The 56,585-nt window shown below is 64.0% G+C and carries 49 protein-coding genes and 1 pseudogene (1 of these 50 cut by a window edge); 20 read left to right on the top strand and 30 right to left on the bottom strand.

Translation table 11 applies throughout. The annotated features are described in order from the left end of the window. Positions 1–28: 28 nt before the first annotated feature. Positions 29–496, top strand: coding sequence for an Hsp20 family protein (locus tag ACVILI_RS30425; protein WP_010911365.1), 468 nt, complete (start codon positions 29–31; stop codon positions 494–496). A gap of 85 nt (positions 497–581) precedes the next feature. Here ACVILI_RS30425 and ACVILI_RS30420 read toward each other — a convergent pair whose 3' ends face one another. Continuing rightward, entirely contained in the window at positions 582–1,634 is a 1,053-nt protein-coding gene (locus ACVILI_RS30420) for a threonine aldolase family protein (RefSeq protein WP_038649443.1), read from the bottom strand. Between the two features lie 494 nt (positions 1,635–2,128). On the opposite strand from ACVILI_RS30420, the gene gltB reads away from it, so the two are divergent. Beyond that, positions 2,129–6,874: a glutamate synthase large subunit gene (gltB, locus tag ACVILI_RS30415; RefSeq protein ID WP_019861059.1), complete on the top strand. Its 4,746-nt coding sequence runs from the start codon at positions 2,129–2,131 to the stop codon at positions 6,872–6,874. 143 nt (positions 6,875–7,017) lie between these two features. Then, positions 7,018–8,472, top strand: a complete 1,455-nt coding sequence (locus ACVILI_RS30410; protein WP_019861058.1) for a glutamate synthase subunit beta — start codon at positions 7,018–7,020, stop codon at positions 8,470–8,472. A gap of 29 nt (positions 8,473–8,501) precedes the next feature. Here the strand turns inward: ACVILI_RS30410 and ACVILI_RS30405 are convergent, their stop codons facing one another. Both ACVILI_RS30405 and ACVILI_RS30400 read right to left on the bottom strand, forming a co-directional pair. Beyond that, a complete protein-coding gene (locus ACVILI_RS30405; RefSeq protein ID WP_038649440.1) occupies positions 8,502–9,731 on the bottom strand; it encodes an SGNH/GDSL hydrolase family protein in 1,230 nt (409 codons plus the stop codon). Positions 9,732–9,855: 124 nt separating this feature from the next. After that, entirely contained in the window at positions 9,856–11,079 is a 1,224-nt protein-coding gene (locus tag ACVILI_RS30400; RefSeq protein WP_038653326.1) for a lytic murein transglycosylase, read from the bottom strand. A gap of 213 nt (positions 11,080–11,292) precedes the next feature. On the opposite strand from ACVILI_RS30400, the gene galU reads away from it, so the two are divergent. Continuing rightward, complete coding sequence (gene galU, locus ACVILI_RS30395) at positions 11,293–12,198, top strand: UTP--glucose-1-phosphate uridylyltransferase GalU (protein WP_038649439.1); 906 nt, start codon at positions 11,293–11,295, stop codon at positions 12,196–12,198. 49 nt (positions 12,199–12,247) lie between these two features. On the opposite strand, the gene ACVILI_RS30390 is transcribed toward galU, so the two are convergent. Next, a complete protein-coding gene (locus tag ACVILI_RS30390; RefSeq protein ID WP_038649436.1) occupies positions 12,248–14,032 on the bottom strand; it encodes an outer membrane beta-barrel protein in 1,785 nt (594 codons plus the stop codon). A gap of 207 nt (positions 14,033–14,239) precedes the next feature. Between ACVILI_RS30390 and ACVILI_RS30385 the strand changes: the two genes are divergently transcribed. Further along, entirely contained in the window at positions 14,240–15,241 is a 1,002-nt protein-coding gene (locus tag ACVILI_RS30385; protein WP_038649433.1) for a KpsF/GutQ family sugar-phosphate isomerase, read from the top strand. Positions 15,242–15,457: 216 nt separating this feature from the next. Here the strand turns inward: ACVILI_RS30385 and ACVILI_RS30380 are convergent, their stop codons facing one another. The 8 genes from ACVILI_RS30380 to ACVILI_RS30345 form a co-directional block, all read right to left on the bottom strand. Then, a complete protein-coding gene (locus ACVILI_RS30380) occupies positions 15,458–15,922 on the bottom strand; it encodes an NfeD family protein (RefSeq protein WP_019861052.1) in 465 nt (154 codons plus the stop codon). Between the two features lie 20 nt (positions 15,923–15,942). Further along, positions 15,943–16,893 carry an SPFH domain-containing protein gene (locus ACVILI_RS30375; RefSeq protein ID WP_038649430.1) on the bottom strand — a complete coding sequence of 317 codons (951 nt, stop codon included), beginning with the start codon at positions 16,891–16,893 and terminating at the stop codon, positions 15,943–15,945. Between the two features lie 121 nt (positions 16,894–17,014). Next, on the bottom strand, positions 17,015–18,226 hold the full coding sequence (locus ACVILI_RS30370) for an NAD(P)/FAD-dependent oxidoreductase (RefSeq protein ID WP_064980790.1): 1,212 nt from the start codon (positions 18,224–18,226) through the stop codon (positions 17,015–17,017). Between the two features lie 154 nt (positions 18,227–18,380). After that, entirely contained in the window at positions 18,381–19,445 is a 1,065-nt protein-coding gene (gene hemH, locus ACVILI_RS30365) for a ferrochelatase (protein ID WP_038649425.1), read from the bottom strand. A 146-nt stretch (positions 19,446–19,591) separates the two neighbouring features. After that, on the bottom strand, positions 19,592–21,709 hold the full coding sequence (locus ACVILI_RS30360) for a 5'-nucleotidase C-terminal domain-containing protein (RefSeq protein WP_457102723.1): 2,118 nt from the start codon (positions 21,707–21,709) through the stop codon (positions 19,592–19,594). A gap of 190 nt (positions 21,710–21,899) precedes the next feature. Next, positions 21,900–22,277 (bottom strand): hypothetical protein, encoded by a 378-nt coding sequence (locus ACVILI_RS30355; protein WP_027047370.1) that lies wholly within the window; start codon positions 22,275–22,277, stop codon positions 21,900–21,902. 182 nt (positions 22,278–22,459) lie between these two features. Continuing rightward, positions 22,460–23,905, bottom strand: coding sequence for a homospermidine synthase (locus ACVILI_RS30350; protein WP_027047369.1), 1,446 nt, complete (start codon positions 23,903–23,905; stop codon positions 22,460–22,462). Positions 23,906–24,090: 185 nt separating this feature from the next. Next, positions 24,091–24,837 carry an SDR family NAD(P)-dependent oxidoreductase gene (locus ACVILI_RS30345; RefSeq protein WP_064980783.1) on the bottom strand — a complete coding sequence of 249 codons (747 nt, stop codon included), beginning with the start codon at positions 24,835–24,837 and terminating at the stop codon, positions 24,091–24,093. 108 nt (positions 24,838–24,945) lie between these two features. Between ACVILI_RS30345 and ACVILI_RS30340 the strand changes: the two genes are divergently transcribed. Next, positions 24,946–25,824: a LysR family transcriptional regulator gene (locus tag ACVILI_RS30340; RefSeq protein ID WP_240564536.1), complete on the top strand. Its 879-nt coding sequence runs from the start codon at positions 24,946–24,948 to the stop codon at positions 25,822–25,824. 4 nt (positions 25,825–25,828) lie between these two features. Here ACVILI_RS30340 and ACVILI_RS30335 read toward each other — a convergent pair whose 3' ends face one another. The 6 genes from ACVILI_RS30335 to ACVILI_RS30310 form a co-directional block, all read right to left on the bottom strand. Next, complete coding sequence (locus ACVILI_RS30335; protein WP_457102722.1) at positions 25,829–26,761, bottom strand: heme-dependent oxidative N-demethylase family protein; 933 nt, start codon at positions 26,759–26,761, stop codon at positions 25,829–25,831. Further along, positions 26,758–27,045 carry a YciI family protein gene (locus ACVILI_RS30330; RefSeq protein WP_038653323.1) on the bottom strand — a complete coding sequence of 96 codons (288 nt, stop codon included), beginning with the start codon at positions 27,043–27,045 and terminating at the stop codon, positions 26,758–26,760. Before ACVILI_RS30330 ends, ACVILI_RS30335 begins: the two co-directional genes overlap by 4 nt. Before the next feature lie 14 nt (positions 27,046–27,059). Continuing rightward, positions 27,060–27,722 (bottom strand): aminotransferase class IV family protein, encoded by a 663-nt coding sequence (locus ACVILI_RS30325; RefSeq protein WP_038649412.1) that lies wholly within the window; start codon positions 27,720–27,722, stop codon positions 27,060–27,062. Next, a complete protein-coding gene (locus ACVILI_RS30320; protein WP_420871156.1) occupies positions 27,671–28,828 on the bottom strand; it encodes an aminodeoxychorismate synthase component I in 1,158 nt (385 codons plus the stop codon). Before ACVILI_RS30320 ends, ACVILI_RS30325 begins: the two co-directional genes overlap by 52 nt. A gap of 157 nt (positions 28,829–28,985) precedes the next feature. Next, entirely contained in the window at positions 28,986–29,753 is a 768-nt protein-coding gene (locus tag ACVILI_RS30315; protein ID WP_038649407.1) for an NADH dehydrogenase, read from the bottom strand. 360 nt (positions 29,754–30,113) lie between these two features. Continuing rightward, positions 30,114–31,952 carry a M3 family oligoendopeptidase gene (locus ACVILI_RS30310; protein WP_202361713.1) on the bottom strand — a complete coding sequence of 613 codons (1,839 nt, stop codon included), beginning with the start codon at positions 31,950–31,952 and terminating at the stop codon, positions 30,114–30,116. 159 nt (positions 31,953–32,111) lie between these two features. Between ACVILI_RS30310 and ACVILI_RS30305 the strand changes: the two genes are divergently transcribed. The 3 genes and pseudogenes from ACVILI_RS30305 to ACVILI_RS30295 all read left to right on the top strand — a co-directional run bounded on the left by ACVILI_RS30305 (position 32,112) and on the right by ACVILI_RS30295 (position 36,448). Next, positions 32,112–33,647: a sigma-54-dependent transcriptional regulator gene (locus ACVILI_RS30305; RefSeq protein ID WP_038653320.1), complete on the top strand. Its 1,536-nt coding sequence runs from the start codon at positions 32,112–32,114 to the stop codon at positions 33,645–33,647. Between the two features lie 576 nt (positions 33,648–34,223). Then, positions 34,224–36,093, top strand: a pseudogene (locus ACVILI_RS30300) (DUF882 domain-containing protein). Positions 36,094–36,271: 178 nt separating this feature from the next. Then, positions 36,272–36,448, top strand: a complete 177-nt coding sequence (locus tag ACVILI_RS30295) for a hypothetical protein (protein WP_019861033.1) — start codon at positions 36,272–36,274, stop codon at positions 36,446–36,448. Positions 36,449–36,547: 99 nt separating this feature from the next. On the opposite strand, the gene ACVILI_RS30290 is transcribed toward ACVILI_RS30295, so the two are convergent. After that, positions 36,548–37,441 carry an AraC family transcriptional regulator gene (locus ACVILI_RS30290; protein WP_038649401.1) on the bottom strand — a complete coding sequence of 298 codons (894 nt, stop codon included), beginning with the start codon at positions 37,439–37,441 and terminating at the stop codon, positions 36,548–36,550. Positions 37,442–37,571: 130 nt separating this feature from the next. Here ACVILI_RS30290 and ACVILI_RS30285 point away from each other — a divergent pair, with 130 nt between their 5' ends. After that, positions 37,572–38,321 carry an SDR family NAD(P)-dependent oxidoreductase gene (locus ACVILI_RS30285; protein ID WP_240564538.1) on the top strand — a complete coding sequence of 250 codons (750 nt, stop codon included), beginning with the start codon at positions 37,572–37,574 and terminating at the stop codon, positions 38,319–38,321. A gap of 12 nt (positions 38,322–38,333) precedes the next feature. Here the strand turns inward: ACVILI_RS30285 and ACVILI_RS30280 are convergent, their stop codons facing one another. Continuing rightward, entirely contained in the window at positions 38,334–38,972 is a 639-nt protein-coding gene (locus tag ACVILI_RS30280) for a 2-dehydro-3-deoxy-phosphogluconate aldolase (RefSeq protein ID WP_027047366.1), read from the bottom strand. A gap of 191 nt (positions 38,973–39,163) precedes the next feature. Here ACVILI_RS30280 and trhO point away from each other — a divergent pair, with 191 nt between their 5' ends. From trhO to ACVILI_RS30265, 3 genes are all read left to right on the top strand, one after another. Continuing rightward, entirely contained in the window at positions 39,164–40,093 is a 930-nt protein-coding gene (gene trhO / locus ACVILI_RS30275) for an oxygen-dependent tRNA uridine(34) hydroxylase TrhO (RefSeq protein WP_038649395.1), read from the top strand. Between the two features lie 117 nt (positions 40,094–40,210). Continuing rightward, complete coding sequence (locus tag ACVILI_RS30270) at positions 40,211–40,951, top strand: tellurite resistance TerB family protein (protein WP_019861027.1); 741 nt, start codon at positions 40,211–40,213, stop codon at positions 40,949–40,951. A gap of 300 nt (positions 40,952–41,251) precedes the next feature. Next, a complete protein-coding gene (locus ACVILI_RS30265; RefSeq protein WP_010911332.1) occupies positions 41,252–42,007 on the top strand; it encodes an SDR family oxidoreductase in 756 nt (251 codons plus the stop codon). 21 nt (positions 42,008–42,028) lie between these two features. On the opposite strand, the gene ACVILI_RS30260 is transcribed toward ACVILI_RS30265, so the two are convergent. Both ACVILI_RS30260 and ACVILI_RS30255 read right to left on the bottom strand, forming a co-directional pair. Beyond that, entirely contained in the window at positions 42,029–42,403 is a 375-nt protein-coding gene (locus ACVILI_RS30260; RefSeq protein ID WP_019861024.1) for a YciI family protein, read from the bottom strand. 149 nt (positions 42,404–42,552) lie between these two features. Continuing rightward, entirely contained in the window at positions 42,553–43,737 is a 1,185-nt protein-coding gene (locus tag ACVILI_RS30255; RefSeq protein ID WP_038649391.1) for a pyridoxal phosphate-dependent aminotransferase, read from the bottom strand. A gap of 83 nt (positions 43,738–43,820) precedes the next feature. Between ACVILI_RS30255 and ACVILI_RS30250 the strand changes: the two genes are divergently transcribed. The 4 genes from ACVILI_RS30250 (at position 43,821) to denD (ending at position 46,774) form a co-directional block, all read left to right on the top strand. Beyond that, positions 43,821–44,507: a GNAT family N-acetyltransferase gene (locus tag ACVILI_RS30250; protein WP_027047365.1), complete on the top strand. Its 687-nt coding sequence runs from the start codon at positions 43,821–43,823 to the stop codon at positions 44,505–44,507. A gap of 10 nt (positions 44,508–44,517) precedes the next feature. Further along, positions 44,518–45,489: a cation diffusion facilitator family transporter gene (locus tag ACVILI_RS30245; RefSeq protein ID WP_038649388.1), complete on the top strand. Its 972-nt coding sequence runs from the start codon at positions 44,518–44,520 to the stop codon at positions 45,487–45,489. A gap of 82 nt (positions 45,490–45,571) precedes the next feature. Further along, complete coding sequence (locus ACVILI_RS30240; RefSeq protein ID WP_019861021.1) at positions 45,572–45,784, top strand: hypothetical protein; 213 nt, start codon at positions 45,572–45,574, stop codon at positions 45,782–45,784. A gap of 12 nt (positions 45,785–45,796) precedes the next feature. After that, entirely contained in the window at positions 45,797–46,774 is a 978-nt protein-coding gene (gene denD, locus ACVILI_RS30235; protein WP_019861020.1) for a D-erythronate dehydrogenase, read from the top strand. Positions 46,775–46,810: 36 nt separating this feature from the next. Here denD and ACVILI_RS30230 read toward each other — a convergent pair whose 3' ends face one another. The 4 genes from ACVILI_RS30230 to ACVILI_RS30215 form a co-directional block, all read right to left on the bottom strand. Further along, positions 46,811–48,034: a nickel/cobalt transporter gene (locus ACVILI_RS30230; protein WP_038649385.1), complete on the bottom strand. Its 1,224-nt coding sequence runs from the start codon at positions 48,032–48,034 to the stop codon at positions 46,811–46,813. Then, the gene (locus ACVILI_RS30225; protein ID WP_027047363.1) at positions 48,031–48,699 is read right to left on the bottom strand and encodes a DUF1007 family protein; all 669 of its coding nucleotides are present in this window, start codon (positions 48,697–48,699) and stop codon (positions 48,031–48,033) included. The genes ACVILI_RS30230 and ACVILI_RS30225 overlap by 4 nt, the downstream gene beginning before the upstream one ends. Positions 48,700–48,898: 199 nt before the next feature. Next, complete coding sequence (locus ACVILI_RS30220; RefSeq protein ID WP_019861014.1) at positions 48,899–49,798, bottom strand: LysR family transcriptional regulator; 900 nt, start codon at positions 49,796–49,798, stop codon at positions 48,899–48,901. Between the two features lie 3 nt (positions 49,799–49,801). Next, the gene (locus ACVILI_RS30215; RefSeq protein ID WP_457102721.1) at positions 49,802–50,998 is read right to left on the bottom strand and encodes an amidase; all 1,197 of its coding nucleotides are present in this window, start codon (positions 50,996–50,998) and stop codon (positions 49,802–49,804) included. A gap of 542 nt (positions 50,999–51,540) precedes the next feature. Between ACVILI_RS30215 and odc2 the strand changes: the two genes are divergently transcribed. Both odc2 and ACVILI_RS30205 read left to right on the top strand, forming a co-directional pair. Then, complete coding sequence (odc2, locus tag ACVILI_RS30210) at positions 51,541–52,674, top strand: ornithine/lysine decarboxylase (RefSeq protein ID WP_064980756.1); 1,134 nt, start codon at positions 51,541–51,543, stop codon at positions 52,672–52,674. 152 nt (positions 52,675–52,826) lie between these two features. Beyond that, the gene (locus tag ACVILI_RS30205; RefSeq protein ID WP_038649376.1) at positions 52,827–53,396 is read left to right on the top strand and encodes a GNAT family N-acetyltransferase; all 570 of its coding nucleotides are present in this window, start codon (positions 52,827–52,829) and stop codon (positions 53,394–53,396) included. An 84-nt stretch (positions 53,397–53,480) separates the two neighbouring features. Here the strand turns inward: ACVILI_RS30205 and ACVILI_RS30200 are convergent, their stop codons facing one another. The 4 genes from ACVILI_RS30200 to ACVILI_RS30185 all read right to left on the bottom strand — a co-directional run bounded on the left by ACVILI_RS30200 (position 53,481) and on the right by ACVILI_RS30185 (position 55,669). Next, positions 53,481–53,765, bottom strand: coding sequence for an SCP2 sterol-binding domain-containing protein (locus tag ACVILI_RS30200; RefSeq protein WP_019861010.1), 285 nt, complete (start codon positions 53,763–53,765; stop codon positions 53,481–53,483). Between the two features lie 180 nt (positions 53,766–53,945). After that, a complete protein-coding gene (locus ACVILI_RS30195; RefSeq protein WP_038649373.1) occupies positions 53,946–54,482 on the bottom strand; it encodes a hypothetical protein in 537 nt (178 codons plus the stop codon). Positions 54,483–54,600: 118 nt separating this feature from the next. After that, on the bottom strand, positions 54,601–55,026 hold the full coding sequence (locus tag ACVILI_RS30190; protein WP_027047362.1) for a hypothetical protein: 426 nt from the start codon (positions 55,024–55,026) through the stop codon (positions 54,601–54,603). A gap of 13 nt (positions 55,027–55,039) precedes the next feature. Continuing rightward, positions 55,040–55,669: a rod-binding protein gene (locus tag ACVILI_RS30185; RefSeq protein WP_019861006.1), complete on the bottom strand. Its 630-nt coding sequence runs from the start codon at positions 55,667–55,669 to the stop codon at positions 55,040–55,042. 258 nt (positions 55,670–55,927) lie between these two features. On the opposite strand from ACVILI_RS30185, the gene ACVILI_RS30180 reads away from it, so the two are divergent. Continuing rightward, positions 55,928–56,585: the 5' portion of an aminopeptidase gene (locus ACVILI_RS30180; protein WP_051726865.1), read on the top strand. The gene runs 383 nt beyond the window's last position; the window shows 658 of its 1,041 coding nt (coding positions 1–658); the start codon lies at positions 55,928–55,930; its stop codon lies beyond the right edge, outside the window.

Below are 56,585 nucleotides of genomic sequence, written 5' to 3'. Positions count from 1 at the left end.
ACCATGTTGCTCAACAGGAGAACACCTCATGCGTCATGTTGATTTTTCCCCGCTTTACCGTTCGACCGTCGGCTTCGACCGTCTCTTCACCATGCTGGATTCGCTTGCGCAGCCCGATGGCGCGCAGACCTATCCGCCCTACAATATCGAGCGCACCGGTGAGGATTCCTACCGGATTTCCATGGCGGTTGCCGGCTTCTCGGACGAGGAAATTTCGATCGAAGCTCACCGCAACGTGCTGACCGTGAAGGGTGAGCGCAAGGACGAGGGCAACGGTGAAGGCTCCGAGCTGCTCTATCGCGGCATTGCCTCCAGGGCCTTCGAGCGCCGCTTCCAGCTTGCCGACCACGTTGAAGTCGTCGGCGCCACGCTGAAGAACGGCCTGCTCTTCGTCGACCTCAAGCGCAACATTCCCGAGGAACTGAAGCCGCGCAAGATCGCGATCACCTCGGCCCCGGCCAAGGCCAAGCAGATCGAGGCCAAGACCGCTGCGTAATGTAGCTTAGCAATAGAACCGTCTCCTCCCGAGACGAAAGCGGCGCCGAGAGGCGCCGCTTTTTTGTGGATCGGCAGATGGATTGTTATCCGGCGATCAACTTGCCAAAGCGGTCGACTTCCTCGGCTGACGTCGCGAAGCTGGTGACGAAACGATAGAGCAGCTCGTCCTCGCCGATATGGCCGTCAAAGCCGTGCGGCTTGTGCCAGTCGTAGAAGGCGGCGCCGGCAGCCTGCAGCCTCTCGGCCTCGGTCTTCTTGATCACGGCGAACACCTCGTTGGCCTGCGGCAGCCAGGCCAGCTTCGCGTGGGCCGAATCCTCGATCGCCGCCGCGAGGCGGGCGGCCATGGCGTTGGCGTGGCGCGCTGTGTCGAGCCACAGGCCGTCCTTGAAATAGGCTTCGAACTGAGCGGCGACGAAGCGCGACTTCGAAAACAGCTGGGCGGCGCGCTTGCGCAGGAAGGCCAATTCCTTGGCGCGGTCGAGGTCGAACAGCACGATCGCTTCGGCGCACCAGCAGCCATTCTTGGTGCCGCCGAAGGACAGGATGTCGACACCGCGCTTCCAGGTCATTTCGGCCGGCGTCGTGTCGAGCGCGACCAGCGCATTGGCAAAGCGGGCGCCATCCATGTGCAGCGGCACGGAATGCCGTTTTGCGATGGCCGAAATCGTCTCGATCTCATTCAGGCCGTAGATAGTGCCGACCTCGGTCGACTGGGTGATCGAAACCGCCATTGGCCGTCCCCAGTGGACGATTTCGGGCGCGAAGCGGCCAATGGTCCGCTCCAGATTGTGCGCGTCGATCTTGCCCAGTGCGCCGTCGACGGCGTGCAAGCGCGCGCCGCCGGAAAAATACTCCGGCGCGCCGCATTCGTCTTCGATGACATGCGATTCGCGGTGGGCAAAGGAAATGCCGCCGGGTTTGTTGAAGGTGGTCAACGACAGCGAGTTGGCGGCGGTGCCGGTCGCCACGAAGAACACCGCGACCTCGCGTTCGAAAATCTCATTGAAGCGCTGGTAAACTGCCTGGTCGAGCGCGCTGTCGCCATAGGCGGTGGCAAAGCCGCCGGCCGCGGCCGACAGGCCGGCAACGATGTTGGGATGGGCGCCTGCCCAATTGTCGGAAGCGAAGAACATGCATCTGCCTATGTCTGGGGAAGATCGGGGTTTTGGGGAAAATCGGCCGGAGTTGAACGGTTTCATGCGCCAACCGCAAGGGCCAGACGCCCGAAAACCGTTAAAGCCAGCCAAGCCGACAGGGCAGGGATCGGCGACTGAAGCTTACGTTTTTCCTCAACTTCACGTAATTTTATGTCGCGGAACGCTCAAGTTTTTTGTGAATCGGTCTTGTGTGCGTCGGGGAATTCTGCCATAAAAATTTAGGACAGTAGTGCTGTCTTATTTTGTCGCACAAAACAGGCTGGATTGGCGTAACATGTTGGCCTCTCCGGCTGTTGCTGCGAGCGACAGGTGGACGGCCAGACTCTGGCCTGTACGATACCAGACGCGAACCATGCGGAAAGCCGCCTGGTTCGGCAAGGATTTCGCAAGACGTGCCGCAAGGATCAGGGTGAGCCAAGCGCTTGCCGAGGCAAACCAGCGCCTGAAGGGCTGGAACGGAGGACAGGACAATGACGGACATGACGCTCTCTGCGACGAACGGCCAGGCCGCGCAGACGAAAGCGGCTGCCGTCAAAAATACGCCGCGAACCGACATTGGCCGAACTGATATTGGCCGAACCGGTTTTGCCCCTCGGGGCCTCTACGATCCGCGCAACGAACATGATGCCTGCGGCGTCGGTTTCATCGTCAACATGAAGGGCGTGAAGTCGCATCAGATCGTCAAGGACGGCCTTGCCGTGCTCGAAAACCTGACGCATCGCGGCGCCGTCGGCGCCGACCCGCTGGTCGGCGACGGCGCCGGCGTGCTGGTGCAGCTTCCGGACCAGTTCTTCCGTGAGGAGATGGCGGCCCAGGGCATCGAATTGCCGCCGGCGGGCCAATATGGCGTCGGACACTGGTTCATGCCGCAGGACGCAGCACTTCGCGCCCATATCGAGGACATCATCGCCGAATCGGCGCAGTCCGAAGGGCTGCCGCTCATCGGCTTCCGCGACGTGCCCGTCGACAATTCGTCGCTGTCGAAGGCACCCGACATCGTCGCGTCCGAGCCGTTCCATCGCCAGGTCTTCATCGGCCGCACATCAGATATTCCCGATGACGAGGAATACGAGGCCCGGCTCTATCTGCTGCGCAAGGTCATCTCGGGCCGTATCTATGCCGAGAACGACAACAAGGACATCGGCGCCTATTGCGTGTCGCTGTCGGCGCGCACCATCGTCTACAAGGGCATGTTCCTGGCCTATCAGGTCGGCGCCTATTACAGGGATCTCAAGGACCCGCGCTTCGAGACCGCGCTGATTCTCGTCCACCAGCGTTTCTCGACCAACACCTTCCCGTCATGGAAGCTGGCGCATCCCTACCGCATGGTCGCGCACAATGGCGAGATCAACACGGTGCGCGGCAACAACAACTGGATGGCGGCGCGCCAGGCCTCGGTCGATTCCGAGCTGTTCGGCAACAACATCTCGAAGCTGTGGCCGATCTCCTATGACGGCCAGTCCGACACGGCGTGCTTCGACAATGCGCTCGAATTCCTGTTCCAGGGCGGTTACAGCCTCAGCCACGCCATGATGATGCTGATCCCGGAAGCCTGGGCCGGCAACAAGCTCATGGATGCCGACCGCAAGGCTTTCTACGAATACCATGCCGCCCTGATGGAGCCGTGGGACGGGCCGGCCGCGGTCGCCTTCACCGATGGCCGCCAGATCGGCGCTACGCTCGACCGCAACGGCCTGCGCCCCGCACGCTACATCGTCACCGACGATGACCGCGTCATCATGGCTTCCGAAGCCGGCGTGCTGCCGGTGCCGGAGGAGAAGATCGTGCAGAAGTGGCGGCTGCAGCCCGGCCGCATGCTTCTGATCGACCTTGCCAAGGGCCGCATCGTGCCCGATGAGGAGATCAAGTCGGAGATCGCCACCAGGCATCCCTACAAGACCTGGCTCGCCAACACGCAGCTCATCCTGGAAGATCTGAAGCCGGTCGAGCCGCGCGCGCTGCGCAAGGATGTCAGCCTGCTCGATCGCCAGCAGGCGTTCGGCTACACCCAGGAAGACACCAAGTTGTTGATGTCGCCGATGGCGACCACCGGCCAGGAAGCCGTTGGTTCGATGGGCACCGACACGCCGATCTCGGCGATGTCGGACAAGTCGAAGCTGCTCTACACCTATTTCAAGCAGAACTTTGCCCAGGTCACCAACCCGCCGATCGACCCGATCCGCGAGGAGCTGGTGATGAGCCTGGTGTCCTTCATCGGGCCGCGGCCGAACATCTTCGACCTGGTCGGCAATTCGCGCCGCAAGCGGCTCGAAGTGCGCCAGCCGATCCTGACCAATGGCGATCTGGAGAAGATCCGCTCCATCGGGCATACCGAGGACCGTTTCGACACCAAGACCATCGACATCACCTATGGCTCGAACGAGGGCGCTGCCGGCATGCAGGGTGCTATCGACCGCCTGTGCGAACGCGCCGAGGCGGCAGTCGCCGGCGGTTACAACATCATCATCCTGTCCGACCGCCAGCTCGGCCCGGACCGCATCGCCATCCCGGCGCTGCTGGCGACGGCTGCGGTGCACCATCACCTGATCCGCAAGGGGCTGCGCACCTCCGTCGGCCTGGTCGTGGAATCCGGCGAGCCGCGCGAAGTGCATCATTTCTGCTGCCTTGCCGGCTATGGCGCCGAAGCGATCAACCCCTATCTCGCCTTCGACACGCTCACCGACATGCACAAGCGCGGTGAGCTGCCGGAAGAGGTCGACGCCTACGAGGTCGTGTCGCGCTACATCAAGTCGATCGGCAAGGGCATCCTCAAGGTGATGTCCAAGATGGGCATCTCGACCTATCAGTCCTATTGCGGCGCGCAGATCTTCGACGCCATCGGGCTGAAGACCGATTTCGTCGAGAAGTATTTCACCGGCACGGCGACGCTGATCGAAGGCGTTGGGCTGGACGAGGTCGCGGGCGAAACCGTCAGCCGCCACACGGACGGTTTCGGCAATGATCCGGTGCTGCGCAACAGCCTCGAAGTCGGCGGCGAATATCTCTTCCGCATGCGCGGCGAGGCGCATATGTGGTCGCCCGACGCGGTCGCCACCTTGCAGCACGCCGTGCGCCAGGGCTCGTGGGAAACCTTCAAGGAGTATTCGGCGCAGATCGACAGCGAGACTGCCCGCGCGCAGACCATACGTGGCCTGTTCAAGATCAGGCTGGCGGAGGAGACCGGCCGCAAGAAGGTCGCGCTCGACGACGTCATGCCGGCGGCCGAGATCGTCAAGCGCTTCTCGACCGGGGCGATGTCGTTCGGCTCGATCTCCAGGGAAGCGCACACCACGCTGGCGCGCGCCATGAACCAGATCGGCGGCAAGTCGAACACCGGCGAGGGCGGCGAAGAGGCCGACCGCTATTTGCCGCTGCCCGGCGGCGGCAAGAACCCGGAGCGCTCGGCGATCAAGCAGGTCGCCTCGGGGCGGTTCGGCGTGACGGCCGAATATCTTGTCAATTCCGATGTCATGCAGATCAAGGTGGCGCAGGGCGCCAAGCCCGGCGAGGGAGGCCAGCTGCCCGGCCACAAGGTCGATGCGACCATCGCCAAGGTCCGGCATTCGACGCCGGGCGTCGGCCTGATCTCGCCGCCGCCGCATCACGACATCTATTCGATCGAGGATCTGGCGCAGCTGATCTATGATCTGAAGAACGTCAACCCGGCGGCCGACGTGTCGGTCAAGCTGGTGTCGGAAGTCGGTGTCGGCACGGTCGCGGCCGGCGTCGCCAAGGCGCGCGCCGACCACATCACCATTTCGGGCTATGATGGCGGCACCGGTGCCTCGCCGCTGACCTCGCTCAAGCATGCCGGCAGCCCGTGGGAAATGGGCCTGGCCGAGACCCACCAGACGCTGGTGCTGAACGGCTTGCGTTCGCGCGTTGCGCTGCAGGTCGACGGCGGCTTGCGCACCGGGCGTGACGTCATCATCGGCGCGCTGCTCGGCGCCGACGAGTTTGGCTTCTCGACCGCGCCGCTGATCGCGGCTGGCTGCATCATGATGCGCAAGTGCCACTTGAACACCTGTCCGGTTGGCGTCGCCACCCAGGACCCGGTGCTGCGCAAGCGCTTCAAGGGCACGCCCGAGCATGTCATCAACTTCTTCTTCTACGTGGCGGAAGAGGTGAGGGCGCTGCTGGCCGAGATGGGCTACACCCATATCGACCAGATTATCGGCGACAGCGATCTTCTGGAAAAGCGCGACGTGGTCCAGCACTGGAAGGCGCGCGGCCTCGACTTCTCGAAGATGTTCTACAAGCCCGATGCGCCGCACGAAGCGGTGCACTGGACCGAGCGGCAGAAGCACCCGATCGACGACGTGCTCGACCGCAAGCTGATTGAACTGGCCAAGCCCGCACTGGAGGCCAAGCAGCCGGTCAAGATCGAGGTGGACATCCGCAATGTCGACCGTTCGACCGGCGCGATGCTGTCGGGTGAAGTCGCCAAGCGCTTCAAGCACAAGGGCCTGCGCGAAGACACGATCCAGGTGAAGCTGACCGGTACCGCCGGCCAGTCCTTCGGCGCCTTCCTGGCGCGCGGGGTCTCGTTCGAGCTTGTCGGCGCCGGCAACGACTATGTCGGCAAGGGCTTGTCGGGCGGGCGCATTGTCATCCGGCCGCCGGAAGAGGCGAGGATCGTGGCGGCCGACTCCATCATCGTCGGCAACACGGTGCTCTACGGCGCCACCGAGGGCGAAGCCTATTTCGCCGGCGTCGCCGGCGAACGCTTCGCGGTGCGCAATTCGGGCGTCGCCGCCGTCGTCGAAGGCGTCGGCGACCATGGCTGCGAATACATGACCGGCGGTGTCGTCGTCGTCATCGGCAAGACCGGCCGCAACTTCGCCGCCGGCATGTCGGGCGGCGTCGCCTACGTGCTGGACGAGGCCGGCGATTTCGCCGAGCGCTGCAACATGGCCATGGTCGAACTGGAGCCGGTGCCGGAAGAAGACGACCTGATGGAAAGGCTGCTGCATCATGGCGGCGATCTCGACCACAAGGGCCGCGTCGACGTGTCGGGCGACATGACCAGCCATGACGAGGAACGCCTCTACCAGCTGATCTCGAACCATGTGCACTATACGGGTTCGGTGCGCGGCCGCGAAATCCTCGACGACTGGACGACGTTCCGGCCGAAATTCCGCAAGATCATGCCGGTCGAATACCGCCGCGCGCTGATCGAGATGGAACGCATGCGCATGGGCGTCGCGGCCGAATAGATTTTAAGAGAATTGCCGGGGAGCCCAGGCTTCCCGGCCCCTTTCATCGACAGTTTGACCTCGGGCGCAAGGTTGCCATGGCTGCCTCAAGAGGTTAACGGGTGCGGCGAAAACCGCACCATCTGGACAGCAGGAACTGGACTATGGGCAAGGTAACAGGCTTTCTCGAAATCGACCGGCAGGTGCACAAGTACCAGCCGGCCTCCGACCGCATCCGGCACTTCCGCGAGTTCACGCTGCCGATGTCGGATAAGGAGGTCGAGAAACAGGCCGCGCGCTGCATGGACTGCGGCATTCCGTTCTGTCACGGGCCGACCGGTTGCCCGATCCACAACCAGATCCCGGACTGGAACGACCTCGTCTACAACAGGGACTGGGACAACGCGATCCGCAACCTGCACTCGACCAACAATTTCCCTGAGTTCACCGGCCGCATCTGTCCCGCCCCTTGCGAGGAAGCCTGCACGCTGAACCTCGAGGACATTCCGGTCGCCATCAAGACGGTGGAACAGGCGATCGCCGACAAGGCTTACGAGACCGGCCACATCAGGCCCTATCCGCCGGAGAAGAAGACCGGCAAGCGGGTCGCCATCATCGGCTCCGGCCCGGCCGGCATGGCAGCCGCACAGCAGCTCGGCCGCGCCGGCCATGACGTCCATGTCTATGAGCGCGAGAGCCGCCCGGGCGGGCTGATGCGTTACGGCATTCCCGACTTCAAGATCGAGAAGCACTATATCGACCGGCGCATCGAGCAGATGCAGGGCGAGGGCGTGACCTTCCATTGCGGCGTCAATGTCGGTGTCGACAAGCCCGTCGCCGAACTGCTCGCCGAACATGACGCGGTGCTCTATTGCGGCGGCTCGGAAACGCCGCGTGCGGCCAACATTCCGGGCGACGATCTCGGCGGCGTGCATGACGCCATGCCCTATCTGGTGCAGCAGAACCGCCGCGTCGGTGGCGAGCCGATCCAGTCCGTGGCATGGCCGTCGCACCCGATCATCGCCGGCGGGCAGCATGTCGTCGTCGTCGGCGGCGGTGATACCGCCTCCGACTGCGTCGGCACCGCCTTCCGCCAGGGCGCGGTGCGCGTCACCCAGCTCGACATCCGCCCGCAGCCGCCCGAGAAGGAAGACAAGCTCGCGGTGTGGCCCTACTGGGCGACCAAGATGCGCACCTCGTCCTCGCAGGCCGAGGGTGCGGAACGCGAATTCCAGGTGGCGACGCTCGAATTCATCGGCGAGGACGGCCAGCTGACCGGCGTCAAATGCTGTGAGGTCGACGAGAAGCGCAAGCCGATCGCCGGCACCGAATTCGTCATCCGCGCCGATCTCGCCTTCATCGCGATCGGCTTTGCCGGACCGGCGATGGTGGGCGTGGCGAAGGAACTCGAGGGTGAGATGAAAATCGTCACAGACAGCCGCCGCTCGCGGAATGTCGAGGCCAATGACCGCGACTACAGGACCAGCGTCGACCGGCTCTATGCGGCGGGCGACGTGCGCCGTGGCCAGTCGCTGGTCGTCTGGGCGATCCGCGAAGGCCGCCAGGCGGCGCGCTCGATCGACGAGGCGTTGATGGGGGCGAGCGTCCTGCCGCGCTGAGACCGTTTGATCTCGGAAGCTCCGAGTGATTAAGGGGTGATCGCCGTCGTCGTGTCGGTCGCCGCGGCTGTCGCCGGCGGCTCGGCTTTCGGCGGCCATGAGAAATCGTCGGCGCGGCCGGGCGCGGCCTCCGGCGCCTTGCCTTCGATCACCAGCCGCTCCCCGGGAAGAGCCGGATTGGCGTTTGCCGGCGGGGCGGCGCCGAGCAACTCGGTGCCGCCGTCGAGCGCCGGGTCGCTGAGCAGCATGGGTGCGGTGCGGTCGATGACAATGGGTGCCGCGGCCGGCGCCGGTGCCTCGACGGGCGCGCCCGCAGGTGCTGTCGCCGGGGCCACGCTGCCGGGTGTGGCCAGGCCTAGGATCTTCATCAGCGGCTTTTCGGTGTAGAAGGCGAGCTTGCGCTTGCCGGCCTTGGAGACGTTGATGCCGTCATCGGCGCGCAGCCGCACCGGCTGGCCATTCATGTCGGGGCCGTTGGTGACGAAGGCGCCGTTCTCATCGACGAAGCCGTCCCAGACATCGACGAATTCGCCGCCATGGTTTTCGGCGGCCTGATGGTAGATGTCGTTGAAGGCCAGCATGTCGGAGGTCATCTTCGGCACCCGGAAGGCCGGCATGCCGACCCACAGGAAGGGCACCTTGGCGGTGGCGATGGCCTTGCCCAGTTCGTCGGTGCGGCGCTCATATTCCTTGGTCCAGTTCTCGGACCGGGGCTGCTCGCGCACGTCCCCCACCTTCATCTGCTGGCGGTCGTTGGAGCCCAGCATGACGACCACGGCGGTCGGTTTCTCGGTCTCGATCAGCGATTTGATCTGTTCGGGCCAGTTGTAGAAATCATCGCGCACGAAGCCCGACGAACCATTGGAGCGCGCGACGATCCTAATGGCTGGGTTGTCGGCAAAGGCTATGTCCAGGCCTTCGGCGAGGCCCGACGCCATGAAGTCGCCGACGACCAGGACGATGCGGGCGTCTGGCGCCTTTTCCGCTATCGGTGTTTGTGGCTCGATCGGCGCACGCGGAACCCTTGGTTTACGCGGCTTTGGTTTTGCCTTCTGGATGTCGAGCGGCGGCTCGACCCGCTCGCTGCGGCGCGGAAAGAGAAGGTCGCGCAACGACCATCCGCGATCTTGCTGCGGCTGCTCCTGCGCCATGGCCGGTACATGGAAGGCGCCGGCGGCGCCGATCGCCAGCAGGACGATCGCCAGAAAAAGGATCGGCGTGCGACGAGCAAGGATCGCGATACGCGCGGCCGAAACCAATCACTCCTCCATCCCCTTGCGCCTGGTTCCGCAAACCGGAGCCGGTTTTGCGGCCGGGCGCGAGTTCAAATTGCCATGGCGCCTGATATGCGCGCCCAAAATGCGCGCGGCGCTGTGGCCGGCTCTATTTTTGCCTGAGCCATTTGAGTACTTCCATGCTCGGGTAGCCGTCCTGGGTCAAGCCGACCTTTGCCTGATAGGCCATGATGGCGGTCTTTGAGCCGTCACCGATCTTGCCGTCGAACTTCCCGTCGTAAAGCCCGTGCTGCGAAAGCCGCTTCTGCAGCTCCTGCCGTTCCTCGAAGGTGAGCTTGGTGAAGGGCCGCTTCCAGTCCTGGACAAGGCCGTTGCCACCGGCGATTTCGTCGGCAAGAAGGCCAACGGCCAGGGCATATTTGTCGGCATTGTTGTAGGCCTTGATGACCGAGAAATTTCGGATCATCAGGAAAGCCGGCCCGCCACGGCCGTCCGGCACTTTCAGCGTCGCCTTGTCGGTGAGGTTCTTGAACGGCTTGCCGCTGGCCCTGGCGACGCCAAGCGCCTGCCATTGCGCCAGCGTCTTCGATCCGCCCGGCAGTTTGCCGGCCGGTATCGTGACTTCGTAGCCCCATGTCTTGCCGGCCTGCCAGCCGTTCTTCTTCAACAGATTGGCTGATGTCGCCAGCGCATCGGGGATGGAATTCCAGATGTCGCGCTTGCCGTTGCCATCCATGTCGACGGCATAGTGCTGGTAGCTGGTGGGGATGAACTGGGTCTGGCCCATGGCGCCGGCCCAGGAGCCCATCAGATGGCTTTCATCGATGTCGCCGGTCTGCAGGATTTTCAGGGCCGCGACCAGCTGGGTGCGGGCATATTTCGACCGCTTCGGGTCGCCATAACCCAAAGTCGCCAGCGACCGGATGACGTTGCGCATGATGTCGTCGCGCTTGAGGATCTCGCCATAGTTCGATTCCATCGACCAGATGGCCAGCAGAATGTAGCGATCGACGCCGAACCGCGCCTCGATCCTGTCCAGCCACGGCTTCCACTTCTTCGCCATCTGCTGCCCGACGGCGACAGACTGGTCGTGGACGCGATTATCGAAATAATCCCAGGCGGGCGCGGTGAATTCAGGCTGGGTGCGCGCCTTCTCCAGCACCACCGGATCGGGCTCTTTGATGTCCCTGAAAGCCTGGTCGTAGACAGCTCCGGAAACGCCACCGGCGACGGCAGTGGCGCGGAAGCTGGCGACCCATTGCCGGAAACCGGCATCGGCGAAAGCGGGTCCGGCAGGCATCAGCAAAGCGAGCGAGAGGCTGGCGGCCGTCATGACGCTGGTGAAACGTTTTGCGGCATTGCGAACGGACATGTTTTCCTCCTTCTCTGTCTCAGGAAAGACCATTCATCGCCGAACCGGGTTAGGAATTAGTTTACCATAGGTGCCGCTTGGAACGAAAAGACACCTCGATGCTTTAACCGGTGGAAGTTTCCCTCACCCGCCCCCCACTAATCTTCAATTCCGGCGTGAAAATGTCGCGGGACAGGGATTGCGGAGCCGGCCAGCAAACGGATAATTGAAAGCATGAAGAGAGTTCGCAAGGCAGTTTTCCCGGTCGCCGGTCTCGGCACGCGGTTCCTCCCGGCCACCAAGGCCGTTCCCAAGGAAATGCTGACCGTCGTCGACCGGCCGGTCATCCAGTATGTGGTGGACGAGGCGCGCGAGGCGGGCATCGAGCATTTCATTTTCGTGACCGGCCGCAACAAGGCGGTCATCGAGGACCATTTCGATATCCAGTTCGAGCTCTATGACACGCTGGCCCAGCGCGGCAAGGACGAGCAGCTTGCCCGCCTGCAGCGCCTGCAGCCGGCGCCCGGGCAGACCAGTTTCACCCGCCAGCAGGTGCCGATGGGCCTCGGCCACGCCGTATGGTGCGCGCGCGAACTGGTCGGCGACGAGCCGTTCGCGCTGTTGTTGCCCGACATGATCATGCAGTCGGAAAAGAGCTGCATGAAGTCGATGGTCGAGCTTTACGAGGAAACCGGCAACAACATCATTGCCGTGCAGGAATGCGACCCGGCGGAGGCCCACAAATACGGCATTGTCGGCCGTGGCGAGGATACGCATCACGGCTTCCGCATCACCGAGATGGTGGAGAAGCCGAAGACCGGCACGGCGCCCTCCAACCTCTACATCAACGGCCGCTACATCCTGCAGCCCGAGATCTTCAAGATCCTCGAAGGCCAGGAAAAGGGCGCCGGCAACGAAATCCAGCTCACCGACGCGATGCTGAAGCTGGAGAAGCTGCAGGCTTTCTACGGCTACCACTATCAGGGCCGCACCTTCGACTGCGGTTCCCCGGAAGGTTTCGTCGAGGCCAATGTCGCCTTCGCGCTGTGGCGCAGCGACATGAAGGAGAACATGGCCGGCGTCATCCGCACGCTTCTCGACGAGATGACGCCATCGGAGCGGCGAGTCGCGGTATCTTAGCTGGATGGGTAATGCCGGCGCGAGCGGCTGACCGCTCCGCACGCGTGTTTCAGCGCTGCACTTTCAGGCCGAGGTAGATGCTGTTGGCGGTGTAGTCGCGGCCAGGCAGGTTGCTGGTCAGCTTTTCGGTTCTCACCCGGCTGGTGAGGCCTGCATAGCGGTTCAGCCACCAGGTCAGCCCGGTCTCTGCGCTCAAGATCCTGTCATGGCCGTCGATGCCGACATAGTCGCGCCAGTCGAGGCCCAGGGCCGCGTTCGCTGTAAGGTTGGCGCGGATCTGCCGTTCGGCCGTCAAGCGGCCGGAATAGAGGATATCGCCGCTTTCACCCGCCGTGGTGGTGGTCTCGACAGTGGTCTTGCCGGTCAGGCCGATCGTCGTTCCGCGCTCCGGCGACCATTTGAGATCGGCGTTGACGGTGGCGCCGGAAATCGCCTCCAGGCTCTTGTCGTCGATCGCTTCCCTCAGCCAGCCGGCCGAGAACTCGCCGGAGAGCTTCTCACCCATGTCGAGTTGCAGGCCGGCGCGAGCGCCAAGGCGGGTCGAGGAACGCTCGAAGCCTTCATTGTCGATGCGCTGATCGTAGGCCCGTCGGCCGACCTCGATTTCGGTGAACGGGGTGAGGGCCGGAGAGATTTCGTAGCCGGTGCGCAAGGTTGCCGTGTAGAGCGTGTTGTCCTGATCCTTCTGCGACAGCGTGGTGCCGTCCGAAAGCTCGGCGTCGCCGTAGAAGTCGTGCGAGACCGCGCCGGTCAACGTGTATTGCATCTTGCCGACCGCTTTTTCGACGCCAAGGCTGCCGTCGATCGTCTGCCGCAGCGGCTGGGTACTGACGCCGGCAATGGCGTTGGGCGAGGACGCCGTTTCCGGCACGGCTTCGTAGCCGAGCTTGGCGATGGCGCGCAGTTCGTTGTCGAGGTCGACATTGAGCTGGCCTTCGATGCGGCCCTGCGCATCGTGAACCCGGTAACCCGACACCGTATCGCGGAACAGGCCATAGCCGTCGATGGTGGCGGAGTTTTCGCGCCAGTCGGAGACGGCGGTAAAGCGCAACGCTGTCTCAGACAGCAGCGCCGAGGTGCCGGCACTGCTCGAATCGCCGTTTGTGGTGGCGGTCAACCCCTGTTCGATCGATGGCCGGATGACGAAGGAACCCCATTTGACGCCGGTGGGCGCGAAGGGGTCGTCCTCGGCTTTCTTGTTCTGGCCCTCGATGGCGGCGGTACGCTCGGCGCCGGGGTCGAGTTTTTGCCTATCGGCGCTGTCGACGGTGAGAGCACGGCGGTTAGCCGCTTCCTGGTCGGTCGTGGCGCTGTCGGTATCGTCGGTCGCGGCTTGAGTGGTGTCCGTGGTCGCGGTCGCCGCCTTCTTCTTCTTCGACTTGTCGGCCGTCTTGGTGCCCGTTTTGGTCCTGTCCTGATCCGCCGCGTTCTGGCCGGCGCTTGACGGACGGCGGCGAGGCTTGGGCGGCGTCGGATTGTCGGTGGCCGTGTCGTCGGTCGCCTGCGGCGGATCGAAAATGCTGCCGGTGGCGGCATCCGTGCCCGTGTCGTCGGGGACAGCGCCGGCGCTGGCCGGCAAATAGGTGCGCGGCGGCGCATCGTCCTGCGCGGTGTTGGCCGACTGTTGCTGGCCCTGGGTGGCAAGGGCGAGCTGCCTTGCCTTGCGCTGCTGGTCGGACAGGATCGCCGATTCGGAAACCTCGCCGCGCAGCTCCGTTTCCTGGGCGTGGAGAGGTGCCGGGCGAAGCAAGGCAAACATGCTGGTCGCCAGCAACAAGGTGCATACCGCCTTGCCCCGTCGTCCACTCGATTTTTCTGGCTGGGCCCCGGACATCGCCACCACTGCTTGCGCGGCGCTGTGCGCGCCATACTTACCGAACCGTAAATGCGGATGGTTAACGGAGGGTTGAGGCGGCGATCGTTCGCCCGGTTAAAGTGCCGCTGTTTGCGGGATCCTGTGACCTGTCCGGAGCCTCCGCCGCCTGGTGCCAGCGGCATTTCTGTTGGACAGGCGGGCGGCAACGCGCTAATCGCATCATCCATGCATGGCAGACCCCTCGATAAGAAGCCCCTGGACAGGCAAGCGTCGATCGATTCGGCACTGAGAACGGTGGCGACCGAGCAGGCCGGCATCGCCGCCCTTGCCGAGGCGCTCGAGAACGGACTGGCCGCGCCTTTCGCCCAGGCCGTCGACATGATTTCGAAGATCGAAGGCCGGCTGATCGTCACCGGCGTCGGCAAAAGCGGCCATATCGGCTCGAAGATCGCGGCGACGCTGGCTTCGACCGGCACGCCGGCCTTCTTCGTCCATCCCGTCGAGGCCAATCATGGCGATCTCGGCATGATCGCCAGGGATGACGCCATCATCGCCATCTCATGGTCGGGCGAGAGCAAGGAGATGCTCGGCATCGTCGCCTATTCCAGGCGTTTTTCCATCCCGCTCATCGCCGTCACATCGGGCGAGACATCGGCGCTGGCGCGCGCGGCCGATGTGGTGCTGCTTTTGCCGCGCACCCCCGAGGCCTGCCCGCACGGGCTGGCGCCGACGACGTCGACGCTGCTGCAGCTGGTCATCGGCGATGCGCTGGCGATCGCTCTGCTCGAGGCGCGGGGTTTCACGCCGGACCATTTCCGCACCTTCCATCCCGGCGGCCAGCTCGGCGCCAATTTGACCATGGTCTCCGAGATCATGCGGGTCGGCGACCAGATGCCGCTGGCCGTGCTCGGCACCAAGATGCCGGAAGCGGTGATGACGCTGTCGCAGAAGAAGGTCGGCTGCGTTCTGATCGTCGACGCCAATGGCGAACTGGCCGGGATCATCACCGACGGCGATGTCGCGCGCAATTTGCACCGCAATCTGGCCGACGTCATCGTCGACGAGGTGATGACCCGCACGCCCAAGACGGTCGATCCGCAGACGCTTGCCGGCACGGCGATCGCGCTGCTCAACGAGCACAATATCGGCGCGCTGGTGGTGACCAGGAACAACATGCCGCTGGGCGTGGTGCATTTCCATGACCTGCTGCGCATCGGCGCCGCCTAGGCATGCCGATATTCAGGTGAGGCCGGTCTGCAAATGGCTGATAGCTGCGCTTCGCCGTTCTACTGCGTCGCAGTAGACTGGGCTCACCTACAAAAAGTACACTCCGCTCCGGCTCTCGTAAGCCACCTGGTTTGGTCGCTTCGCGCCCGTCTTCGAGTCCGGCTTGGCCTGACCTGAATCTGAGCATGCTTACCGAGGTGGGTGCGCTGTGAAAGTTCAGACGCGTTCCACTGTAAGCTCCAGGTCTGTATCCGCGGCACCCGTCACGCGTACCTGTGTACCGGCCGGCAGGTCAGGCCCGGAGACTCGCCACAGCGTGTCGCCGAGCTTGATGCGGCCGCGGCCGTCCTTGATCGGCTCGGCAAGCGTCGCCATGCGGCCGACCATCTGGGCGCCGCGCCGGTTGAGCAGCGGCTGGTCGGTTGGCTGGTCGCGCCCGCCCATGAGTTTCTTGCCGACGAAGGCTGAGACCAGCGAGAGCGCCAGGAAGGCAAGGACCTGGACCTGCCAGCTCCAGATCGCCGCATCCCAGATCAGCAGCGACACCGCGCCGATGATGAGCGCGGCGATGCCGATCCACAGCATGAAGAAGCCCGGCGCGATGACCTCTACGACCAGCAGCACGAAGCCCAGGACCATCCAGTTCCACGGGCCGAGTTCGGAAATGATGCGATCGAACATAAGAGTGACCTCCTACGAACTCAGTTGTCGCTCGGGCGCACGACCGGGGGGCGGGCGGCTTGGCGCTGTGCGCCGGTCGTGCCCTCGCTGCGGAAGACTTCCTTGGCGATCTCGCCGATGCCGCCGAGCGAGCCGATCAGCGACGACGCCTCGAAAGGCATCAGCACGATCTTGCTGTTGGTGGCGGTGCCGATCTTGGCCAGCGCCTCGGTGTATTTCTGCGCGACGAAGTAGTTCAGCGCCTGCACGTCGCCCTTGGAAATCGCTTCCGAAACCACCTGGGTGGCGCGGGCTTCGGCCTCAGCCGAGCGTTCGCGCGCCTCGGCGTCGCGGAAGGCGGCTTCCTTGCGGCCTTCGGCCTCGAGGATCTGCGACTGCTTGAGGCCTTCGGCGGCCAGGATCTGCGCACGCTTGTTACGCTCGGCGGTCATCTGGCGGCCCATCGATTCGATGAGGTTGGCCGGCGGGTTGATGTCCTTGATCTCGACGCGGGTGATCTTGATGCCCCACGGATGCGCCGCCTCGTCGACGACGCGCAGCAGGCGCTCGTTGATGGCGTCGCGGTTGGACAACAGTTCGTCGAGGTCCATCGAGCCCATGACGGTTCGGATATTGGTCATCGTCAGGTTGAGGATGGCGTTCTGCAGGCCGGCAACCTGGTAGGCGGCCTGTGCAGCATTGAGGATCTGGTAGAAGGCGATGCCGTCGACACCGACAATGGCGTTGTCGCGGGTGATGATTTCCTGGCTCGGCACGTCGAGCACCTGCTCCATCATGTTCATCTTGGCGCCAATGCGGTCGACGAACGGCGTGATGATGTTGAGGCCGGGGCTCAGTGTCCTGGTGTAACGGCCAAAACGTTCGACCGTATAGTTGTAGCCTTGGGGAACTGTCTTGATGCCTTTGAACAGCACCAGCACGACAAGCGCGACAAGAACAACGACCGCAATATCGAAACCACTGAAATCCATTTGGCTCTCCCTCAGAAGCGGGCCGCGAGAGCCATTCCCGCGCAGCCGACTTCGCCAAAGACTTAAGTGTGTTTCAGGAGCGTTACAATCAGGTGATGAAGGATTGTTTGTGGGTCTGCACTCACCGGTTGAAGGCAAACAGCTCCGCATCCATGTCGGCGAGTCCCTTGATCGAAGCCGAAACAATTTCGGAAGCGATGCGCGAGAAGGTGATGCCGTTGCCGCCGTAACCCATGACGGCATGGATGCGCGGATGGCGGGGGACGGCGCCGATATAGGGCAGGCCGGTGCTGGTTGTGCCGAAGGAGCCGGTCCAGGCGAATTCAGGCCTGACGTCGAGGTGCGGGAACAACTGGCCCAGCTTGTCGGCAATTCGGGCACTCTTGTCGGCGATCAGTTCGTCGCGCCGCGTCTCGTCGACAAAGTCCTCGTCCTCGCCGCCGCATATGACCCTGCCGTCGGCCGTCGAGCGCATATAGAGATACGGGTCTGACGCTTCCCAGATAAACGCCGGACCCGGCCAGAGTTTTCGCGGTTGCGGGCGCGTCGCGATCGCCCAGGTCGAAATGATCCGGTGGGCCGCCGCCGGCACGATGTCGACCAGTTCGTAGCCGGTGGCCAGAACGACATGCCGTGCCGTGATGCTGGGACCGTCTTTCGTGGCCACGATCACCTCGTCGGCACTGTCTTCGATCACCGTCGCCTCGACGGGAGCGAGGAAGCGGGCCTTGCGCTCCAGCGCCTTGAGCAGCAAGCCGGCCGTCAGCTTGCGCGGGTCGAGCGCGATGTTGCCGTGGCTGAGGATGGCGCCGCCGCGGTTGATGCGGAATGTCTCCGCCAGCGGCTGCGGCGTCAGATAGGTTGCGGCAATGCCCGCCTGCCGCCGCGCTTCGGCTTCCTCGCGCAGCTCCGACGGACCGAGCACCGTGCCGGCCAGATAGAGCGACTGGGTGCGGCGCAGGCGACAATCGATTGCGAGATCCTCGATACGGCCAGCGAGGTTGGAAACGGCGAGGCGCGAGCGGCGCCAGGCCTGCTGTGCCTTGGCCTTGCCGATCATCTTCGAGAGCGTTGAAAGCGGCTGATCGATTTCAAACTGGACCAGTGCCGTGGTCGCAGCGGTCGAGCCTTTCAGCGGCCCGCGCCGGTCGATGCAGATCACCTGATGCCCGTCCGCCGTCAGCGCCTCGGCCATCATGGCGCCGCTGATGCCCATACCGATGATCAGGACATCGGCCTTGACGTCGCGGGTCAGCGCCGACGCCGGCACGGCAGGCGCCCGATAGGCGGACCAGACGGGCCGGCCGGTTCTGAGGTCGAGTTTGCGGGGCATCGAATTCTCCGAAGGTGCGCCTCAACGCCCCGCAGTGGCCCTTGTTCCGGTTAGAGCGGCGAGCCGCTCTAACTCTCTGGTTGACGAAATTCCCAAGGGAAAGCGCTATGCGCTTTTCCCGCAAAACCGTTTCACATTTTTCCTGGAATTTCTCCTAGACCCAGCCGGACAGTTCGCGCCGCACCATCGCCTCGATCACCGCCATGCCCTCGGCACTGTCATTGAGGCAAGGGATATGGGCGAAGTTCTTGCCGCCGGCGTGATGAAAAGTCTCGGCTGCCTCGCGGCCGATCTCGTCCAGCGTCTCGATGCAGTCGACGGAAAAGCCGGGATTGACGATGGCGATGGATTTGACGCCGTCCTTGCCCAGTTTCTCCACCGTCTTGTCAGTGTAGGGCTGCAGCCATTCCTGGGCGCCGAAGCGGGACTGGAAGGTGGTTATCAGCTTCTTTTCGTCCCAGCCGAGCCTGTCGCGCAACAGCCGGGTCGTCTTGAGGCAGTGGCAATGGTAGGGATCACCTTTTTCGAAATAGGGCCTTGGGATGCCGTGGTATGAGGCGATGACCACTTCCGGCTCGAAATCCAGCGTCGCGAGATTCTGCTCGATCGAACGCGCCAGCGCCTCGATATAGACCGGCTCGTCATAGTAAGGCGGCACGCTGCGGATGGCGGGGGCCGCGCGCATCTTCATCAAGGCGCGAAACAGCTGATCATTGGCGGTGGCCGTGGTCGTCGCGGAGTATTGCGGGTAGAGCGGGAACGAAAGAATGCGGTCGCAGCCCTGTGCGACCAGACTTTCGGCGACACTCGCGGTCGAAGGATTGCCGTAGCGCATCGCCCAGTCGACGACGACATTGGGCAGGTCGCGCAACGCCTCGGCCAGCTTTTCGCCCTGGGCGCGGGTGTAAGTGCGCAGCGGCGACTCGTTCCTTTTCTGGTTCCATATCCGGGCGTAGTTGGCGCCGGACTTCTTCGGCCGGGTGGTGAGCACCAGGCCATAGAGGATCGGATACCAGATCGCCCTGTTGAGTTCGATGACGCGCGGATCGGACAGGAATTCCCTGAGATAACGCCACATCGGCTTGAAGTCGGTGCCGTCAGGCGTGCCGAGATTGATCAGCATGACACCGACCTTGCCGGTCTTGACCGGCGGATGCCCGGCCGGCAGTGGGCCAAGGGCCTTCGCGGCTTTGGGATCGACAGCGATTGTGAGCGTCATAGGGGTTCTCCAGGAGGCGCGAACCTAATCATCCTGCGCGGGCTTTCAATGTCGCGTCTGGCCGCACCTTAACGCGTGTCGAGCTGAAAACAGAACACCCGCCCGGTTTCCCAGGCGGGTGTTGAATGGCAAAAGGCGAAGTGACGTTACTTCGCCGGGATGGTCAGCGTCGCGCCGGGCATCAGCCGGTGCGGCCTTTGACCCTTGTTGGCCTCGTAGATGAGTTTCCACTTGGTGGCGTCGCCATAGGCCTTCTTGGCCAGATCCCAATAGGTGTCGCCGGTAACGATGACATGGCTGCCTGTTGCCGGTGCGGCTTCAGCGGGCTTTGCCGGTTCTGCCGGCTTGGCGGGTTCCGCCGGCGCCGGTGCTGCCGGTGCAGGGGTGGCCTCGGCGGGCTTTGCCGGCTCGGCTGGTGCGGGTGCTGGAGCCGCGGGAGCCGGCGCGGCCGGTGGCGCAGGTGCATTCTCCGTCGATATGGCAGGCGGCGTGTTGGCGATATTGCCCGAATTGGCGGGCAGTTCGGGCATTGCCGGTGCCGCTTCGGCGGGCTTTGCGGCCTCGGCGGGCTTGGCAGGTTCTGCTGGCGCGGGGGCAGGCTTTGCCGGCTCTGCAGGCTTGGCCGGTTCCGCTGCCGGGGCCGCCGCGACGGTCGCGGCGATCTCGGTGATGCGGCCGTCGAGCTTGGGCGTGTAGGGCCGGTGGGCGCCGAGATAGTCGGCCACGACCTGTTCGAGACCGGGGCCGTAGTCGTAAGCATTCTTGGCCTTTTCGGCGAAGACCTTGTAGCCGTCGCCGCCCTGGCGCACGTAATTGTTGGTGGCGACGAGATAGTCCTTGTCGGGCTTGATCGGCGTCCAGGCGCCGTTCTCCATGACCTCGACGGATTTGACGCGGCCGGCATTGGGCGCGACCGATTTGTCGAAGGCGTATTTGAGGCCAGCCACCTGTGGGAAGCGCCCTGCGCCGTCCTCGATCTGGCTGAGGCCGCTTTCGAGGCCGGCGACCAGGTCCTTGCCCGAAATCTGGAAGGTCGCCAGCGTGTTCTGGAACGGCAGCACGGTCAGCACCTCACCCATGGTGACGGTGCCCTTGTCGATCGAGGCGCGCAGGCCGCCGCCATTGGAGATAACGATCTCGACGCCCTGTCCCTTGACGCGGTCGAGGATGGCGTCGGAGACAAGGTTGCCCATCGCGCATTCCTTGGCGCGGCAATTCTCGCGGCTGCCGTCGATGACGTCGGTGGTCTCGGCCACTTCCTTGTTCTTCAAAGCCTCGATCGGCGCGCCGAGTTCCTTGATACGGGCGAGCACGGCGGGATCGGGCGTGATCGACTTGTCGAGAAAGATCGGGTCGCCGCTCGCCGACTTGACGACGCCATTGTCGTCGAACACCACCTTGAACTCGCCGAGATATTTCGAATAGGAGGCCGCCTGCACCACCGGCACCTTGTAGCCGCCGGGGTTGTCGACCATCGTCGGGTAGGGGCCCGCCGCCTTCGGATCGGTGTTCGACAAGAGCGTATGGCTGTGGCCGCCGACAACCACGTCGATGCCCGGGATCTTGGCGATGATGTCGCGTTCCCTGTTGTAGCCGATATGGGTCACGGCGATGATCTTGTTGACGCCTTGCGCCTTCAGCTTCTCGACCTCGGCGGTAATCGATTTGACGTCGTCCGCGATTGCGATGTTGGGACCGGGCGAGGCGAGTTCGGGCGTGTCCTTGGTGACGGCGCCGACAATGCCGATCTTCTGCCCACCGACCTCCACGACGATCGACGGCTTGATCTTGCCGGCCGCGCCGGACTTGTCGTTGGGCACGACATTGGCACTGACGATCGGGAATTTTGCCTTGTCGAGGTAAGGCACCAGCGCGCTCTCGCCATCGTCGAATTCATGGTTGCCGAGCGTCACCGCGTCGGGTTTCATCTGATTGAGGAATTCCTCCTCCACGGTGCCCTTGTAGGTGGTGTAAAACAGCGATCCTTGGAAGCTGTCACCCGCATTGAGCAGCAGCACGTTCTGGCCTTCGAGCTTCTTGCGCTCCTGGGCGATCGCCGTGATCAACCGGCCGGCGCCGCCGATGCATTCGCCCTTGGTCTCCTCGTCGGCCGAACAGGTAGACTCATATTTGTTGTTGCCTTCGATGCGGCTGTGCCAGTCATTGAAATGCAGGATATTCAATGTGTAGTCGGCAAAGGATGCGCCGGCCGACAGGCCAAGCGTCGATGCGGACAGGGCGGCAATGGCGGCAAGCTTTTTCATCTTCGTCTCCCGGTGGGCTGATCGGAGGCGTTTAACGCCCTTGCTTGACTGGGGTATAACAGCCAGCGTTTTGACCATGTTCCCATCGCGTTCCGGCTGACGCAAGCGGAAATGCCGCCACTTTTTGCAGGCGCAAAAAAGGGCGGCGGCCAATCGGCCGCCGTCCCCAATGTGTCCAGTGTTTGCCGGTTCAGGCGCGTCGCGTCAGCACGAAGTTCTGGCCGGACGAACTGGTGCAGTTCAACTGGCTGGTGGAGATCAGCAGGCAGTTGAAGCTGACCGGCGTCTGGCGGATCAGCGACGTCCCGTTGATCTCGACCGAAGTGGCGCCGGTCATCGTGTAGCTGCCATCGGCCAGCTTCTGGCCGGTGTCGGTGGCGACGGTCGTGAACTTGCCGCCGGTGAAGGTCGACAGGCCGGTGCCCTTGGCATCGATCCACGAGCCCTCGACGCCTTTCGGCGCGGCCGCCATCGGCGGTGCGTCGGGACCGCTTGTGGTACAGGCGGCAAGCATCATGGCAAAGGAACCCGCCACGCCGATCGAAAGAACTTTGCGCGCAATAGTCATCTGAAATCCTCTCCAACCGCATCGGCCCAAAAATCGGTTTCGATTTTGGCAGGCACGATGCGAACGTCCAAAGTGCTGGAACGGGCGTGCGTCCCGCAAGACGCGCGCTGCCCCAGGCCGCATTCCTTCAATCGCCCGATTTCCGGGCGATTGCAAGGCAATGGCGCATGGTGCGCAGGGTGCTATCGGACGAGGATGTTGCGGAATTGCCACGGATCGCTGCGGTCGAGGTCCTCCGGGAAGAGGCCCGGGCGTCGGTCGAGCGGCGTCCAGTCGGTGTAATGGCCTTCGACCGGTCCGAGATAGGGCGACTGGACTTCCAGGCAGCGCTTGTAGTCCATCTCGTCGGCTTCGACGATGCCGGCATCGGGATTTTCCAGTGCCCAGACCATGCCGGCCAGAACCGCCGAGGTGACCTGAAGGCCGGTGGCGTTCTGATAGGGCGCCAGCTTGCGCGCCTCGGCCAGCGACAGGTGCGAGCCATACCAGTAGGCGTTCTTGTCGTGGCCGTAGAGCAGGACACCGAGTTCGTCGACGCCGTCGACCAGTTCGTTCTCGTCGAGCACATGGTGCACCGGCTGAGGCTTGCCGGCGGCGCCGAACATCTCGTCCAGCGACAGGATCGCGTCATTGCAGGGATGGTAGGCGTAGTGGCAGGTCGGCCGGTATTGGACCTTGCCCTTCTTTGAGCGAACGGTGAAGAAATCGGCGATCGAGATCGACTCGTTGTGCGTCACCAGCAGGCCGTATTGCGCGCCCGGCGTCGGGCACCACGAGCGCACGCGCGTGTTGGCGCCGGGCTGCTCCAGGTAGATCGCGGCCTTGGAGCCGTGCTTATGCTTCTTGGCGTTCTTCGGCATCCATTTCTCATGCGTGCCCCAGCCGAGCTCGGCGGGCTGCAGGCCTTCGGAAATGAAGCCCTCGACCGACCAGGTGTTCCAGAACACATCCATCGGCTTCGGCTTCTTGGTGCGCTGGGTGTCGCGCTCGGCGATATGGATACCCTTGACGCCGGCCTTCTTCATCAGCTTGGCCCAGCCCTCGCGGTCTTCCTGCGCCGGCTCCGAGAACTCGAGGCCAAGATCGGTGGCGAGGTTGACCAGCGCCTGCTTGACGAACCACGAGACCATGCCGGGATTGGCACCGCAGGTGGAGACGGCGGTAGCACCACCGGGCTTGTCCTGCTTCTCCTGGATCATCGCCTCGCGCAGCGCATAGTTGGTGCGGCTGGCATTGTCGGCCTTGGCGTCGAAATAGAAGCCGAGCCACGGCTCGACGACGGTGTCGATGTAGAGCACGCCGAGCTTGCGGCAGAGCCGCATCAGGTCCACCGAGCCGGTATCGACCGACAAATTGACGCAAAAGCCCTGGCCGCCGCCATTGGTCAAAAGCGGCGTCAAAAGTTTCTTGTAGTTCTTCTCGGTCACCGCTTCCTGGACGAAAGCGATGCCGCGCTCGTCGAGCAGCTTGCGGTCGGTGTCGCGTGGGTCGAGTACCGTCATGCGCGACTTGTCGAACTTGAAATGGCGTTCGATGAGCGGCAGCGTCCCCCGTCCGATCGAGCCGAAGCCGATCATCACAACAGGGCCGGTGATCTCACCGTAAACGGGCCAGTTTTCATTCGCCATTTTATCGAGCACTCCTCAAAAAACACTCCGGAACAGCCGCTTGGCCGCGGCGCGACAAACCATAGATCATTGTCACAATAAAGGGAAAAGCAGCGAAACGCCTGGGAGCGCAGCTGTGGAAGTGCTCGGCGATGCCACCGGGAGGCGATGGCCTGCCCGATGGCGGATGTTGAGCCGGCGTCGTATCAGCGAGCGCCGCCGGACGCGTTGATGCGTTCGCCGGTAAGCCACGCTGCCTCGTCCGAGGCGAGGAAGGCCACGGTCGGGGCGATGTCGTCCGGCTTGCCGAAGCGCTGGCCGAGGGGGACGCCAGCGATCAGCATATTGCCGAAATCGGTGCCGACCATGCCTTCGGTCATTTCGGTATGGGTATAGCCAGGCGCCACGATGTTGACACGGATGTTGCGGGCTCCGAGTTCTCTCGACAGGCTGAGCGTCAGCGTATCGATCGCGGCTTTGCTGGCGGAATAGAGGCTGGTGTTCGGCACCGGGTTCCAGCTCGAGATCGTGCCGATGTTGACGATGCTGCCGCCGGTCTCGGGGAAGTGGCGCATGGCCGCCTTGGTGGTCAAGATCGTGCCCAGCACATTGGTGTCGAACAGCCGCCGATAATCCGCCTCACTGGTTTCCTCGAAAGTGCCGAAGCTGGCGGTCGCGGCGTTGTTGATCAGAATGCTTGGCTTGCCGAATGCGATCTCGGCGGCCTCGAACATCTTCTCGACTTCGGCGGCCTCGGCCACGTCACCCTGAACCGCGGTCGCCTTGCCGCCGGCGGCGACGATCTCCTTGACCGTGCGTTCTGCAGCCTCACGGCTGGAGGCGTAGTTGACGACGACGGCAGCGCCTTCCGCCGCCAGCCGTTTGGCGATGCCGGCACCGATGCCTCGCGCGGCACCGGTGACGATGGCGACCTTGTTGTTGAGCTTGCCCATTTTGGTTCTCCGAATGGATGGATGGATTTGACATCAAGCCAATTGGCTATTCCCAAACGGGTTAGGTAGAGTGAATTTCACCATATAACTAATTCCAGGGTGGAATAGATGGACAGGCTTATGGCGATGAACACCTTTATAAGGGTCATCGAAACCGGTTCGTTCTCGGCGGCCGCGCGGCATTTGCGCGTCGGGCAGCCAGCCGTCTCGAAGGCCATCGCGCAGCTCGAGGAACGGCTCGGCGTTCGCCTGCTGTCGCGCACCACCCGAGGTCTCTCGCCGACCGATGCCGGCGTCAGCTTCTATGAAGGCGCCAAGCGCGCGGTCGACGAGGCCGACGAAGCCGAGAACACGGCGCGTGGCACTGCGGCGGCGCTTACCGGGTTGCTGCGCATCGGTACGTCGGTGACCTTCGGCCGCCTGCATGTCGTGCCGAGGCTGAAAGCCTTCCTGGATGCTCACCCGAGGCTCGACGTCGAGGTGGCGATGGACGACAGGAACGTCGACCTCGTCGAGGAAGGGGTGGATGTCATGCTGCGACTGGGTGAAAGCTTCGCTCCCGCTCATATCGGGCGCAAGATCGCCACCTGTCGTCGTCTCGTGGTGGCGGCACCTTCCTACCTGGCACGCGAGGGCGAACCCATCGCGCCGGATGAGCTGTCGCGGCACGAGGCGATCCTTTTCGTCCGGGCAGGCACTTCCAGTCGCTGGACATTCCGGCGAGGCGCCGAAGAGGTTTCGCTTGCCGGCCAAGGGCGGCTGCGCGTGACTTCCGCCGAAGGGATACGTGAGGCAGTACTTGCCGGCATCGGCTTCACGGTCGGCTCCGAATGGATGTTCGACGCGGAACTGCGCAGCGGTGCGGTACGGCCGATCCTGGTGGACTGGGCGCTGCCGCCTGTTGAATTGTGGGCGCTGTTTCCAGCCGGACGCAAGGCCAGCGTCAGGGCAAGGACATTCGTCGAGTTCCTGGCCAGCAGCCTGTAGCGGCTTAGCGCGTCATCGTCTTCAGATGTTCGATCAGCCGGTCGCGGTCCGATGTCAGGCCCTTATAGTCGAGCTGATCGAGATCGAGCGCTTCGAGCTGGGCGGCAAAGGACAGTGCGAGCGTCGCCCGGTCCGGGTGCCGCGCCAGCACGGCGAGTGGGTCGAGATGGATGCGGATGGTGAACAGGATGTCGCGTGAGGACGGCAGCTTGCGCAGCGTCTGCCGCTCGACGCGGATGAAGGCGTGCGCCTCGACGTCACCGTCGGGGAAGCGTGTCGGCCGGTTGGTGGCGCGGTCGATGCGCTCGACATTGGACAGCGGATGGTAGAGCGCATTGTCGGCCTGGATCGACCAGTTGAAGCGCTCGACCGCCTGTCCCTGCAGGCCGTCGAACATGCGGTTGATCAGTTCGGCGGGACGCGTGCCCGGACCGAAACCGGGCACGGGCTCGTGGATTTGCTGCAGCGGCTTGCCGAATTTTTCGAGCAGCGACCAGGACGAAGGAAAGCACAGCGAGCCGGCGGCGAGCCGCCAGCCGCTGTCGTCGCGGCGCATCAGGATCAGGTCTTCCTGGACCAGCAGCGAGGCCGCGACCAGCGGCGCGTCGGCAAGATCCGAAGGCAGAGCAGGGTGGTTCGCGGCGCCCACCACCGCGATGCCCGCATCGGTGCGGCGATGGGTGCGCGGAAATCGCTCCGGCAAATACGCGCCGAGCAAGTCGAGCACTTCCCGCTGGGCATCCCGCGTGCCGTCCTCCTCGACGAAAACCCGGTCGGGGATTTGGGCATAAAGCTGGCGCTTCTCGGCGAGATAAGGCAGAAGATGGCCGTCGACCTCGATCCAGTTTGCCGGCTCAAGCGGCTTCAGCCCGATGTTGAACAGCTTCGACGAGCCGTCATAAGGGGTGTGGGTGGGCAGGGCCTCGACCAAACTCATGCTTCCTTGAGAGCGTCGAGACCGGTGGCGGTCATCCTGGCCAGGAATTCGGTGACCTCGTAGTCCGCGGCGCCGGCCTTGGCGAAGGGGTCGGCAGCCAGCCTGGCATCGAGGATCTCGCGCGGGCATTGCGCGATAATGATGCCGCCGGTCCGCGGTTTCTTCGGCCCGGAAGCGACGAATATACCATCCGAATAGCAGCCCTTCAGCCATTCGATATGCGCCGCCTGCAAGCGGTCGATCTCGGTCAGGGGCACTTTGTAGTTCAGCGAAACGACGAACATGGCGTTATCCTGGTTCACACAAGCTTTGCGGGAATCAAGCCGCGCAGCGAATTGCCGACAAAGAGTGCCTTGGCCGACTTCAGATCGTCGTAGCTGTAGATTGCTTCTTCCGCCCGGCCTTCATCCAGAAGCTCGGCGCGCAATACGCCAGGCAGCAGGCCGCAATCGAGCCGGGGCGTTGCCAGCACGCCGTTGCCGAAATCGGCGAAGACATTGGTGATGGTGCCTTCGCAGATTTCGCCGCGCTCATTGACCAGGATCACCTCGTCGGCCTGGGTGACGAGATACTCGGAACGGGCATGGGTGTAGAGCTGGCGCCGGCTGGTCTTGTGGCGCAGCAGCGTATTGCCTGAGTCGAGCCGCGTCCGCGCCAGCCGCAGCACCCAGACCTTGTCGGCGGCGAGCGGTTCGTAGGGCTGTGCCGAGGCCGTCGCGTCGCCGTTGCGTGCCAAAGCGAGCCGCGTGCGCATGGCGGTTCGGGCGCCATCAAGGGCGTCGCTCAACACCTCGGCTATCCGTTGCGGATCGCAGGCGAAGCCGAGCTCCGCCGCCGAGCCATAGAGGCGTGCAAGGTGGCGATCGAAGCGCAGGAAGCCCGTCCCGGGCTGCCAGCGCATGGTTTCGATCAGCTCGAAATCGGCGGTGTTCCCGTCGCGAAGCGGGCTTTGAGCAGACACTCCTGATACTCCTCCTCGGGCGTCGAATCGAAGACGATGCCGCCGCCGACATTGTAGACGGCCTCGCCGCTGGCAAAGAGCGAGATGGTACGGATCGCCACGGAAAAGCGCATCGTGCCCCCCGGTGCGATCCAGCCGATGGCGCCGCAATAGACGTCGCGCGGCGTGCTCTCCAGATCGTGCAGGATCTCCATAGCGCGAATCTTCGGCGCGCCGGTGATCGAGCCGCAGGGAAACAGTGCTGCAAACACCTGGCGAATGGTGAGACCCGGCAGCAGCTTCGCCCTGACGTCGCTCACCATCTGGTGGACGGTCGGGAAGCTCTCGATGCGGAACAGTTCCGGCACTTCCAGCGTGCCGACCTCGCTGATCAGCGAGATATCGTTGCGCAGGAGGTCGACGATCATCCGGTTCTCGGCCTGGTTCTTCTCATCGTTGCGCAGGAAGGTCTTCTGCCGCTCGTCCTCGGTCTTGGTCGCGCCGCGCGGGGCCGTGCCTTTCATCGGATGCGTTTCGATCATCCCGGCCGCATTGATCTCGAAGAACAGTTCGGGCGAGCGCGACAGCACGATGGGATCGCCCAGCGTCACCAGCGCGCCGTACTTCACCGGCTGGCGTTCGGTCAGCGCATCGAAGGCGGCAAGCGGGTCGCCCGACCATTGCGCCTGCACCGGAAAGGTCAGGTTGCCCTGGTAGCAATCGCCTTGCCTGATGTGCTGGTGCAGCCGCGAGAAGCGTTTCTCATAGTCCTCGAATGACCAGGCCGCCCGCGCATCGAAGATCGGGCCGTTCGGGGCTGCTGCGTTGCGTGGCGGCACCGCTTCTTCGACCGGAGCATCGAAAGCACCGAGGCAGATCAGCGGCGCGCGACGCCCCTTGGGCAGCAACGGAACGAGTTTCGGCTCGAGCAGATAACCGGCCTCGTAGGAGAAATAGCCGGCCAGCCATTTGCCGGCGTCGTGCGCGGCCTGCGCTGCTTCCAGCGCCGCCTGGAAATCCCGGGCCTCATGCGCCACGATGATATCGGCCGGCCGGTCGAATACGAGCTGACGCGCGCTTTCGTCGTTGCGGAAAATGGCGGCGGGCAGGGACATGGGGACCAGGATCGATGAAGCCGTCGATCGCTCTATATGGGGGGGCGCTCGCGTGCAATCGAGGGAACGGCACCTTGCCCCTCAAAGCCGACCTCGTGGCGACCTTGCCTGCCAAAAAGAAATCAGCGGGGCCTGTGGCCCCGCCGGCTTGATGATCTGCCTTTGCCGCTCAGGTGTTGCTGGCGGTTCCGGCTGTCGGAAACTGCTTGGCGAATTCCTTCTCGTCGCCGGCGGCGAGCAGCTTGGCTTGGTCGATCCAGCGTTCGCGGGCGATGCGGCCGTCGAAGTTCATCACGTCCTCGATCCGCTTGATGTCGGCTGCGGTCCAGGCGGCGATCTGGGCGAAGGTGGTGACGCCCTGCGCCTTGAGCAGCTTCTCGTTGACCGGGCCGATCCCGATCAGCCGGCGCAGATTGTCGGGCTTGCCAGCCGCAGGCTTGGCTGCCGCCGGGGCGGCCTTCTTGGCGGCTGCCGGCTTGGGCGCGGCCGAACTCTTTGCTGCCGAAGCCGTGGAGGCAGCAGGTTTGCTCGCGGCGGGCTTGGCGGCCGCGGGCTTCGGTGCAGCCGACTTGGCGGCGGCAGCCTTCGCCGGCGCCGCCTTCGCGGCTGGTTTGGCAGGCGCAGCCTTGGCCGCCGCCGGAGCGGATTTGGCTGCCGCCGGCGTTGACATCAGGGCGGCCGGCGGCTGACTGGCGGCCTTTGCTCCACCCGTCTGCGCGTCGCGCAACTGGCGCTCGAGGTCGGCGCGGGTCTTGCCGCATGCATTGAGTTCGCCGGTCAGGCGATCGCTGTCGGCACGCAGCTTGTCGCGCTCGCCGCGGGTGCGGTCGAGGTCGCCGCGCAAACTGTCGAGCTCACCACGCAGGCGACCCCAGATGAACCAGCCAACCAAAACGCCTACAAGGAACGCCAGGACCACGTAGAAAAAAGTGCCCATTGTCTCTCTCCAGTCAGATCCGTCTGCCGTGGGTCATGACCTTCGGCGATGGACTACTCGGTGATGGTTCCGCGGGTTCGCAGAACAGCCGGCTTCGGTTCGAGCTGTCGGCGATCGGCTTCTCCAGCCCATGGCCAACGGCCGTTGTCGCGTTCGCCTGAGCGTCAGGACCGGCTGAGATTCTCCCTCGCCGATCCGCATAGGCTCCGGCTGAGCTTGCGGCGAAGGCTATCATAGAGCTTGTGGAAAGCTATGGGAAAAACTTCCGCCTAGAGTTCTTCAAGAACAAATATTTAGCGAAAGAACAGTGCCGTTCCAACATGCATTCCGGCTAAACTGTTCTTTGCAAGCGAGAGCGTCTCAGCCGTCGAGCATTTCCAGTTCATCGATCAGGCCGCTGATGACACCGAGCCCGATCTGCCAAAAGGCGGGATCGGTGGCGTCGAGGCCAAAGGGCGCCAGAAGCTGCGAATGATGCTTGGTGCCGCCGGCGCGCAGCATCTCGAAATACTTGTCCTGAAAACCGCGCTCGGCGTTCTGGTAGACGGCGTAGAGCGAGTTCACCAGGCAGTCGCCGAACGCATAGGCATAGACGTAGAACGGCGAATGAATGAAGTGCGGGATGTAGGTCCAGAACACCTCGTAACCCTCGCGCAGCTTGATCGCCGGGCCGAGGCTTTCGGCCTGCACTTCCAGCCAGAACTGGCCGAGCCTGTCGGATGTCAGTTCGCCGTTGCGGCGCTCGGCATGCACCTTGCGCTCGAATTCGTAGAAGGCGATCTGGCGCACCACCGTGTTGATCATGTCCTCGACCTTCTGGGCGAGCATGGCCTTGCGCTCGCGCCGGTCGGTGGTCTGCTCGAGCAGCGAGCGGAAGGTCAGCATCTCGCCGAAGACCGACGCCGTCTCGGCCAGCGTCAGCGGCGTCGAGGCCATCAGCGCGCCCTGGCCGGCGGCCAGCACCTGGTGCACGCCGTGGCCGAGTTCATGCGCCAGCGTCATCACGTCGCGCGGCTTGCCCATGTAGTTGAGCAGCACATAGGGATGGGCCGACGGCACGGTCGGATGGGCAAAGGCACCTGGCGACTTGCCCGGGCGCACCGGCGCGTCGATCCAGTTGCGGTCGAAGAAGGTGCGCGCGATCTCGGCCATCTCGGGGGAGAAGCGCTGATAGGCGGACAGCACGGTGTTGCGTGCTTCGTCCCAGCCGATCACGGATTGCGGCGTCTCCGGCAGCGGCGCGTTGCGGTCCCAGTGGTTCATCACGTCCATGCCGAGCCAGCGCGCCTTCATCGCGTAGTAGCGATGCGACAGGCGCGGATAGGCCTCGCGCACCGCGGTGGCGAGGGCGTCGACCACGCCGCGCTCGACGCGGTTGGCGAGATGGCGGGAATCGGCAATGTCCTCGAAGCCGCGCCAGCGGTCGGAAATTTCCTTGTCCTTGGCCAGCGTGTTGGTGATCAGGGTGAAGGTGCGCAAATTCCTGCGGAAGGTCGCGGCCAGCGCCTCGGAGGCGCGGCGGCGCACCTCGCCATCGGCATCCTGCAGGCGATTGAGGGCTGGCTCCAGCGTCAGTTCCTCGCCGTCGACGTCGAAGCGAAGGTCGGCCATCGTCTCGTCGAACAGGCGGTTCCAGGCGCCGCGCCCGGTGATCGACTTCTCGTGGAAAAGCTGCTCGACGCGGTCCTCGAGCTGGTAGGGTTTGTCCATTCTGAGGTCGAGCACCCAGGGCCGGTAGTGGCCGAAAGCGGGATCGCTGGTGAGCGCGCTTTCGATCGCGTCGTCGTCGATCAGGTTCAGTTCAAGCGCGAAGAACAGGAGATGCGCGCTGGCGTCGGTCATCTTCTCCTGGATGTCGCCATAGAGCTTGGCACGCTGCGGATCGGCGGTGTTGCCGGCATAGACGAGGCCGGCATAGGAGACGATGCGGCCGATCAGTTCCTCCAGTGCCTCGTAGGCGACCAGCGCCTCGCCCAGCTTGCCGGCGCCGCCGCGCCCGGCCTCGGCGGCGAGCGTGCCCTTCCAGCGGGTCTCGAAAGCGATCGCGTCGGCGGCTGCCCTGGCGATGTCACGCTTCAGTTCCGGGGCTTCCATGCCGGCATAGAGGTCGGCAAGGTTCCATTCCGGCAGATCGCCAAGCTCGGCCGCGCCCTGACCGGACGCCGGTGCCGCAAGCCGCCGACCAAACATCATGCGCATCGACAATACCTTCTGTGAAATATGAGGTCAGAATCAAGGGGATCAGGCAAGCCGGTCAAATCGTAAGGAATTCGTTCACCGGGTTTTTTGAAACCTTATTTAGAACCCTGTGCCAAGATGATCCATGGGGATTTCGGGCGCGGGCAGTTCAAGACAGTCATGACAGGTTCCATACTCATAGTCGATGACGATCCCGTGCAGCGCCGGCTGCTCGAGGCGGCGGTGACGCGGTTCGGCCACACGGCAATCGTCGTCGACGGCGGCGAGGCTGGCCTCGATGCGCTCGACGGGCCTGGCGCCCGCGACATCTGCGTGGTCATTCTCGACCTGGTCATGCCCGGTCTCGACGGCATCGGCGTGCTGAAAGCGATGCGCGAACGCGACATCACCGTCCCGGTCATCGTGCAGACCGCCCAGGGCGGCATCGACACCGTGGTGTCGGCGATGCGCCACGGCGCCTTCGATTTCGTCGTCAAGCCGGCGTCACCCGACAGGCTTCAGGCCTCGATCGCCAATGCACTGAAAGTCGAAGCGGTCGAGGGCGAGGTCAAGCGCACGTCGCGCAAGCGCGGCGGATTGCTGACGTTCAGGGACATGATCACCCACAGCCCGGCCATGGACAGGGTGATACGCCTCGGACAGAAAGCGGCCGGATCCAACATCCCGATCCTGATCGAAGGCGAATCCGGCGTCGGCAAGGAATTGGTGGCGCGCGCCATTCAGGGCAGCGGCGACCGCCGCTCGAAACCCTTCGTCACCGTCAATTGCGGCGCCATTCCCGACAATCTGGTCGAATCGATCCTGTTCGGCCACGAGAGGGGCTCCTTCACCGGTGCCACCGACAAGCACACCGGCAAGTTCGTCGAAGCGCATTCGGGCACGCTGTTCCTCGACGAGATCGGCGACCTGCCGCTCGACGTGCAGGTCAAGCTGTTGCGCGCCGTGCAGGAGGGCGAGGTCGATCCGGTCGGCGGCCGTTCGACCGTCAAGGTCGATATCAGGCTGATATCGGCGACGCATCGCAACCTCCTGCAGCAGGTCAAGGACGGCAAGTTCCGCGAGGACCTGTTCTACCGGCTCAACGTCTACCCGATCTTCGTGCCGCCGCTGCGCGACCGCCGCGACGACATTCCGCATCTGGTCACGCATTTCATGGAAAAGGTGGCGCCCGCCGACCCGCGCCATCGCCTGCAAGGCATTTCGCCGGCAGCGCTTGCCGTGCTGGAGGCCTATGACTGGCCCGGCAACATAAGGCAGCTCGAAAACGCCGTCTTCCGCGCCTCGGTGCTGTGTGAAGGCGACGTGCTCGATGTCGATGATTTTCCGCAGATCCGCGCGCAGGTGGAAGGCACCGTCAATCTCGAAACGGACGACGCGGTACCTCGCCTGTCATCGCCTCCGGAACTCCGCGATGAGGGGGACCTGGTCGGCGATGCCGCTCCAGCCGCCGAGCAGGATCGGCCGACCCTGCTTCAGCCCAGATTCGGCACGCTGCGGGCGCTCGACGAACGCGGCAATGTGCGGGCGCTGGCCGATGTCGAACTCGAGATGATCAAGCTCGCCATCGACCATTACAACGGCCAGATGAGTGAAGTCGCCCGCCGCCTCGGCATCGGACGCTCGACGCTGTACCGCAAGCTCAAGGAATACGGCATCGACCCGGAGACGGGTCGTGTCGACCGCCTCGCTTCCTAAGGTGCGTTGATATTCAGGTGAGGCCGGCCTGCAAACGGCGGCTTCCTGCGCTTCCCAGTTCTACTGCGTCGCAGTAGAACTGTGCTCACCTACGAAAAGTATGCTCCGCTCCGGTTCTCGGTATCAACCGTTTTCGGCTCGGCCTGACCTGAATCTCAACAAAACTTGGGAGCGCTGGATCTCTTCCAAAAACCAGGTTCGCGTTTCCGGCACAAGGCCGGGACCAGCTTGCAATGGCAGGATTGGCCCTCTATCGGGGTTTCGTCTGGAATATGGCATGCCTGTGGACAGCTCTGTTCACGCATTAACGCTAACGGTAACAGATCGTGTTCGGCCAAAGCCGGAATCCTGATCTAAACCAGCGGTTTACCAAGAAACCTTGTGAACAATTTTTGACGGGATATCGCCATGGTGTTACCGCATTTCGGCTTCAATAAGCGATGATTAACCATTAGGATCGATATTCGGATGTGAAAACGACACATCCGTTTGGGCAAATCCGGGGACAAACGGCAGCCTGCAAGGCCTTTTGATTTGAACAGAATCGAACGACTCAAAAACGGGCGTCATGATCATTTGAGCGTCTGGCCGAGATGGCTGGCAGCGGTGATTGTCGCTTTTGGTTTTGTTGCCGCGGCGGCCACCGGCGCCAGCGCCGAAACACGTACGCTGAAGCTTTATCACCTGCACACGCACGAAAAGGCCGAGATCGTCTACAAGCGCAACGGCCGCTACGTTCCCGAGGGCCTGCGCAAGATCAACATCATCCTGCGCGACTGGCGCCGCAATGAACCGACCAAGATGGATCCGCGCTTGCTGGACCTGGTCTGGGAGGCCTATCGCGAAAGCGGCGCCACCGACTATATCCAGGTTGTGTGCGGCTACCGTTCGCCGGCGACCAATTCGATGCTGCGCAGCCGCAGCCGCGGTGTCGCCGAGAAGAGCCAGCATATGCTCGGCAAGGCGATGGATTTCTATATTCCCGGCGTGCCGCTGAAGAAGCTGCGCAACATCGGCCTGAAGATGCAGGGCGGTGGCGTCGGTTACTACCCGACCTCCGGTTCGCCGTTCGTCCATATGGATGTCGGCAATGTGCGCCACTGGCCCGGCATCAGCCGCCAGGAACTGGTCAGCCTATTCCCCAACGGCAAGACGCTGCATGTGCCGAGCGACGGCCGTCCGCTTCCCGGCTATGAGCAGGCGATGGCCGCCTACAAGGCACGCAAGGGTGCTGGTACGCCCAATGTCGAGCTTGCGAGTGCTGGCGGCAGCGGCAAGAAATCCGGTGGCTTCCTTTCCGCTTTGTTCGGCGGCGGCGGCGACGACGAAGCCGACGACAGCGCCGATGTCGAGACCGCTTCGGCCGCCCCCGCGCCCAAGCCCAGAAACCTGAAGCCGGCCGCGACCGCCAAGAGCGGCAACCTGCCGGGCATCGCCATCGTGGCGCCCGAGAATGCGCAGCGCGCCAACGTTCCGCAGATTGCCGACGAGCAGGCGCCGGAACCGGAAAAGGGTACGCCGGAAACGATCATCGCCGCGCTGCCGGCCAAGGAGATTCCGCTGCCCGATTTCGCGCCGCGGCCGAAGGCCGATGTCGGCGCGCGGCCTGAGAACGTTCCGTTCGCCATGGCGGACGCGACGGCTACCACCGAACAGGCCGTGGCGACCGCGCAGGCGCCGGCGAACATGCCGTTCGGCAAGGCTGACCCCGCAGCGCTCGCGGCGGCGGCTGCCGCCGATCCGGCGCAGGTTGCCGTCAACAATATCCCCGTGCCGACATGGCGTCCTGAACGCACGCTGCCGGCGGATCTCGCGCCGCCGCCCAGCAAGGATGTGCTGATGGCGCTGGCGGATACGGCCGAAAAGGGCAAGACCGCGACGGATGCGTTCTCGGTGCTACCCTCTGCGCGGCCCGAGCCGGCCAAGCCGGACGCCGTCAAGGCCGTGCTCGACGAGGCCAACGCCCAGGTCGGCAATGCCGACGAATACAAGCAGGTCGGCAATGCGGACGAATACAAGGTTGCGTCGCTCTCCGAAGAGCCGCGCTCGGCCTTCAACGATCCGTCTTACGTCGATGTCGCCTCGCCGCGCCAGGCCGTTGCCGCCCGTCCGGCCGGTTCCGATCCGGCCGCAGCGATCGGCGCCGGCGTGAAGACAACCCGCAAGGAAGCCAGGGCCACCGCTCGCGACCAGAAGCCGGGCCCCAGGGCCATGGTGGTCGCCGCGGCGCCCCAGGCCGCCCGCTGGGCGCTGACCAGCGGCGACAACGTCGCCACCGTTTCGAGCGCGACGACGGCGCGCGGGCTATGCCTACAACATCGTGCATACGCCGCCGAGCGAGGTCTATACGGCCGGCTTCCAGACCGACGCCCAGGCGCCAGATCCCAGCCGCTTCACCGGCAACGCCGTCAAGTTCCTGTCGGTCGCCCGCTTCCAGACGAAGTAGCGGCTGGCCAGATAAAACAGAAGCCGCGCTGGGCAACCGGCGCGGCTTTTTGCTTTTCAGGTTGCGGCAGATGCGATGCCGTGATGTTGGGCATCACACGCGGCTGAACTTCTCGTGAGGCCGGAACGGCACCCTCATTTCCGGGTTAGTGTGTGTGCGTTCCAACCTGAGGATATTCATGAAGAAGATTCTACTGGCGTCAGTTCTGGCATTGGTTGCAGCATCTGCCGCGATCGCTCCATCGCAAGCCGAAACCGTGATCATCAAGAATGGCAAGCATCACTGCAGGACCAGGCTGGTCACGCATTGGGTGCACCATCACAGGGTGACCGAGAAGGTCAGGGTCTGCCACTGATCCGGAACCGATAGGATCCGGGAGAATTGGCCCGGTCGGCGGGAGTCGGCCGGGCCTTTTCGTGCCAGCTGATGCAGCGCGTAGGTCTGGTTGCGAGCCTTAGTCGATTTCCAGCGTGGCTGCCTCGCCTCTGGCCAGAAGCCGTGCGGCGTCACGCGCCGGCGGCAATCCGAAATGGCGCGCATATTCCCGGCTGAACTGGGATGCGCTTTCATAGCCGACGGCAAAGGCGACACGCGCGGCGCTGCCCGGTTCTGCTATCAGCAGATGACGCGCCTCCAGCAGCCGGACCTGCTTCTGGTACTGGATCGGGCTCATGGCCGTCGCCGCCTTGAAGTGGCGGTGGAACGAAGCGTTGCTCATATGGGCCAGCGCGGCCAGTTCCGTCACATCGATAGGCTCGTTGTAGTGCGATCGTATCCAGGCGGTGGCGCGGCGGATCTGCGACAGGCGGCCGTCAGCGCGCGCGAGCTGACGCAGCTTCGCGCCTTGCGGCCCCTGCAGCAAGCGAAACGCGATCTCGCGTTCGAGCATGGACGCCAGCACCGGAATTTCGGACGGACGGTCGAGCAGCCGCAGCATGCGGCGCCAGGCATCGAGCAGTTCGTCATCCAGCCGGTTGGTCACGAAGCTGTCGCCGTCGACCGCCGGCTTGTGGTCGATAAGCAGGCTGGCGATCAGCTCGACATCGAGGGCGAAGGCGATGGCCATGTAAGGACGGGCGCTGCTCGCCTCGATCAGCTGGCTGGTGGCGGGCGTCTCCACCGCATAGACGAAATAGCTGCCGGCGCCGTAGTGAAGCGTGCGGTCGCCGATCAGCACAGTCTTCGCACCTTGCAGCACGAACAGCACCGTCGGTTGGCAAAGCTCGGGCAGCGGCGGGGTCGGAACCTCGCTGCGGCCGATCGTAACCCGCGGGATGGCCGTCTTTGTGCGCCGCCCATGCGCATGGCGGCCGGCGATTGCGATCAGTTCCTGCAGGGCGTCTTCCATGTCTTCAGCATTGCCGATCCATGCAGGCCGCGCAACCGGTTGAGAGGATTAGGCAAGAAGACGCGAGTATCCGGCGTGCCAAATCGGCCGGCGCACGTCATGTCTGGGTTTCAAAGAAGGAGATGTGGACATGACGACGAAAACGAATGCGCTGATCACCGGGGCCAACAAGGGCATCGGCCTCGAAACCGCCCGCCGGCTGGCGGCCATGGGGTTCAAGGTCTGGCTCGGCGCCCGCGATGCCGAGCGCGGGGAGGCTGCGGCAAGGGTGTTGCGCAATGAAGGGCTCGACGTCGAATGGCTCGCGCTCGACGTCGCCAGCGACGACAGCGTCGCGGCGGCGGCCAGAAACTTGACGGCGCAGGTCTCCAGCCTCGACGCGCTGGTCAACAATGCCGGCATTGCCCCAGGCTATGTCGACGCGCTCGGACCTGACGGCCGCTACGAACGGCCGCCAAGCCGCGAGGATGTCGCCGACATGCAGGCCACCTATGACGTCAACGTCTTCGGCCCGGTTCGCGTCACCCAGGCCTTCCTGCCGCTGCTCCTGGCTGCGCCGGCCGCCCGTATCGTCATGGTCAGCAGCTATCTCGGCTCGATCGCGCGCGCCGCCGACAACATCCAGTCGCCCAATGTCATGGGCTACGGCAGCTCGAAGACCGCACTCAACGCCATCACCGTGGCGTTTGCCAGGGAGCTTTCGCCGCGCGGCATCATGGTCAACGCCGCCGCTCCCGGCTACACCGCGACGGACCTCAATGCGCACAGAGGCGGCCGTACGGTGCAGCAGGCCGCCGGGGTCATCGTGCATCTGGCGATGCAAGAGGCTGGCGGGCCGACCGGCGGCTATTTCGACGAAAACGGTCCGTTGCCCTGGTGAGTGAGGGCCAGGCTATTTCCTGAGCTGGCTGGCAGCGCGTGCGAGCGCTTCGATCTCGTCCCATTTGCCGGCCTTGACCATGTCGTCGGGCGCGACCCAGGAGCCGCCGACGCAGATGACGTTGGGCAGGCTGAGGTAGTCGGCGGCGTTCTTGCCGGTGATGCCGCCGGTCGGGCAGAATTTCACGTCGGCCAACGGCGAGGCGAAAGCCTTCAGCGAGGCGATGCCGCCGGACTGCTCGGCCGGGAAGAATTTCAGGAAGCGCAGACCCGCCTCGCGCGCGGCCATGATCTCGCCGGGCGTGATGGCGCCGGGCAGCAGCGGAACCTCGCTGTCGGCGGCGGCCGCCAGAAGCTCGCGCGTGATGCCGGGGCTGACGATGAAGCGCGAGCCGGCTCTGGCCGCCTCGTCGAACTGCCTGCTGTCCAGAATGGTGCCGGCGCCGACAATGGCTTCCTCGACCTCGGCCGCCACCCGCCGGATCGCTTCCAGCGCGTCGGCGGTCCGCAGCGTGATCTCGATCGCCGGCAGGCCGCCACGTGCCAGGGCACGGGCCAACGGCACGGCGTTGGCGACATCATCGATCTTCAGCACCGGGATGACCGGCTGGCCGTTGAGGAGCGACAGGAGTTTTTCGGTCTTGCTGGGCATCTGCCTCTCCATAGCCAAGGGGTGATTTCAACCGATTAGCAGACGGGTGTTTGCCTGTCCACGAAACCGGTCGCGTCGCGATGTCACGCGCCGCCAGGCAGCTTACGGGCTCCATCCCGACAGGGCCATGAAAGATACCCAAGTCCGTTTCGCCTTGAATCGGCTTTTACGAGCGTCTAGTTGCTCTGGCAATGACACCGTCCGACCCATCCCAGCCCGTCCGCGTCGCCGCGCTCTACCGGTTTGCCCGGCTCGACGCCTTCGAGACGCTGCGCGCGCCGCTCGCGGCGTTGTGCTGCGGACGCGGCATCAAGGGCACGCTGCTCCTTGCGCATGAAGGCATCAACGGCACCGTCGCCGGCAGCGAAGAAGCGATCGCCGAGCTCATCGACTGCATCGAAGCCATCGACGGGTTGGCCGGCCTGGAGGTCAAGTTCAGCAGTGCCGCGGACATGCCGTTCCACCGCATGAAGGTGCGGCTGAAGCGCGAGATCGTTACCATGGGCGTCGAAGATATCGACCCAGTGGCGAGTGCCGGCACCTATGTCGCGCCCGCCGACTGGAACGCGCTGATTTCCGAGCCCGACACGATCGTCATCGACACGCGCAATGCCTACGAGGTTTCGATCGGCACGTTCAAGGGCGCGGTCGATCCGGCGACCGCGAGCTTTCGCGAGTTCCCGGCCTGGGTGGAAGCGCACCGGGAGGAGCTCGAGGGCCGCAAGGTGGCGATGTTCTGCACCGGCGGCATACGCTGCGAAAAGGCGACCGCCTATGTCAAGTCGCTCGGCTTCAAGGATGTGTTCCATCTCAAGGGCGGCATCCTCAAGTACCTCGAGGAGGTTCCGGCGGAGCAGAGCCTGTGGCAAGGCGAGTGCTTCGTCTTCGATGAACGAGTTTCGGTGTCGCACGGTCTCGCCGAGGGTGACGCGCAACTCTGCCGTGCCTGCCGCCATCCGCTGACGGCGAGTGAGTTGGCATCGCCCAGATATGCCGCAGGCATTTCTTGCCCGCATTGCTTCGACGCCCGCACCGACGAGGACCGTCAGCGCTACGCCGAGCGCCAGCGGCAGGTCGAGCTTGCGCAGGCGCGGGGCAAGGGGCCGCATATCGGGTCCTGATCCGGGCGAGGGAGCCCGGCAAAGCGGCGGCCTGTCATTGCAATGTCAGGTTTCGGGACCTACGTCTTCGGCGTTCGAAACCTGCCCGTTCGGCCGGGCAAAAGCTGGAGGCACTGAATGTTCGATCCCAAGAAGCTTCTCGACGATCTGCTCGGCTCGCAAATTCCTGGCACCAGCGGCACCGTCCGCGACAAGGCGGGTCAGGCCGTGCAGATGGCCAAGGACAACCCGCTGGCCGCCGGTGCGCTGGCAGCGGTGCTGCTTGGAACAGGGGCCGGCCGCGAGGTGACAGGTGCCGCGGTGAAGCTGGGTGGATTGGCAGCGATCGGCGGCCTCGCCTATAAGGCCTACCAGAACTACAAGGCCGGCAACGCCCCGGAGCAGGCGCCCGCCGCCGGCGAACCGGAATTGCTGCCGCCGCCCAAGGACACCGCCTTCCATCCGTCGCAGGCGCCGCAGGGCGAGGATGAGTTCACGCTGACCCTGGTGCGGGCGATGATCTCGGCGGCCAAGGCCGACGGCCATGTCGACGACGAGGAGCGCAAGAAGATCGCCGGCAAGCTCAGCCTTTCGGGGATCGACGCCGATGCCGAGAAATTCCTGATGGCGGAGCTGGAACGGCCGCTCGACCTCGACACGCTGGTGGCGGAGGCCAAGACCGACGCGCAGAAGCTCGAACTCTACACGGCATCGCGTCTCACCATCGATCCCGACACGCGCGCCGAGCGCGGCTATCTCGACCTGCTTGCCGGCCGGCTTGGCCTGCCGGACGCGCTGGTCGACCATGTCGAGGCGACGGTTTCGGCGGCCAAGGTGCCCGCAACAAAGGCCGGGACTTCGCCCAATCCACGCTGGTAGGGTCAGATCGGGACAGGCCGTCTTTCCGCGTTAACCTTTCGTTAACTCAGGAAGCGCATGATTCTACACAGTCGGATCGGCTTTTCCTCCTCCCAAGCCCGGTTCAGATCAGGGCGGTCGCCAATGACCGCCCTTTTTGTCGGCCCATGCCGGGGCTTTCTCCGAAAACCGGACATGATTTTTCGAGGGCATGCTCGCGCAGGTCCGCTTGCCATCGCTGCCGTCATTTGCGATGCCTTCTGCCGAGCCAGATCCTGAAAATCAGTCGGGCACGCTCGGCGCTGCCGGAGGACATCAGCCATGACCGAAGAAAGAACCGCCATCGTCACCGGCGCCGGCACAGGCATCGGCAAGAGCGTCGCCACGGCGCTGCTCAAGGCCGGTTGGAACACGGTGTTCTGCGGCCGCCGCAAGGCGGTGCTGGATGCCGCGATCGTCGAGGCCGGCCGGACCGAGGCCAAGGCATTGGCGGTTGCCTGCGACATCAGCAAGGCCGGCGAGGTCGACGATCTGTTCGAAACGGTGGCGGAAGCCTTTGGCCGCGTCGACCTGCTCTTCAACAATGCCGGCATGGGTTACAAGTCGACGCCGATCGACGAGATCCCGGTCGAAGTGTGGAACGATATTGTCGGCGTCAATCTCACCGGTTCGTTCCTGTGCGCCCGTGCCGCCTTCGGTGCCATGCGCAAGCAGCGGCCGATGGGTGGGCGCATCATCAACAATGGTTCGGTGTCGGCCTATGCGCCGCGCCCGGGCTCGGTGCCCTATACGGCGACCAAGCATGCCATCACCGGCCTGACCAAGACGCTGGCGCTCGACGGCCGGCCCTACGACATCGCCTGCGGCCAGATCGACATCGGCAATGCGCTGACCGACATGGCGCAGCCGATGACCGTCGGCGTGCCACAGGCCAATGGCTCCATCGCCGCCGAAGCGGTGATGGATGTCCAGCACGTCGCCGATGCCGTCGTCCACATGGCCAGCCTGCCGCTCGAGGCGAACGTACTGTTCATGACCGTGATGGCAACCAAGATGCCGTTCGTCGGGCGTGGGTAAGGCCGGGCTTTCGCCGCCGGCTCATTTGCCCGCCAGCGGCGCGCCGGGCTTGAAAAGCAGAATGGGCCTGATCTCGTAAACGGCGGTCGGATTGACACGGCGAAGGTCGCGGGCGATCGCGATGGCCTCGTCCCGCGTGGCGCAGTCGACGACATAGAGGCCGAGCAATTGTTCCTTGGTCTCGGCGAAAGGACCGTCGATGACCACGCCGTCGCCGGGACCGCGCAAGGTGAAGGCATCCTGTGTCGCCCCCAGCCGCGCGGACGGTCCAAGCGTGCCTTCCTCACGAAGCCTTGTGTTGATCTTCAGCAGCTCGGCCATCAGTGCCGCATCTTCCTGCGGCGTCAGCGCCTTGATCGCATCTTCCACGTGATAGGCAAGGATTGCATAAAACATACGAGGAACCTCACTTCGATCCTTATCCGAGGACCGTAGCCGTTCTCGAGATGCACGCCCAGTCTTGTCCGCTTGCCTGCGGACGGCTCATGACACCGCCATGGCAGCCGGCCACAAACCATCCCGACCCGCGCGGCAGACGCTAAGCCTCACTTGGCGAGGAACGCCCCGATCCGTTCCAGCGCGCGCAAGATGTTCTCCTCGGAGTTGGCGTAGGAGAGCCTGACATAGCCTTCGCCGAGAATGCCGAAATCGGGGCCGCCGATCAGCGCCACGCCGGCGTCGTCGAGCAGCGCGGAGGCGAGCTTCTTTGCCTTCCAGCCGGTCTTCGAGACATTGGGGAAGGCGTAGAACGCGCCCTTGGGCGTGATGCAGGAAATGTTGGGCAAGGCGTTCAGCCCCTCGACCACGACCTTCCTGCGGCGGTCGAAGGCGCGCATCATCGTGTCGACATCGTCCTGCGGGCCATCGATGGCCGCGATGCCGGCGAACTGGCTCGGCGCGTTGACGCAGGACCAGCAATTGACCGCCAGCTTGCGTACCTTGTCGTAGAGATGGGCACCCTTGTCGCCGTTCGGCCAGATCGACCAGCCCATGCGCCAGCCGGTCATCGCCCAGGTCTTGGACCAGCCATTGAGCACGATCAGCCGGTCGCGGATTTCGGGGAAGCGGAGCAGCGAGCAATGCGTCTCGCCGTCATAGGTCATGACGTCGTAGATCTCGTCGGAGAGGATGGCGACATCGGGGTGCTTCTCCAGCCCCTTGACCAGCTTCTCGATTTCGGCGCGCGGCGTGACGCCGCCGGTCGGGTTGGCCGGCGAGTTGAGGATCAAGAGCCTGGTCTTGGGGGTGATCAGCGCCAGCGTCTCTTCTGCCGAAAAGGCAAAGCCGTTTTCCTCTCGCATCGGCACGGGAATGGGGGCCGCGCCGGTGAATTCGATCATCGAGCGGTAGATGGGAAAGCCGGGGTCGGGATAGAGGATCTCGGCGCCGGGTTCGCCGAACATCAGGATGGCGGCGAACATGGTCGGCTTGCCGCCGGGCAGGATCATCACCGTCTCGGGCGAGACCTCGACGCCGGTGGTGGTCAGCGTGCGCCGCACCACCGCCTCGCGCGTTGCCAGAAGCCCGTTGGCGGGCGTGTAGCCGTGGTGGCCGTCACGCAGCGCCTTGATCGCGGCCTCGACGATGTGCTGCGGCGTCTTGAAGTCAGGCTGGCCGATGCCGAGATTGACGATGTCGCGACCCTGTTGGGCCAGAGCAGTCGCCCTCGCGAGCACCGCGAAGGCATTTTCCTCGCCGAGACGGTCGAAGGCCGAAATCGTGTGGAGCATTTTTCCCGTCCGTGTGGTTCTTACTGTGGGGTTGCGTTTTTGTGAGCTTCGGCCCGCAAAAGTCAAACGGATTGGAGTCTTCGGTGTCGGAAAATCTCAAAGATTGGCAACCGCGCCCGCGACCCGAGCGCAAGGCGATCGACGGCCGCTATGTCAGGCTCGAACCGCTCAGCGCCTCAAAGCACGGTGACGGGCTCTATGAAGCGTCTTCCGTGTCCGATGTCGACGGCCGCTTCGCCTGGCTGCCCGACTATCCGCCGGAAACCCGCGCCGCCTTCCAGCCCTGGCTGGACAAGGTCGAGGCGAGCGAAGACCCGCTGTTCTTCGCCGTCATCGACAAGGCCAGCGGCAAGGTCGCCGGCCGCCAGACATTGATGCGCATCGATCCCGCCTACGGCGTCATCGAGATCGGCAACATCTATTGGGGGCCGCTGATCTCGCGCAAGCCGGGCGCGACGGAAGCGCAGTTCCTGTTCATGAAATACATCTTCGACGAACTGGGTTACCGCCGCTACGAATGGAAGTGCAACAACCGCAACGAACCGTCGAAGCGGGCCGCGGAACGGTTCGGCTTCAAGTTCGAAGGCATTTTCCGCCAGCACCTCATCGTCAAGGGTGAAAACCGCGATACCGCATGGTATTCGATCATCGACAAGGAATGGCCGGCCCTGCGCAAAGCCTATGCAGCGTGGCTCGATCCGGCCAATTTCGACAGCGCCGGCCAGCAGAAGCGACGGCTCGAGGATTTTCGCGCGGATTTCGGCGCCTAGGAGTTTGCCATTGGCGCATTCCCACGACCATAGCGGCCATGATCACGGCGGTGCCGGCCATATGCATGGCGCGACCGACAAGAAGCGCGTGCTGATCGCCGCCTGCCTGACGGCGGGCTTCATGGTGGCGGAAGCGCTTGGCGGCCTGTTCACCGGATCGCTGGCGCTGCTGGCCGATGCCGGCCACATGCTCGCCGACGCCATCGCACTCGGCCTTGCCTGGTATGCCTTCCATCTTGCCGGGCGGCCGGCGACCGGGCAGCTCACCTATGGCTTCGGCCGGGTAAAGACATTGGTCGCCTACACCAACGGCATCGCCATCTTCGCCATCGCGCTGTGGATCGTCTACGAGGCCTGGCAGCGCCTGCTCACACCGGCGCCGGTGCTGGGCGGACCGATGCTCGTGGTGGCGATCCTCGGCCTGCTGGTCAATATCGGCTCCTTCCTGGTGCTGCATGGCGGCGACCGCGAAAGCCTCAACATGCGCGGCGCCATCCTGCATGTGCTGGGCGACCTGCTCGGCTCGGCCGCGGCGATCGTGGCGGCCCTGGTCATCCTGGCGACCGGCTGGACGCCGATCGACCCGATCCTGTCGGTGCTGGTCTCGCTGCTGATCCTGTCGACGGCCTGGTCGCTGATGCGCGCCGCAGCCCATGTGCTGCTCGAAGGCGTGCCGCCAACCCTCGACCGGGATCTGATCGCCACGGACATCCAGAGCGCGGTCAAGGGCGTGCGCGAGGTGCATCATATGCATATCTGGTCGCTGGACGGGACAAGCACCATGGCGACGCTGCATGCCTGCCTCGACGAGGGCCTCGATGCCCATCAGGCCGTCAGCGCCATCAAGAAGCGGCTTGCCAGCGAGCATGGCATCAGCCATGCCACCGTGGAACCGGAATTCGGCCAATGCGCCGACGAGGCCGACGACCACGATCATGAGCATGAGCACGATGCGGCCGCGCATCACAGCCACCATCACTAAGCCCGGTCGGCAACCGGCCCCGCCTCAGGAGTTCCACAGCTTTGAAAGCCAGCTTGACGAATGCCCGCTGCCCCGGTGCTGCATGATGGACCGCGACACCAGGAATGCCGCTATTGCCGCGCTGTGGATCATGCTGCTGTTCGGCATTGCCGCCTTCTACCTGCCAACCGTGATGCTGGCACTCGGCAGTCTCTCAACCGTGCTCGCCGGTATATTCGGCATCGTCTTCGTGCTGGCGTTTTTCCTCGTCTTCTGGCTGCGCGCGCGCAGCCAGCGCAAAAATCAGGACAAGTAAGGGAATTTTGACATGCGCATTCTGATCACTGGCGCCGCGGGCATGGTCGGCCGCAAGCTCATCGCCCGGCTGGCCAAGGACGGCACGCTGCGCGGCAAAAAGATCGCCGCGCTCGACCTGCACGATATCGTGCCGCCGCAGGCCCCGGCCATGGAGGGCGTCAGCATCAGCACCCATACCGGCGACCTTGCGGAAGCTGGTGCTGCCGAAAGCCTTGTCGCGTCGCGGCCGGATGTCATCTTCCATCTCGCCGGCATCGTGTCGGGCGAGGCGGAAGCGAATTTCGACCTCGGCTACCGCGTCAATCTCGACGGCACGCGGGCTTTGTTCGATGCGATTCGCCTGGCGGGTTTTGCGCCGCGCGTCGTCTTCACCTCGTCGATCGCGGTGTTCGGCGCGCCGTTCCCGGATATCATCCCCGATGACTTTCACCCGACGCCGCTGACCTCCTATGGTACGCAGAAGCAGATGAGCGAGGCGCTGCTTGCCGACTATTCCAGGCGCGGCTTCTTCGACGGCATCGGCATCCGCCTGCCGACCATCTGCGTGCGGCCCGGCAAGCCGAACAAGGCGGCCTCCGGCTTCTTCTCCGGCATCATCCGCGAGCCCTTAAGCGGGCAAGAGGCGATCCTGCCGGTGCCGCGCTCGGTTGTGCACACCCATGCCAGCCCGCGCTCCGCGGTGAACTTCCTGATCCATGCGGCGGAGATCGACAGTGCCGTGGTCGGGCCGCGCCGCAATCTGACGATGCCTGGCGTCGCCGTCACCGTCGGCGAGCAGATCGAGGCGCTGGAGCGTATTGCCGGGCCGAGAGTGGTAAAGCTGATCCGCGAGGTACCGGACGAGACGATCTGGGCGATCGTCAAGGGCTGGCCGACCCGCTTCGAGGCGAAGCGGTCACGGGAGCTCGGCTTCAGCGCCGAGAAGAGTTTTGACGAGATCATCCGCGCCCACATCGAGGATGAGCTGGGCGGCCAGATTCCTGGGTAGGAGTTGCCATCCCATTTCGATGGGATGGGGAAGGGCCTAGACGCTGCCGGTCAGGCTGGCCGACAGCAGCAACAATCCGAACAGGAAGACGAAGGCGGCGCCGCCGATCTCGACGATCGAGTGGATGCGGTTGCCCATGCGGCCGTCGCCGGCGAAATACACCGCCCAATTCTTGGCGGTCACGGCAAGCGTTGCCAGCGCCGAGACGGTGATGGCGGTGCCTAACGACATTGCCAGCACCGACAGCAGGCCGCCGATCCAGAGCCCGTTGAGCAGCGCGAAGCTCAGCACGATCAGTGCGCCGGAGCAGGGGCGGATGCCGACGGCCGCCACCGCCGACCAGGCGGTGCGCCAGTCGAAGCGATCGCCCGACAGCAGCGCTGGATCGGGCGCATGCGAGTGGCCGCAGGTTTCGCAGACCTCGCCCACCGCGTGATCGTGATGCGCATGGTCATGATGCGCGTGATCGTGCGCGCCATGGTCGTGATGGTGGTCATGCGCGGCGTGCTCGTGATGGCTGTGCGAATGGTCATGGTCATGGTCGTCATGCCCATGCAGTGCGTGCGAATGCGCATGCGCCGAATGGCTGTGCGCGGCATGCGAATGACCCGCGTGAGAGTGCCCAGCGTACGAGTGCCCCGCATGCGAATGGCCGGCGTGCGCCGCCGAGAGACTGTAGGCGGGCGCCTTGCCGAACAGGCGCAGGATGGACGGGCCGAGCTTGCGCCACAGCAGCCAGGCGCCGAACAGAGTGACGAGAGCAAAGCTCATAATCTCCATGAACCAGGCCGCGTCGGTCATCGAGATGGTTGTGCCGCGCAGGACGAAATAGGCAAGCAGCATGACGGCGATCGCCGTCAGGCCCTGCAGCAGTGCCGAGACGAAGGACAACAGGATGCCGCGCCGCAGCGCCACCTCATTGGCCACCATATAGGACGAGATCACCGCCTTGCCGTGGCCGGGACCGGCGGCATGGAAAATGCCATAGGCGAAGGACAGGCCGATGAGCACCCAGAGCTTGCTGTTGTCCTGGCGCATCGCCTTCATGGCTGTCGCCAGCGCGCGATAGAATTCCTGCTGGCGCAGGTTGATCCACATCAGGATGTGGGCGAACGGACCGGTGGTGGGCGCCATGCCGTCATTCACGCCGATGCCGAGCGAAGACTGGGCGTGCGCGGCATTGGCGAAATGCATTGCGGCAAAGGCGAGGGCCAACAGGCCGAATGCCAAACGCAGGGACGGTTTCGTCACCGGCTTCATCCTTCTGGCTGACAGGTCAGTTCGAGCTTGGTGGCAAAGATCTTGCTCATGTCGGTGCCTGTCGGGTCGTTGAAGAAGGCATCCGTCAGGGTCTTCTGGTTTTCCTTGATGGCTTCATCCGGATCCGGACGGATCACCTTGCTGGTGCAATTCGACGGCAGGCCTGCAACGGTGATGTTGGAATCCTCGGTGAAGTCGATCGCCGTGTAGAAGGTCGGGTCGTAGACGCCGATGTCGATCGTGCCGGTCAGCTTGATCGGCTCCTTGGGTTCCGACTCGAACAGGATGATCAGCTGGTCGTTGTCGAAATTGGCCATCAGATGTGGAGGCGGCACCATCTTCACGTCCTTGCCGTTCTGCGTGACGAGCTGGAAATAGTTGAATTCGGCCAGCGAGGCATGAACGGTGTCGGCGACCTCCTTCAGCTCCTTGTCGTCAAGCTTCAGGTCGGAGTTCTTGTCGAACTCCATCATCACCGTACTCGAAAACAGGTCGTCGAAGCGCCAGAGATGACGCAGCGCTTTCACACTTTGGTGATCCGGAGAGAGGATCACGTCCAGGCGTGCCTCGGCAAAGACGTGCGGATGCACGTAAGCCGGTCCCGTCGCGGCAAGGGTCGCCGCCAGGGCCGAGGCCAGTATGATTGCGTGCCGTTTGAGCTGCATTCCCGGTCGCGATTCCCTTGGCTTTGGAGAGAAACCGAAGGTTACCAGAAAGGGGGCGAAATTGGGACCGCCAGTGCGCGTCACCCAAAAGTGCGCAGCGGTTTTGGGATCATGACACGCACAAACTCAGAGCGTGTCACCCAAAAGTGCGCAGCGGTTTTGGGACCACGACACGCACGCCACAGGAACCTGGGGCAGGTCAAGCGACCTCACGCGTCCTGAACCACTGCACCAGGAAGTCGACGAAAACACGGACCTTGGCCGGCAGATAGCGGCGATGCGGGTAGACGGCGAAGATGCCGCCGCCCGACAGGATGCGGTCGTCGAGTGCCGTCACCAGCTGGCCGCTCTTGAGATCGGGCGAGGCGATGAAATCCGGCAGGATGCAAAATCCGAGTCCCGACAGGGCCGCGGCCCGCGCCGCCATCGGGCTGTTGACCTCGATCGGGCCTGATACGGCGACGCTCAGCTGATCGTTGTTGTCGCCCTTGAACGCCCAGTTGTTCAGCCCGCGGCCGTTGGTGTCGACGATGCAGGGCATATGGCCGAGATCCTGCGGCCGCGTCGGCATGCCATGCTTGGCGATCAGTTCGGGCGAGGCGCAGAGTTTCACCGAAAACGGCGCCAGGCGTCTCGCGATCAGCGACGAATTCTCCAGGCGCGAGATGCGCACGGCGAGGTCGAAGCCCTCCTCGACCAGGTCGACGAAGCGGTCGTCGAGCTGGATGTCGAGCACGATGTCGGGGTGCTGCTTGGCGAAGTCGATCAGCGACTGGCCGATCGGCGCATCGGCGAAGGTGCGCGGCGCCGACAGTTTGATCCTGCCGCGCACGTCGCCGGAGGATTCTCGCACGGCGTCCGCCAGGCTGTCGACCTCGCGTACGATCTCCGAGGCGCGCCGGTAATAGGTGTGGCCGGCCTCGGTCATCGAGAATTGGCGCGTCGTGCGGTTCAGCAGCAGCGCGCCGAGTTCGTCCTCCAGCTCGCGCACATATTTCGACAGCAGCGCCTTGGAGCGGCCGATCTTGCGCGCCGCCGCCGAAAAGCCCTCGGCCTCGACGACGTCGATGAAGGCGCGCATGCGGGTCAGTGTGTCCATGGTTCAGGCCCTTTGTGCTGCGTCGAGAAGTTTTCGGCCGAGCCGTATCAGGGCAATGTCGCTGCCGGAAGGGCCTAACAGCGAAAGCCCGAACGGTGCGCCGGCGACCGAGCCGATGGGCAAGGTGATCTGTGGAAAGCCGGAAAGCCCGGCGAGGCACAGAAGATGCAAGGCGCGCTCGCGATAGGCCTGGAACTCCTCCGGCGTCGAGTCGACATAGGGCGCCGGGCCCGGCACCGTCGGCAGGACAAGGAAGCCGTCCTTGCCGAGCAGGGCGCTCAGCTCGCCACGAAAGGTCAGGCGGCGCACTTTTTCGGCCTGCGCCGTGCGGTCATCGACGGCGCGGCCGAAGCCGAAACGCTCCTCGACGCCGGGACCAAGGTCGCGCTCGCCGCTGGTGATCCATTCGCCATGCACGCCCCAGGCTTCCTTGGCCTGCAGCCGGCGAAAGCACCAGTGGAGTTCATCAGAGGAAGAGCTGAAGTGCTCGGTCGAGGTCGCCGGCGCACCGAAAACCGTGCCCACCAGCGCCTTCATTGCGGCATATCCGGCAAGTGCGGGGCGAGCGACCATCTCGTCCAGCCAGGTGAGCGATATCGGGCGGTCCAGCGAATGCTGGTGCGGGTCGCGGCCGAGCAGCAGCTTGCCGACGGTCTCATAGGTCTCGATGTCATCGGCGAACCAGCCGAACGTGTCGAAGCTCGGCGCCAGCTTCATGGTGCCGTCGAGTGAAATGCGGCCATGTGTGGTGCGCAGCCCGATCAGGCCGCAAAAACTTGCCGGCGCGCGGATCGAGCCGCCGGTGTCGGAACCGGTCGCGATGTCGGCCAGCCTGCCCGCCACCGCCGATGCCGATCCGGACGACGAGCCACCGGTGACGCGGTCGGGCGCCGCAGGGTTCACCGGAAACGGAAGATGCGCGTTCTGGCCGAACAGCGCGAAGGCCAGCTCGTCGGTCTGCGTCTTGCCGACGAAGCGGGCGCCGGCATCGAGAATCGCCTGCACGGCCGGCGCCGTGCGCGAGGCGGCATTGCCTTCGGCGAATTTCCTGGAATTGCCACAGCCGGTGCGGTAGCCGGCGACGTCGTAGATGTCCTTGACAGCCAGCCGCAGGCCCGCGAGCGGGCCGAGTTCGGCATGAGCCACGGGCACCTGGCGAAGATCGAGGAAGGCGTTGTAGGGGCCGTGCGTGCCTGTCATCGTTCGATATCCGGATACGGTTGCATGTACATTGTTCGATGCCGGAAATTTTACAACCTGCGATACGATTTTTATTGATTGTGAAATCCTTCGCCCCTATATCGCGCTTGCCCAAAGTCGCACGTGCCTGTGGGTGTCCGCCGATCCTCGAATGGTGAGGGAAATCGGTAAGGTAACTGGAGCCAACCCCTCCAGTCGGTCTAGCGGCCAACCGCCAGCCCGAGGACACCTTGAAGCAACGACGGTGCGGGCCTTTCTGGTTCTCTGCCGGTTGTCCAAAGACCGGGGTTACTGAAGAGGCACACCTTCATTGCCGGCAGTGCGGAACGGGGTTCTCCCAATCCAAGCCAAGGCAGACAAAGCGGACCGAAGCCGGGCAAGGCCGAGGTTCATCGCCGCGAGACGGCGTTTCATGGTTCCGGGGTCTCCACCGGCTGGTTCCATGGATTTTCCGTCCCGCCTTTGTCCACCGCGTGTTCGCGAGGCCGACAGCCCGCGTCCGCACCCTTGTGCGCGCCGAAAGGCGTGTTTGGAGAAACCCGATGGCTACCCAGCGCATCCTCGATTTCCTCGCCACCCGACGTCCGTCCGGCCCTTGCCTCGTCGTCGACCTCGATGTCGTGCGCGACAATTTCCGCGCCTTCGAGAAGGCGCTGCCCGATTCCAAGATCTACTATGCGGTGAAAGCAAACCCGGCGCCGGAAATCCTGCGCCTCCTTGCTGCGATGGGCTCGTCCTTCGACACCGCTTCCGTTGCCGAAGTCGAGATGGCGATGGACGCGGGTGCGCCCGCGGACCGCATCTCCTTCGGCAACACCATCAAGAAGGAGCGTGACATCGCACGCGCCTACCAGCTCGGTATCAAGCTGTTCGCGGTCGATTGCGTCGAGGAGGTCGAGAAGATCGCCCGCGTCGCTCCCGGCGCGCGCGTGTTCTGCCGCGTGCTGACCGACGGCGAAGGCGCCGAATGGCCGCTGTCGCGCAAGTTCGGCTGCGTGCCGGCCATGGCCGTCGACGTGCTGCGTCATGCCAAGAGCCTCGGCCTCGACGCCTATGGCGTGTCGTTCCATGTCGGCTCGCAGCAGACCGACCTGACCGCCTGGGACCGTGCGTTGGCCGACGCCAAGAAGGTGTTCGCCACGCTGGCCGAGGAAGGCATCGTCTTGAAGATGGTCAACATGGGCGGCGGTTTCCCGACGCGCTATCTGCGCGACGTGCCGGCGGCCCAGGCCTATGGCCAGGCGATCTTCTCGGCGCTGCGCAAGCATTTCGGCAATGCCATTCCCGAAACCATCATCGAGCCGGGCCGCGGCATGGTCGGCAATGCCGGCGTCATCAAGTCGGAAGTCGTGCTGATCTCGAAGAAGGCCGACAATGACAATGTGCGCTGGGTGTTCCTCGACATCGGCAAGTTCGGCGGTCTGGCCGAGACGATGGACGAGGCGATCCGCTATCCCCTCGTCACTCGCCATGACGGCTCGGAGACCGCGCCTTGCGTGCTCGCCGGCCCGACCTGCGATTCGGCCGACGTGATGTACGAGAAGACGCCGTATCCGCTGCCTCTGTCGCTGACGATCGGCGACGAGGTGCTGATCGAAGGCACCGGCGCCTACACGACCACCTACTCGGCGGTCGCCTTCAACGGCTTCGAGCCTCTCCGATCCTACGTGATCTGACGGTTCTTTATTTGGCGCATTTTCGGACGGCGAACCGGATACCACTTCGCCTGAAAATGCGCTGAGAACCGATCAGATCATCCGGCGCGGGCGCTTGCCGCCCGCCCGGGCTCGCTTGTGGAACAGATCTCCGCTCGCCAGGGGTTGCGGAAATGGAAATGTCAGTTGAAATCGTAGCTCATGCGCCGGCCTTCTCGATCGTCGCCGAAACCGTCGCCGACGTCGCGGCACGCGAAGCCTTGCTCGATCGTGCCATGGGGCCGATGCGGCGGAAAAAATCGTCGGAGAAGCTGCGGCGGGGCCGCCGGCCTTCGGAAGGCCTGGCTTTCGTCGCGCGCGATGCCTCAGGCGGCGTCGCCGGCACGGTGCGGCTGTGGGACGTCAGGCTGGGTGAGGGCGGCCCGGCGGCATTGCTGCTTGGCCCGCTCGCCGTCGATCCGTCGCTCAAGAATGCCGGCATCGGCTCGGCGCTGATGCGCCACGCCGTGGCCGAGGCGGCGCGTCTCGGCCACGCGGCGATCCTGCTGGTCGGCGATGCGCCCTACTACGGACGCTTCGGCTTCTCGGCCGACAAGACGGGCCGGCTGGCGATGCCAGGCCCCTATGAGCGGCATCGCCTGCTGGCGCTGGAGCTGGTGGACGGCGTGCTCGACGGCGTGCACGGCACGCTGAAGGCTTGCGGCCGCAAGCTGAAGGCCCAGGCGCCGACACTGGCCGCCTGAGGCATCGACCCCGCTATTCCTCAAACAAACGCCGCCTGAAAGGCGGCGTTTTGATTCATTGACCCATCGGGTAATCGTGCGTGCTCAGCCGATCAACTGGCTGAGCGCCATGGCCACCGTCATATCGCCTTCGACTTTGATCTTGCCGGTCATGAACGCCATGGTCGGGTTCAGGTCGCCGGCGATCAGCGAATCGAGATCGTCGAGCGAGAGCTTTATGGTGCAGTCGGTGGGGGCATCGGTGTTCGAGACGGTTGCGCCGTCGATGACGATGACGCCGTCGCCGCCGGTGTCGAACTTCACGGAACGATCAAACCCGCTGCTGGCCACGCGCGACTTGATCTTCTCGGCAATCTCCTGAACGCTCACGCTGTTCTCCCTGTCTGGTTGTACCTGTCGCGCACGGGATTTCGGTCCGGCCGAAGCCCATGCGGCATCTCTGGCGATCACGGTCGCTGCCGCATATAGCTTCTGGTTGACGTTTACGTCAACGCAAATCCTGGAGACTGGTTCCTGTCGCCGCGTCAATAGCCTGTCGGGCACCAGTGGTCAGTGGGCCGGCGGCGCTTCCGCTTCGGCAGGCTTCGCGGTCCCGGCAGCCGCGGTGTCGGAATCCTGCCGACGGCGTAGCCAGTTGTCGCGGATCTCGTCCTTGCTCAGGAAATTGACCTGATCGATCAGAACCTCATGCACCAGGTTCGTGCCGACGCGGCTGTTGACGGTGTCGCGGATGGCGGCGCGAAAGGAATCGAGATCGATCGTCGCCTTCTTGGTGAAGTCGATCTGGGGATTGGCGTAGAGGTAGCTGTAGACCTGGTCGGTGATGAGCGCTTCGGCCGGAATCGACAGTTTCTTTATCTGCTCCGGTTCGACGGTGTAGACGAGCTTGGCCAGGAAATAGCCGCCGATCTTGGAATCGCGGATCAGCGGCACCGAAATGACGTCGGTCTTGACGTAGTCCAGCCCGCCCAGCATCGGCTTGGGTTTCTCGCCGACGCCGCGTTCACCGGCTGCCTGGAACGAATAGAAGACGGCGCCGAGCGTGGCGGCGCAGACCCAGACCGCGATGGCGATGATCTTGATCATTTAGAGCCCGACATCATCGCGCTCTCGAGCCTGTTCCATGCCAATTCAATCGGGATGGGGCTCTATGTTTGAGCATGATCTTTTCCAAAAACCGGCATCCATTTTTCGGGATCATGCTCTAGCCTTTCATCCGGCCGAACTCGCCGGCGGAGTAGGTGCCGTCGGTTTCGGCGCGCTGGATGGCGCTGCGCAGCAGGCTGGCGACCTCGTTGACGGCGCTCAGATGCGCCAGGATCGCCGCCTCGTTCTTCGCCAGTTTCTGGCGCAGCCGGGTCAGGCCCTCGCGGTGCTGTTCGAGGAACTCGGCTTCGCTGCCGCCCTTCATGGCGCGGGTCAGCTCATAGAGATAGCGGCTCTTGCGGGCGTTCGACGCCTTGAGATCATAGCCGGTATCGCTGCGGATGCCGGCAGTCTCTTCCTCGACCACCTCCTCGATGCGGCCGATGATGGCGGCAAGGTTTCCGGGCCGCGCGAACGGGATCGGAGCCTCCGACGCGGTCGTGCGGGCCGGCAGGTTGGCAGTGAATTCGGAAGAATCGGCCATGGTGTTTCCCAGTCTAGATCTTGATGTCTGTTTTTATGGTTGTCTCGTCGCCGGTCATCGATCTGGCGGCCTTGCGCTGCAATTCCTGGACGAGCGAGGTGGACAGACGGGTCTGCTGATCGATCTCGGTCTTTTCCGGTCCGTTTGACACCGGGCCGATCGGCACCTTGCGCTTGCCGTCCATATAGTGGTCGGCAAGCAGCGACTTGGCGATGCCGATGCCGCCGCGCTCGGCCATGACGTCGGCGACGCGCTCGGCGAGCTGCGACTTCCACATGTCGCCGGCCAGACCCGTGCCATAGACGCCCTCTGTGTCCTTGGGCAGCATGTTCTGGATGAAGGTCTGCAAGACCATCGCCTCGAACTTCTTGAATTTTTTGGCCGGATCGGCTGTCGCCGCCGCCTTGTCGGCCGTGGCGCGCGACAGGATCGAGCCGGCATCGACAGACGCCGCGGTATCTAGCGAACCGGGGGTGTCGACCGAAAAGGCACCGGCAGCGGCGCCCGCGCGCTTGGTCAGCGCGGCGCGGGCAGCCTCGATATCCATCGGATCGGCAGCTCGGGCGACATCCATAACGATGTCGCTGGGTGGAGAAATCGCCAAGAAAGTCCGCCTTTTACCGGGTTTCCTTAGCCAGACCATGCCTCAACAAGCTTGTGGCAGGCTTGCGCGAGGGGGAGGAGGGCGGACTGTGGGGATTGAGCGGCTGCTTCGGGTTCTCGCCGACCTTGCCTGCGGCGGTAGGCGGATGGCCGGAGTGCCCTGCCAACGTCGAAAGTCGCTCCGCTGCCTCTACAGGTCTTGACGGGAATTGGCGTGCCTGTTTGAGAACGGGGGGCGAGACATTCGCTGCATGGGAGACGGGCAAGCGGTGGGCAAACAGTGAAGCGCGTTCTTCGAATGCTTGCCGCCGTGATTGTGGCGTCCGGCCTGGCCGGGTGCACCAGCATTTCCTACTACGCGCAGTCTGTGGAGGGCCACGTGCAGATCATGGCCGCGCGGAAAAATGTCGGAAGGCTTATCCGCGATCCCTCGACGCCCGAGGCATTGCGCGCAAAATTGACGTCGGCCAGCGCCATACGCCGCTTTGCCACGGAAGAACTGGCGCTGCCCGACAACAGCAGCTATCGCAGCTATGTCGACATCGGTCGGGCCGATGTGACCCTTGCCGTTTTTGCCGCGCCGCAATTCTCGCTTACGCCGATAACCTGGTGCTTTCCGGTCTTCGGTTGCGTTCCGTACCGGGGTTACTTTTCCCGGAAATCAGCGGCTGAAAGCGTCGCCGAACTGCAGCGGCAAGGACTGGACGTTTATGTGTCAGGCGTCACCGCCTACTCCACGCTGGGCTGGTTCAGCGACCCGCTGCTCAGCACCATGCTGCGTCAGGACGACACTTACATCGCCAGCCTTATCTTTCATGAGCTGGCGCATCAGAAGATCTATGTGAACAACGACTCCGCGTTCAACGAGGCTTTCGCGGTCGCCGTCGAAACCAGCGGTGTGAGGAGATGGCTCCGAGCTACCGGCAATCGCGCCGGATTGCGCCGCTACGAAGCCG

Source organism: Mesorhizobium sp. USDA 4775 (assembly GCF_054062655.1).
Note: the sequence above shows the minus strand (reverse complement) of the source record. Positions and strands in the feature narration are given on the sequence as shown.

Excerpts from the sequence above, each read along its gene's own strand:
- ACVILI_RS30425 (WP_010911365.1), top strand. The coding sequence starts at position 29 with ATGCGTCATGTTGATTTTTCCCCGCTTTACCGTTCGACCGTCGGCTTC.
- ACVILI_RS30420 (WP_038649443.1), bottom strand. The coding sequence starts at position 1,634 with ATGTTCTTCGCTTCCGACAATTGGGCAGGCGCCCATCCCAACATCGTT.
- gltB (WP_019861059.1), top strand. The coding sequence starts at position 2,129 with ATGACGGACATGACGCTCTCTGCGACGAACGGCCAGGCCGCGCAGACG.
- ACVILI_RS30410 (WP_019861058.1), top strand. The coding sequence starts at position 7,018 with ATGGGCAAGGTAACAGGCTTTCTCGAAATCGACCGGCAGGTGCACAAG.
- ACVILI_RS30400 (WP_038653326.1), bottom strand. The coding sequence starts at position 11,079 with ATGTCCGTTCGCAATGCCGCAAAACGTTTCACCAGCGTCATGACGGCC.
- galU (WP_038649439.1), top strand. The coding sequence starts at position 11,293 with ATGAAGAGAGTTCGCAAGGCAGTTTTCCCGGTCGCCGGTCTCGGCACG.
- ACVILI_RS30390 (WP_038649436.1), bottom strand. The coding sequence starts at position 14,032 with ATGTCCGGGGCCCAGCCAGAAAAATCGAGTGGACGACGGGGCAAGGCG.
- ACVILI_RS30385 (WP_038649433.1), top strand. The coding sequence starts at position 14,240 with ATGCATGGCAGACCCCTCGATAAGAAGCCCCTGGACAGGCAAGCGTCG.
- ACVILI_RS30380 (WP_019861052.1), bottom strand. The coding sequence starts at position 15,922 with ATGTTCGATCGCATCATTTCCGAACTCGGCCCGTGGAACTGGATGGTC.
- ACVILI_RS30375 (WP_038649430.1), bottom strand. The coding sequence starts at position 16,893 with ATGGATTTCAGTGGTTTCGATATTGCGGTCGTTGTTCTTGTCGCGCTT.
- ACVILI_RS30370 (WP_064980790.1), bottom strand. The coding sequence starts at position 18,226 with ATGCCCCGCAAACTCGACCTCAGAACCGGCCGGCCCGTCTGGTCCGCC.
- hemH (WP_038649425.1), bottom strand. The coding sequence starts at position 19,445 with ATGACGCTCACAATCGCTGTCGATCCCAAAGCCGCGAAGGCCCTTGGC.
- ACVILI_RS30360 (WP_457102723.1), bottom strand. The coding sequence starts at position 21,709 with ATGAAAAAGCTTGCCGCCATTGCCGCCCTGTCCGCATCGACGCTTGGC.
- ACVILI_RS30355 (WP_027047370.1), bottom strand. The coding sequence starts at position 22,277 with ATGACTATTGCGCGCAAAGTTCTTTCGATCGGCGTGGCGGGTTCCTTT.
- ACVILI_RS30350 (WP_027047369.1), bottom strand. The coding sequence starts at position 23,905 with ATGGCGAATGAAAACTGGCCCGTTTACGGTGAGATCACCGGCCCTGTT.
- ACVILI_RS30345 (WP_064980783.1), bottom strand. The coding sequence starts at position 24,837 with ATGGGCAAGCTCAACAACAAGGTCGCCATCGTCACCGGTGCCGCGCGA.
- ACVILI_RS30340 (WP_240564536.1), top strand. The coding sequence starts at position 24,946 with ATGGACAGGCTTATGGCGATGAACACCTTTATAAGGGTCATCGAAACC.
- ACVILI_RS30335 (WP_457102722.1), bottom strand. The coding sequence starts at position 26,761 with ATGAGTTTGGTCGAGGCCCTGCCCACCCACACCCCTTATGACGGCTCG.
- ACVILI_RS30330 (WP_038653323.1), bottom strand. The coding sequence starts at position 27,045 with ATGTTCGTCGTTTCGCTGAACTACAAAGTGCCCCTGACCGAGATCGAC.
- ACVILI_RS30315 (WP_038649407.1), bottom strand. The coding sequence starts at position 29,753 with ATGGGCACTTTTTTCTACGTGGTCCTGGCGTTCCTTGTAGGCGTTTTG.
- ACVILI_RS30310 (WP_202361713.1), bottom strand. The coding sequence starts at position 31,952 with ATGCGCATGATGTTTGGTCGGCGGCTTGCGGCACCGGCGTCCGGTCAG.
- ACVILI_RS30305 (WP_038653320.1), top strand. The coding sequence starts at position 32,112 with ATGACAGGTTCCATACTCATAGTCGATGACGATCCCGTGCAGCGCCGG.
- ACVILI_RS30295 (WP_019861033.1), top strand. The coding sequence starts at position 36,272 with ATGAAGAAGATTCTACTGGCGTCAGTTCTGGCATTGGTTGCAGCATCT.
- ACVILI_RS30290 (WP_038649401.1), bottom strand. The coding sequence starts at position 37,441 with ATGGAAGACGCCCTGCAGGAACTGATCGCAATCGCCGGCCGCCATGCG.
- ACVILI_RS30285 (WP_240564538.1), top strand. The coding sequence starts at position 37,572 with ATGACGACGAAAACGAATGCGCTGATCACCGGGGCCAACAAGGGCATC.
- ACVILI_RS30280 (WP_027047366.1), bottom strand. The coding sequence starts at position 38,972 with ATGCCCAGCAAGACCGAAAAACTCCTGTCGCTCCTCAACGGCCAGCCG.
- trhO (WP_038649395.1), top strand. The coding sequence starts at position 39,164 with ATGACACCGTCCGACCCATCCCAGCCCGTCCGCGTCGCCGCGCTCTAC.
- ACVILI_RS30270 (WP_019861027.1), top strand. The coding sequence starts at position 40,211 with ATGTTCGATCCCAAGAAGCTTCTCGACGATCTGCTCGGCTCGCAAATT.
- ACVILI_RS30265 (WP_010911332.1), top strand. The coding sequence starts at position 41,252 with ATGACCGAAGAAAGAACCGCCATCGTCACCGGCGCCGGCACAGGCATC.
- ACVILI_RS30260 (WP_019861024.1), bottom strand. The coding sequence starts at position 42,403 with ATGTTTTATGCAATCCTTGCCTATCACGTGGAAGATGCGATCAAGGCG.
- ACVILI_RS30255 (WP_038649391.1), bottom strand. The coding sequence starts at position 43,737 with ATGCTCCACACGATTTCGGCCTTCGACCGTCTCGGCGAGGAAAATGCC.
- ACVILI_RS30240 (WP_019861021.1), top strand. The coding sequence starts at position 45,572 with ATGATGGACCGCGACACCAGGAATGCCGCTATTGCCGCGCTGTGGATC.
- denD (WP_019861020.1), top strand. The coding sequence starts at position 45,797 with ATGCGCATTCTGATCACTGGCGCCGCGGGCATGGTCGGCCGCAAGCTC.
- ACVILI_RS30230 (WP_038649385.1), bottom strand. The coding sequence starts at position 48,034 with ATGAAGCCGGTGACGAAACCGTCCCTGCGTTTGGCATTCGGCCTGTTG.
- ACVILI_RS30225 (WP_027047363.1), bottom strand. The coding sequence starts at position 48,699 with ATGCAGCTCAAACGGCACGCAATCATACTGGCCTCGGCCCTGGCGGCG.
- ACVILI_RS30220 (WP_019861014.1), bottom strand. The coding sequence starts at position 49,798 with ATGGACACACTGACCCGCATGCGCGCCTTCATCGACGTCGTCGAGGCC.
- ACVILI_RS30215 (WP_457102721.1), bottom strand. The coding sequence starts at position 50,998 with ATGACAGGCACGCACGGCCCCTACAACGCCTTCCTCGATCTTCGCCAG.
- odc2 (WP_064980756.1), top strand. The coding sequence starts at position 51,541 with ATGGCTACCCAGCGCATCCTCGATTTCCTCGCCACCCGACGTCCGTCC.
- ACVILI_RS30205 (WP_038649376.1), top strand. The coding sequence starts at position 52,827 with ATGGAAATGTCAGTTGAAATCGTAGCTCATGCGCCGGCCTTCTCGATC.
- ACVILI_RS30195 (WP_038649373.1), bottom strand. The coding sequence starts at position 54,482 with ATGATCAAGATCATCGCCATCGCGGTCTGGGTCTGCGCCGCCACGCTC.
- ACVILI_RS30190 (WP_027047362.1), bottom strand. The coding sequence starts at position 55,026 with ATGGCCGATTCTTCCGAATTCACTGCCAACCTGCCGGCCCGCACGACC.
- ACVILI_RS30185 (WP_019861006.1), bottom strand. The coding sequence starts at position 55,669 with ATGGTCTGGCTAAGGAAACCCGGTAAAAGGCGGACTTTCTTGGCGATT.